Below are 55,341 nucleotides of genomic sequence, written 5' to 3' on the forward strand. Positions count from 1 at the left end.
CGCATCGCCGATCACCCGATCAACCGCGTCGAGGAGCTGCTGCCGTGGAATGTGGCGAGCACGCTCGTGGATAACCCGGCCGTCGAACTCGCCGCCTGAATCAGCGATACTGCGTCAAGGCGGTGCTGACCGGACGGTTACCGATATCTGGTTTTTGGCGCCTCGAAGAACGGCAGATACCTGGTGGTGTCTTATACTGAGCGCGAAGAGCGGATTCGCTTGATTTCCGCACGAACTATGACCCCGCGTGAGCGCAGAGCATATGAGCAATGACAAAGACACCCTTCGGGACGAATATCCAGAGGATCTGATTCGAAGTGGCATTCGCGGCAAGTATGCCGCGGCGTATCGCGAAGGCACGAACATCGTGCTCATCGAACCAGACCTCCACAAGCTATTCCCCGATTCCGAAGCAGTGAACCGTGCCCTGCGCGAGTATGTCGCAGGTAAGCGAACGGCAACCTAACCGCGCGTTCGAGCGGAGCGCCCGTCAGCATCGCTGCCGGGGTCGCTACGCTTCTCGGCGCCCGCTCAACGCGAACGTTAGAGCACATGGCTGGGCGCATAAGGAAATCGAGATACTGGTGGCTTGCGCTTTGCGGCAGCGTGTTGCTGGTGCCATTGATCCCCGCCCTATGCATCTTGCTCATCGGCTTACTCGCGCCCGGGCGGGTGCCATGGTCCGCCACAAATGCAGCAATACCAGTTGGAGCAGCAGCCTCGCTGGTCGCGTCCGGCTACGTTCTTTACAGGGGCCCGGGGTTGGCCGTTCTCAGGCTGCTGATTTTTGTCTTGCTCTTTTACCCAATGGTTTTCTTCGCACTCGGAGAATTCTTTACCTCAGAGGCGTGTGTAACTCAGCAGGGCAAGTTCATTGATCTGCAGCGGCAGTATCGAGAAATCCAAGAGGCTCGAGGGGCTTCGTGTGAATGAAGCTCTAACTCACGCCCTGAGGAAGTCCGTCAAGCATTTTCCACGCGGTTGTCTACGTCATCAGCGGCGAGCCGCGGCGCTTAAGGGCGCTGAGGTAAGTCGCCTCATCGTAGGGCGTGCCGGTCTGCCAGCAACGGTAAACGATTCGGATCCACTTGAAGGCCAATGCCCGCAGCGCCGCCTGACGGGATGAGCCTTTGGCGCGTTGTTGTCGGTAGTAGGCTTCGGCCCAGTAGCAGTACGGAATCGAGTGCGCCGCCCATTCCACGAAGGTCTGCCGCACGAACTTCGGGCAACGCAATCGCCAGTGCACCCAGCACTTGTTGCCGCTGCGTTGGGTGACTGGCGCGACACCCGCATAGCTCTGCATTCGATTCGCGCTGTCGAAGCGTTCGCGTTGTTCACCGAAAGCGACCAGCAGTCGGGGCGCGAACACCGCACCGGCGCCCGGCAGGCCGGCGAACAGCTCGTAATCGGCCAAGGTGGGCGCTACGACAGCGATTTCGGCATCGAAGCGTTCGACCGCCTGCAGCAGCACACGCAACTGCTGCGCGAGGCTGATCACCATCAGGCTGTTGGGCCCGACGACGCTCGGATCGTCGGTCAACGGCGAGGCTGCCATGATCGACTGCACGCGCCGCTCGACGATGTGGCCGTAGCGCACGTTGTGCTCGTGGAAGAACGCCTGTAGCCGAGCCTTGCGCGCACGCTGGGCCTGTTTGAGCGTCGGCCAACGGCTCACGAAATCACAGAACACATAGGTATCCTTGTCCTTGAACCACTCCACCACCTGAGGGAAGTATTCCTTGAGCGCCGCCGTCATCCTGTTGGTGACGCGGCGCACCTCGTCGACCAGCGTGCGGCGCTGCTGCACGAGCCTTTCGAGCTTGCGCATGGCCGCGCTCTGTGGCCGCAGAACGCACAGTCTCTCCGGATGGCGCAGCAGCATTTCGAGCGCGAGCTCGGCATCGGTGGGATCGTCCTTCGCGCCGCTGACGCAGAACGTAGATCTGTAACCGGCAAGCGTGCTCGGGTTGACCGGGAACAGCACCAGGAACTCATGGCGTTGCAGCGCACTGACCAGCGGCCCACGAGCGATCTCCAGGCACACAGCGATCGGCTGCCCGGCGAATCGCTGCCTCAGGCCCAATGCCCAACACTCGATCGCCTCAGGCCGATGGACAATGACGCTATGCTCGTGCGCATCGCTACCGGCCGCCTTCAGGCAAACATCGTGTTTCTGATCGCCCCAATCGATTCCGACGAAAGCAGCGAAGCTCTGATCGGCTGATGATTTCATGAGAAACCTCCTCGATGCTAAAGTTGGAGGTCAGGACGTGCGAGCCGGGCGAGGCGAAGGCAATATGGGGAGCCGTGCGAGGGCGTACCCTGAGTATTCGTTAAGCGACCGGCGCACCCGCGGACTCGAATGTAAGTTAGTGAGCATCGCGTGCTGCTAGTTGGATATTCGTAGTCCGCGGGCGCATGTCCTGGTTCGACCAGCAGATACCTGCCGGCTGTGATGAGTATCACTCCGAAACAGAACGGACTACCTATATCAGTGCTGCAGCGGACGGCTGCAAGCGGCCGCCGCTGAACACGTCGTTAGAGCTCAGATGCGTCTTCTTTTGATAATCGTCGGCCTCCTTGCTGCTGCTACCGCACAAGCGCAGGACACAAACCTTTTTCGCATCGGGCCACTTTCATTGATCTTCCCGGTGACGTGGCAATTTGATGGGTCGAAACGACCAATCGAAGGCCGCGGCCCAGACGGCGAGCACGCGATCGTGTCGTATCGCGGTTTGAAGCCAGATGCGCCCGAGTCTGTTCGAGAGAAACACATGGCACTTGTCCGCGGTTTTGCAGAAACGGAAATGCCGGGTCTCGCCACGAAGAATGGTACGGTGGTTAAGCCCGTGACGGAAGTGGCGCTTGGTGGCAGACGTGTTATGTTCACCGCAGTATCGCAAGGCTCTAAGTCGCTCCGTGACTACTACTTCGTGCAGTACCTGCTAGGATCACCGAGTGCGATGGCGTACTTTACGTTTGAAGGTTATGGCAATGCCGCCGAGGCAAGCCAACGCCTCGACAAGATAGTGGCTACTCAACAGTGGGCCGACTGAGCTCTAGCTCAGTTCGAGCCGACGCGATTCGACGCTGCGCGCCTCATGGCGCGGCTCAACCAGGCGTTATGCAACATAGGGACGTTGACGCTTGCCTCCGAAAGTTCGAGAACTCATCGCAGAACTTGAACGAGCCGGCTTCGTCAAAACAGCGCGCCGTTCGGCGCGCGATCGAGGAGTCGAAATCTTGAACGAGAGTGCGAAATACGCAAAGATCGTCGAATGGTCTGACGAAGACCAATGCTACGTGGGTAGCGCGCCCGGCCTGGTTTATGGCGGCTGTCACGGCTCCGATGAGAAGGCTGTGTTTGAGGAACTCTGCCAGGTCGTGGAGGAAGCGATCGCGCTCTATCACAAGGACGGCAAGCCTCTGCCTCCGCCGACGTCGGGACGGGATTTCGCAAACAAGATGCAGAATGTTGGATAACTATGTGTTGCGGCGGACGGCCACAAGCGGCCGCCGCTGAACACCTCGTTAGACGTCAGACATGGGTGATCTCGCGTTCGCTTTGGTCGTCGGCGTAACCTTCGGTGCAGTGGTCTCCGTTCCGGCATTCGTGCTTTTCAAACGACGCGAACTGCAACTGGTCATGGCTGCTGTGTTCGCGGCGGTTGGTCTCGGAGCCTTGAAACTGGTCCTAGGACATGCCGCCGAGGTTTGGAATTAGCAAACGCTCGTGCTTGTCGCCATGGGCATCGGATTAGCATGGCTGACGTCAGCGGCTATTCGGAAGAGACGGGACCGCAATGTGGTCTAACCCAGGTTCGAGCGCACGCGCGGCCGGCGTGCCGGCCTGCGCCGCTCAACAAGTCGTTTGGCGGCACGTGTCCTACTTCCACCTCGTCGCCGGGCTTGCGATATTTGGTGGTGGTTTTCTTCCTATGCCCGGATGATGGAAGCTGGTCCGGATTGCCGCATCGGTGATGATGGCGATGTTCTTGCCGCTGCTTCTTGGTGCGCTGCTCGATCCGCTGAATGCCGAACGAATTCGATCGTATTGCGCCGACGCGGGAGCCACCGATGTCGAAGTGCGGCCTTTTCCAACTCACGATGGCGTGCGCTTCACCAGGAGCCCCGGAAGCGCTATGCCAAGCGCACAGTGGTTAGAAGCAAAATCACTCGTAAGGGACCGTCACCCGTCGAGATTCAATGAATAGCATGATGGCTCATATTCCGATGCACGAGCGCACAGGCTCTGGGGGCTCGCCGCTCACGGTCCCGGCCGTTCGCGTCGGGGCAACCGCTCTGGGTGCGCTCGCCGTGGGTGCTGTCGCGATCGGTGCGTTGGCTATCGGCGCACTCGCCATCGGTCGCTTGGCGGTAGGGCGTGCCCGTTTCCGTCGATTGGAAGTCGACGAGCTCATCGTTCGAAAGCTCGTCATCCCCGACAAGCCGGAGGCGGTGCCTCCGCGCCCCCGCGAGCGATAAGGACTCGTCGCCGAGGGTTGCCATAGCCTCCCATCCGGTTTCGAATAGCCGGATGCGTAGGCGTTAAAACCCACCCCCGCCCCGGGACGGCTCGGTCATGATCAAGCTCCAGCGCATCGGCCACATCCTCATCAACGTTCGCGACGTCGAGCGCTCCAAGGCGTTCTACACGAACATCCTCGGGTTCAGGATGCTCGAGCAGGACCCGGGGCACGGCGGCGTGTTCCTCTCGCTCGGCGAGTACGGCAACACGCTGGACATCTTTCCCAGCGCGGATCCCAACGCCTACCCGCAGCCGAAAGCGGGTGTCGGCAGCCGCGAGGGTCTGGGCGTGAAGCACATGGCGTTCGCCGTGGAGACCGAAGCGGAGCTGAAGAGCGCGTACTTCGCGCTTCAGGACGCCGGCGTGTCCATCCATCGCGCGATCGATCACACCAGCCAGAAGAGCATCTACTTCTACGACCCCGACGACAACCTGCTCGAGATCGTGTGGGAACGGCCGAACGTGCAGGAGATCTTCAGGCAGGGCCGCGGCGACAACGACGCGCCGCTCACGTTCGAGCGGCCCGCGCCGTAGGCGCGCGAGACCTGGTGGTCTCCAGCGCCACCCCGCCGATGAGGCCAGAACGGCGACAGGCTGGCGAGCAGGACCTTGTTGATCGGCCAGGTGATGCCCCAGCCGAACACGGCGAGCGCGAGCCCGGCGATGCCGCGAGTGATCGCCGTCGTCAATCGATCCGCACGCCGGTTTTACGGATCACGGGCGCCCACTTGTCCGATTCGCTGCGGATCAGCTTCGCGAAGCCTTCGGGCGTGCCGCCGATCAGGTCGAAGCCCTGCGTGTTGAGCGCGCTCTTCACCGTCGGATCCTTGAGGATCGCATTGATCTCGGCGTTGAGCCGCCGGACGATAGCCTGCGGCGTGCGCGCGGCGACGAGGATGCCGTTCCACGCGAGCGCCTCGAAACCGGGATAGCCCGCTTCGGCGACCGTCGGGATGTCGGGCAGCAGCGGAAAGCGCTTCGCCGACGTCACCGCGATGGCGCGCAGCCTTCCCGCGCTGATCTGCGCCTGCAACGGCTGCATCACCGCGAACAGCAGTTGCGTGTCGCCCTGTGCGGTCGCGGTCACCGCGGGCGGCGAGCCGTTAAAAGGAACGTGGACGATGTCGATGCCGGCGGTCGCTTTCAAGAGCTCCATCGTGAGCTGCGAAGAGCTGCCGTTGCCCACCGACGCATAGTTGAGCTTGCCCGGGTGCGCTTTGGCGTATGCAATGAGCGCCTTCACAGACGTCGCCGGCAGCCCCGCGTTCACGGCGAGCACGTTCGGCTGGCTCGAGGTGACGATCACCGGAGCGAGATCTTTCAGCGGGTCGTACGGCAGCTTCGCGTACAGGTGCGGTCCGAACGCGAGCGGGCCGTTGAACGAGATGACCATGATGTAGCCGTCCGGCGGCGACTTCGCGACGATATCGGCTGCGACCGTGCCGCCCGCCGCGGGCCGGTTATCGACGACGACCGGCTGCGCGAGGCGCGTTCTGAGGTTGTCGCCGATGACGCGGGCGATGACGTCCAGAGAGCTGCCGGCGGGCGCCGACGCGACGAACCTGAGCGCATGGTCGGGCCAGCTTTGAGAGTGTGCCGCATCGGTGACGACGACGGCGGCGAGCAGCGCTGGCAGAGAGGCAAACAGCTTGTGGCGCATGCTCCAATCGTAAAGCATCATGATGTATCGTTCACGACATGACCCCCGAATTCCGCCTCACGCAGGTCGCCGACGTTCATCTCGGCGCCGGCCAGGAGCATCACCTCGACAACTGGATCAAGGTATCGCGCTGGATCGCACGCGAGCGCCCCGACCTCGTGGTCGCCAACGGCGACCTCATCATGGGCGATCCCGACGACGAGGCCGATTACGCATTCGCCAGAGAGCAGATCGGCGCGCTGCCGGTGACGTGCCGCTTCCTGCCGGGCAATCACGACATCGGCGACAACGTGGTCTCGGGCAAGATGCCCAAGCGCGTGAACGACGTGAGGCGCGGGCGGTTCCTGGAGTATTTCGGCGAGGATCACTGGTCGTTCGAGCGCGCGGGCTGGGGCTTCGTCGGCCTGAATTCGCAGTTGATGGGCAGCGCCGGCCAGGCCGCCGAAGCCGAGCAGTGGACGTGGCTCGAGCGCGCGCTCGGCGAGTTGCGCCCGCGGCCCGTCGCGCTCTTCCTGCACAAGCCGCTGTTCCTCGATCACCCCGGCGAGCCGGATCACGAGGATGCGATGCTGCGCCAGTCCTGTCTCGACTCGGAAAGCCGTGCCCGTCTGCTCGCCTTATGCAGAACCTACGGCGTGCGCCTGGTGAGCACGGGACACAAGCACCAGACGCGCGCGTTCTCGCTCGACGGCATCTACTACCTGTGGGCGCCTTCGACGGCCTGCGTGAACGGGCCGCCGACGACGCTGCACTGGGGTGTGCGCGAAGTCGGCTTCGTCGATTATCGCTTCAGGCCGGACGGTTTCGACCATCGCATCGTCGGCGCCGATTTCCTGTTCCGTCACGAGAACTACATCCGGAAGTACGGCTCGGGCGCGGAGTAACCGATTCAATCCACCTTCGCGCCGGACGCCTGCACGATCTTCTGGTATTTGGTCATCTCCGCCTTGACGAACGCCGCGAACGCTTCGGGCGTATTCGGCATCGCCTCGGCGCCGAGTGTGGCGAGACGGTCCTTCATGACCGCAGTGTGAAGCGAACGCGCGATTTCGGCGTTCAACCGCATCACGATCTCGCGCGGCGTGCCGGCCGGCGCGAAGACGCCGAACCACGTGCCGATATCGAAGCCGCGCAGGCCCGAGTCGCTGATCGTCGGCAGCTCCGGCAGGAACGGCGAGCGCTTGAGCGTCGTCACTGCGAGCGCGTGCACGCGTCCCGCCTTGATGCTGGGCAGTCCCGACGCGAGATTGTCGAACATCAGCGAGACGTGCCCGGCGAGCAGATCGGTTACCGCGGGCGCCGCGCCCTTGTAGGGGATGTGCGTCATGTCGACCCCGGCCATCGTCTTGAACAGCTCGCCCGCGAGATGGCCGGCGCTGCCGGTGCTGCCGGAGGCGAAGTTCAACTGGCCTTTGCGCGCTTTCGCCAGCGCGATCAGCTCGCGCACGTTCTTCGCCGGCACCGAGGGGTGGACGACCAGCACGTTGGGCACCGACGTCACCAGCGTCACCGGCGCGAAGTCCTTCACGGGATCGTACGGCAGGCTCTTGTAGAGCCAGACGTTGATCGCGTGCGTGCTGACTGCGCCCATCAGGATCGTGTAGCCGTCGGGCGGCGCTTTCGCGACGACGTCCGCACCGATGTTGCCGCCCGCGCCGGGTCGGTTGTCGACGAGCACCGGCTGCCCCCACGCCTTGTTCAGGTCCTGCCCGATCGAGCGCGCGACGATGTCGAGCGGTCCGCCCGCGGGGAAAGGCACGACGAAGCGGACGGCCTTCGACGGGTACTGGGCGTAGGACGCCGCCGAAGAAGCCAATGCAATGACGACGAATACGCGGGGCAGGTTTCTCATCCAGCTCATATCGGCAGCAAAGGTTCCTTGCGGTCCGCCGGCAGATCGGCGTCGAACGAATTGACGACCAGCGCGAGCGACGCGTAGTTGCCGAGGAAGAGCGCGAGCTCGATCGCGCCGCGCTGTCCGAGCGTCTCCATCGCGAGCTCCTGGAGCTTCTTCGGGAGCGACGACTCGCCGCGCAGGAACCTGTTGAAGCCCATCAGGCGCTGGTGCGCGTGTGGCAGATGAAGCAGTAGCGAGCCGGGGCCGAAGCGCGGCACCGATCCCGCGGCTTTGACGATCTCGTCGTAAGCCCCGCGCTGGTTTTCGGGAACGCTCTCGCGGCTTGCCGGTGGAAGTCTTGCCATCGCCGTCTCCATATATGCCGAGCCACGCGTAGCGTATAACATTCACCTCTCTGCCGGGGAGGTCGTCCATGCGTGCGAATACGCTCAAACAGAAGCTCGAGGCGGGCAGGCCGGCTTTCGGCGTCATGCTCACGTTCCCCTCCGCGCCCGTCGTGGAGATGCTCGGCTACATGGGCTTCGACTGGATACTGCTCGACAACGAGCACGGCTCCATCACGGTCGACACCGCCGAGGACGTCATCCGCGCCGCCGAGCTGACCGGTATCGCGCCGGTCGTGCGGCCCGTCGTCAACAGGCCCGACTCGATCGCGCCCTTCCTTGATCGCGGCGCGTGGGGCGTGCAGGTGCCGCACGTCAACACGCGCGAAGAGGCCCAGGCCGCGGTCGACGCGTGCAAGTATTTTCCGGACGGGCAGCGCGGGGCTTACAGCCGCGGCAGGCCCGCCCGTTACGGGATGAGCGGACCGACGCAGGAGTACTTCGCGCAGGCGAACGCGAACACGCTCGTCTGCCTGATGCTCGAAGAGGTGGTGGCGCTGCGCAACATCAGGGAGATCGCGAGCGTGAAAGGCGTCGACGTGCTCTTCATCGGCTCGGGCGATCTTTCGCAATCGATGGGTTATCCGGGGCAGCAGTCGCATCCCGAAGTGCTGGCCGTGATGGAAGACGGCGTTAAGGCGATCCGCGAAGCGGGCGTGGTCGCCGGCGTGAGCTGCCCGGACGCGCTGATTCCGAAATTCCTGGGCCTGGGCGTTCGTTACTTCCACAGCAACGTCTCGAGCCTGCTGCAAAGCGCCGGCCAGTCGTATCTGAAGACCGTACGGCAAGCCGCGGAATCGAACCGATAGCCATCGGGGGACAGGCATGGACTTCGGCATCTTCAATCTGATGGGATCGCGCGAGCCCGACAAGCCCGCGGCGCAGGTGTTCGGCGAGGTCGCCGAGCAGACGAGGCTCGCCGACGAGCTCGGCTACGGGATCGCCTGGTTCGCCGAGCACCATTTCTCGAATTACTGCCTGTGCGCATCGCCTCTGATGATGGTGGCGCACTGCGCCTCGGTCACGCGCAGGATCCGGCTCGGCACGGCGGTGGTCGTGCTGCCGCTCTACAACCCCGCTCGCCTCGCCGCCGAGATCGCGACCGTCGATGCGCTGTCGAACGGCCGGCTGATGCTCGGGATCGGCGCGGGTTATCAGCCGTACGAGTTCGAGCGCTTCGGGGTCGACCTCTCGCAGAACCTCGAGATGACCAACGAGTTCGCCGACATCCTCGATCTCGCGTTCAGCCGCGAGTTCTTCAGCTACGAAGGCAGGCACTACCGCATACCGGAGACGCACATCCCGGTGCGGCCGGTGCAGAAGCCGATCCCGATCTACGTCGCGGGACACGTGCAGCCGATGTTTCGCGCGGCGGCGCGGCACGGTTACCGCGTGCTCACGTCGGGGCGCGTCGACGGCATCCCGCTGCTCGAACAGCAGTACGCCGACATCGTCGCCGCGTTCGCCGCCGAGAACGTGCCGCTGTCGAAGGCGCACGTCACGCTGAACCGCTTCGCGCACATCACCAAGAGCCGCGACGAGGGCATGCGTTTTGCCGAGAACGCGCGTTACCAGTCGCGGCTCGCCTCGAGCCTGAGGCGCCGCAAGGAAGTCATGCAGGGCACGTGGCTCGTCGACGTGCCTTTTCCGAACGAGCCGTCGCTCGAAACGATCTACGACAACCTGCTCATCGGGGACGTCGAGACCGTCGCGGAAAAGCTCGTCGCGGAAATCCGCGCGGCGCACCCGGTGCACGTGTGCTTTTCGTTCAAGGTCGGCGACACGCCGCACAAGGACGCGATGCGGTCGATGGAGCTGATGATGCAGGAAGTCAAACCGAGAGTAGAGAGAGCGCTGGCTTAAACGAGGAGACGGTCATGAGCTTCAGCATCAAACGCGTGGGGCATCTCGTGCTGCGGGCGAAAGACATGCAGCGCTCGCGGCGATTTTTCGAGCAGGTGCTGGGCTTGCCGGTCGTCGCGGTCAACGAGCGCGGCATGGTGTTCTTCAGCACCAACGTCAAAGACAACCACCACATGCTCGCGCTGATGCCGGCGCAGGAGGGCGCGGCGATGCCCACGCCCGACCAGGTCGGCATGCAGCACGTCTCGTTCGAGCTCGGCAGCTTCGCCGAGCTGCAGGACGCATGGCAGGCCCTCAAGAAACACGAGGTGACGATCGACCACACCGTCTATCACGGGATCACCAAGAGCATCTATTTCTTCGATCCCGACGGGAACCGGCTCGAGCTCTACTGCAACGTGCCGGAAGAGGAATATCGCAAATCGGCGCCGCAGCCGTACTCGAGATACGGTGCGATCGAGGACGAGCTCGAAGGCAGGGTCCCGCAGCGCGAGGGGACCGTCGCGCCCTAGGACGCACCTGCTTCCAGAAAAATCAACCGCCGTTACGGAGGTGCTGCCACCCGACTGACCCGAAGCACATGACCGGGGAGGACCCATGAGACCTCGCTACGTCATACTCGTCTCCGCACTGTTCTGTGCAACCGGCGCGCACGCGCAAGGCTGGTCGCCGCAACGCAACGTCGAGCTCGTCGTCGGGTTCGTCGCGGGCGGCGGCATGGACCGCACGGCCCGCAGCCTCGACCGCATCCTCGTTTCCCACAAGCTCGTGACATCGGGCGTCACCGTCATGAACAAACCGGGCGGAGGCAGCAACATCGCCTACACCTACACCAGCCAGCGCCCGGCAGACGGACACACCATCATGATCGGCGGCGGGACGCTGCTGACCAACCACATCATGGGGACGAGCAAGCTGCACTACTCGGACTTCACGGTGATCGCGCTGCTCTTCAACGACTACCCCGTATTCGCGGTGAACGCAGCCTCCCCGATGCGCAACGGCAAAGACGTGATCGAGCGGCTGAAGGCGGACCCGCGATCGGTGACGACCGGTTACGCCGCGGTCGGCGGCGGCAATCACCTCTCCGCGGTCCTGCTCCACAAGGCGATCGGCGGCAGGACCGCGGATCTCAAAGGCGTCTCGTACAAAGGCGCCGCCGAAGCCATCACCAGTCTCCTCGGCGGTCACATCGATCTCACCGCGACCTCGGCCGGCGGCGTGATGCCTCACGTGGCGGTGGGGAAGCTGCGGGTCGTCGCGGTGGCCGCGCCGCGGCGCCTCGGCGGCGCGCTCGCCGGCGTTCCGACGTGGAAGGAACAGGGCGCCGACGTGGTGTACGGCCTCTGGCGCCTCGCGCTGGGTCCGAAAGGCATGGCGGCCGCGCAAACCGCCTTCTGGGAAGACACGCTGCGCAAGGCGACGCAGACCCCCGAATGGAAGTCCGACATGGAGCAGAACTTCTGGTCGGACGAGTTCGTGGTCGGAGAGGAGTTCCGCAAGACCCTGGCGCAGGAATACGCCACGACCAGGGCCCTGTTCGTCGACCTCGGACTCGCCAGGCACTGACGCGAGAGACCGCCGATGTGATTCGTGCAAGCCCAACGCCGGAGGGTCACATGAACACTACGTTGCTTCGGACGCTCGTATTGCTCGCCGCATCGCTCGCAGGCAATACTGCGTGGAGCCAGGCTTATCCCACCAAATCGGTGAGGCTCATCATCGGCGGGCTGCCGGGCACGGCGCCCGACATCATCGCCCGCGTCATGCAGCCGCACGTTTCCGAATCGCTGGCGCAGCCGCTCGTCATCGACAACCGGGGCGGCGGAGCGGGCGTCCTCGCCGGGCAGATCACCGTCACCGCGCCTGCCGACGGCTACACCGCGCTCCTCACGGGCGGCGGCGGGATGAGCATCGTTCCGTTCCTCACGAAAAAGCGCCCTTACGATCCCGTCCGGGATTTCACGCCGATCACGCTCGTCACCATCGCGCCGATGGTGTTCGCGTGCCACCCGGCGCTGCCCGCCAAATCGGTCCAGGACCTGATCGCGCTCGCGAAGGCCAGACCCAAGGAGCTGCTGTTCGCCTCGCCGGGCGTCGGTTCCATCCATCACCTCGCGATCGAGATGTTCAATCGCGCCGCGGGCGTCGGCATGGTGCACGTGCCCTACCGCGGCGGGCCGCCGGCGGTGATGGACGCGATCGGCGGCCGGGTGCAACTGGTGGTGACGACGGTCATCCCGTCCCAGCCGCACGTGAAGGCCGGCAGGCTGCGGCCGCTCGGCGTCACCAGCCTGAAGCGCGTGAACGTATATCCCGAAGTTCCGACGGTGTCGGAATCGGGCCTGCAGGGATTCGAGGCGCTGCAGTGGTTCGCGATGTTCGCGCCGCGGGCTACGCCGGCGGCGATCAGGGAGAGGCTCTTCAGCGAAGTCCGCAAAGCGGTGGAGATCCCGAGCGTCGCATCGGCGCTCGCCGAGCAGGGGCAGGACCTCGCGGTCAACGGGCCGCAGGCGCTCGCGGAGTTTCAACGCACCGAGATCGCGAAGTGGCATAAGATCATCGTGCACCTGCGCGAGTCCGGCATCGTCCTGGAGTGACAGACAGCGAGAGGCCCTCATGGATTACCAGCTCACACCGCTCACCAACCACGGCATCGGCGCGGAGATCCGCGGACTGGACCTGCGAGAGCCCGTCGACGACGAGACGCGCAAGGCGCTCAACGCCGAGCTCGCGAAGCACCATGTGCTCTGTTTTCGCGACCAGAAGCTCAGCGCGGCGCAGTTCGCGCATGCGGGCGAGATCTTCGGCGAGCTCATGTCCCATCATCACAAGGACGTGCGCGCCGAAGGCCATGGGGAGGTGTACGAGGTGCGCAACGTGCAGGTCGCGCCGGGCAAGTACCGCATCAACGGCGGGAGCTTCCACACCGACCATTCGAACCACCCGATCCCGCCCAAGGCGACCGCGCTGCATCCGGTGTCGCTGCCGAGCTACGGCGGCGACACCCAGTTCGTGGACATGCACGCCGCTTACGACGATCTACCGGAAGCCACGAAGCATCGCATCGAGGGCCGCACGGCGCTCCACGTGTTCGAGAGCAAGTTCAGCACGCGCAAGCTCAAGCCCCTCGACGAGCAAGGGCGCGCCGCCTTACCGCCGCCCAGCCGACACCCGCTCGTGCGCGTGCATCCGGAGAACGGCCGCAAGGCGCTCTACATCAATCCGGTGCGCATCGAAGCGATCGACGGCATGACCGAGCCCGAAGTCGTCGCCCTCGTTCAGGAGCTGACGGCGCACGCGACGCAGAAGAAATACGAGTACCGCCACCAGTGGCGCTACGGCGACCTGGTGATCTGGGACAACCGCAGCGTCATGCACCAGGCGAACGGCGATTACGACATGAGCGAGGTGCGCCACCTCCATCGCATCATGGTCAAGGGCGAGGCGGTGATCGCTGCGTGAAGGTCATCGCGAGTCGCGCCCTCAGCTAATCGTCATTCCCGCGAAGGCGGGAATCCATTTGCGAGACTCAAAAGTCAAAATGGATTCCGGATCGCGCTGGCGCGCGTCCGGAATGACGTGTTTGGATTCCGGATCGCGCCGTCGCGCGTCCGGAATGACGATTTACGGGAACGTTCAGGAATTGATCTTGTAAAGCCTCGCCGCGTTGTCGACGAGCACCTGCCGGCGCTCGTTGTCGGGAACGTCTTCGAAGCAACGCGCGATCGCCCGGCGGCTTTCCGGCCACGTCGAGGTGCTCTGCGGGAAGTTCGTGCTCCACAGCATGTTGGCGACGCCGATGTGCTCGCGCGTCTTCGGTCCGGTCGAATCGAACCATCCCACGAACGCGCACTGCCTCTTGAAAAGCTCCGAGGGCGTGTGCTTGTAACCTTCGGTGTGCAGGCGCTGGCGCTCGAACTGGTGATCGGCGAGCTCGAGCTCGTAAGCGCCCCACGCCAGCGAGGTCTCGGCGAACACGACCTTCAGCTTCGGGAAGCGGTCGAGGATGCGCGAGAACAGGAAGTTCGCGACCACCAGCACCGTGCTGACCGGGCGCGTGATCGCCTGCATCGCGGAGGCGATCTGCGGCGAGAATCCGGCATACGGCGGAAACTCGATCTTGCGCGATGCGCCCGCGTGGAAGCACACCGGCACGTCGAGATCCTGGCACGCCGCCCACACCGGATCCCAGGCGGGCTCGTTGATGTGCGGCACCTCGCGCAGCATCATCGGCACCGAAGGCATGACGACGCCGCGGTGACCTTTCGCGACCGCGCGCCTGATCTCGGCGACCGTCGCATCGATCGGCGCCAGCGGCACGATGCATTGCGGAATGAATCGCGGGCTCGCGGACGCCCATTCGTCGATCAGGAAGTCGTTGTAGGCCTGGACGCACGCGAGCTCGAGCGCCGGGTCTTCGATGCGGCCGAACGTCTCACCCGCGCGGCCCGCGACGGCGGGATAGAGCACCGAGCAGTCGACGCCGTCGACGTCCATCGCCTTCAGGCGTTCGGCGGGGTTGAACGCGACGGGCGGAACGTCTTCCCAGCGCTGCGGCTCGCGCGCGCGGTCGGGCATCGCGGCGCCGGCGAGCGCCACGCCTTCGAGCTCGACCGGCTGGCCGTCGACCAGCCAGCGCTCGTTGCCGTCGCTCCCGCGCTCGAGGTGCGGAATGCGATCGCCCCATGTCGACTTGGACATGCGGCGGGTCCAGACCTCCGGATGCTCCTGAACGTGATCGTCGGCGCTGATGAATCCGTATTGGAGTCCCATGTCGGCTGTATCTCCTGTGGCGGCTCTGGGAAGCGGGTCATTGCGAGGAGCGACGAAGCAATCCCGAAGCGTTGGAAGCGTGCGCCACGAGATCGCTTCGGCGCATCGCGCCTCGCGATGACCGCGATGTTCTTACGCGAGACCGTAGAGGCGCATCGCGTTGCCGTAGCAGAGCTGGTCACGCTCCTGCTTCGGCACGCCCGCCAGGATTCGATCGACGAACTTGCGCGACTCGGGATAAGTCGACGTCGAATGCGGGAAGTCCGATTCCCACATGATGTTGTTCATGCCGATCTGGTGCCTCAACTCGATACCCGCGCGCTCGTACCAGAAGTCGACGTAGAGCTGGCGCTTGAAGAGCTCGCTCGGGCGAGTCACGACGCCTTCGGTCCACAGGTGGCGGCGCTCCCACTCGTGGTCGCACATCTCGAGCATGTAGTTCACCCAGCCGATGCCGGTCTCGGCGCAGACGAAAGGCAGGCGCGGAAAGCGGTCGAGCACACCCGAGAAGATGAGGTTCGGGATGAATTGCGCCTGGGTCGAGAATCCGCCCGCCGGACCCATCGCCTGTCCCTGGTTCTGCGTGAAGCCTTTCCAGCGCGGGATCGAGATCTTGTTCAGCCCCGCGCTCGAATGCCAGTGGATCGGCACGCTTAAGTCCTGGCACGTCGCCCACAGCGGGTCCCACCACGTATCGTTGAAATGCTTGAGCCCCGGACGCGTCGTGCTCGGCTCCGCGAGCATCACGACGCCGCGGTAGCCTTTCCTGACCGCGCGCGTAACTTCCTTCGCCGCCACTTCGACGTCGGAGAGATACGGGATGATGCACAGGGGAATGTAGCGGTCGCTCGTTTCTCGCCATTCGGCGAGGCCGTCGTTGTAGGCCTGGACGCACGCGAGCTCGAACTCGGCGTCGCCCTGGAATATCGTGCCGCTCTGTATCGGGTCGTTCGGGAACAGCACTTCGCCGTCGACGCCATCGTCGTCCAGGGCCTTCTGGCGCTCGATCGGATCGTAGACCTTGGGCGGCACTTCCTCCCAGCGCTGCGGAAACGTCTGCCGCATGTCGTCGCCCATCACCGTCGGACAGTTCACCGTCCCGCGGTTGCCGACGAGCTTGCCGTTCACGAACCACCGCTCGACCGGCTTGTCGCGGGGAATGGCCATGTCCGCCTTGTCCGTCGTCTCGCGAAGCTGCGGTATGGCGTCTCCGAACTTGCGCGCAGACATGCGGCTCGTCCAGGTGTCCTTGTGCAACTGGGCGTGCGAATCGCAACTGATGAGTCCGTGCTGGATCTGCATGGTCCGGTTCTCCTTCCCTTCAGTCAGAGATGCGGCTTGCCCGGGGTTCCCGGCCTACTGGGGCTCGATGCCGACGTCCTTCACGAGCTTCGCCCATTTTGCGCGCTCGCTGCGGATGGGACTTCGCCACAGCAGCTGTCGATGGAGCTGCGCGACGCTCGTCGCCGGCACCGACGGATGCACGGCCAGCAGGTTGGGATTGCTGCCGACCAGGCCGACCGGTGCAAAATCCGTATCGGGATCGTAGCCGAGTTTCTTGTACAGCGCAGGGCTCACGGCGAGCGATGCGATGTTGCAGGAGCGGGCGGTTCGGAAAACCGGTTCTCGAGGGCTGGGCCGCCATTGCGCCGGCCGAAGCCGCAGACAACGCAGAGATGACAACGACGCCAATGCGTTTCATCGACGGCCCTCCTGCCTTTGGGGCGCTTACTGCGGGTCGATGCCGACGTCCTTCACCACCTTCGCCCACTTCGCGCGCTCCGAACGCACGAAGGCCGCGAACTTGTCGGCGATCAGCGGCGTGAGCTGCATGCCCTGATCGGCAAGCTGCTTCCTCACGTCGGGCTGCGCGAGCGCCGCCACGAGCGCGCTGCGGATCCGGGCGAGCACGGCTTCCGGCACGCCCGCCGGAGTGCACAGGCCCTGCCACGAGATCACCTCGAAACCGGTCATGCCCGATTCGGCGAGCGTCGGCACGTCAGGCAGGTCGGGGTGGCGCGTCGTCGAGGTCACGCCGAGCAAACGGACCTTGCCGGCGCGCAGCGCCCCCGTATACGTCGGCACCGTCGAAAACATCGCCTCGACCTGACCACCGAGCAGCGCCACCAGCGCCGGCCCCGCGCCCTTGTACGGAACGTGCACGAGCTCGATGCGGGCGTGCATCCGGAACAGCTCCATCGACAGCTGCGGCGAGGTCCCCACGCCGGCGGAGGCGTAGTTCATCTTGCCCGGACGGTTCCTGGCGAGCGCGATGAACTCGGGAATCGTCTTCGCCGCGACGGACGGGTGCACCGCGAGCGCGTTCGGTGTGCTGCCGATGAGACCCACCGGCGCGAAACCGGCGACGGGATCGTAGTTGAGCTTCTTGTAGAGCGCCGGACTGACCGCCAGCGATGCGATGTTGCAGGCGAAGATCGTGTAGCCGTCCGGCGTCGCGTTCGCCGCGATCTCCGCGCCGACGGTCCCCGCGGCGCCGGCACGGTTGTCGACGACGACCTGCCGGCCGAGCTCTTCGGCGAGCGGCACGGACACCACGCGCGCAACGAGGTCGGCCGAGCCGCCCGGAGGGAACGGCACGATGTAACGCAGCGGACGGCTGGGAAAATCGGATTTCGCGGGCTGCGCGAGCGCGCCGCCGCTCACGACGGCCAGCGCTGCCAGGACAACGAAGCGGATGAGTTTCATCCGTGGCCCTCCTCATCGACGAGGACCCTTCCTTGTCGCTCGGTGCCACGGGCCGACGCCATCGCCCGGAAACCGAGCTCGTGCGTAGCTTGTTGTAGCGGCCAGTCTACGCCCCGCGTCGCCGCAGTCCAGCGCATTCGGTATGATGGCCGGACCGCGCAGCACCCATCCGCCGAAAGGGAGCCGACATGCCCTACGATCTTCTGATCAAGAACGGGACGGTGATCGACGGTTCAGGCCTGCCCCGCTTCCGGGCCGACGTCGGCGTCAAGGACGGCAGGATCGCCGCGATCGGCCGCATCCGCGACGGCGCGGCCGACGTCATCGATGCCGAAGGCCACGTCGTCGCGCCCGGCATCATCGACGGCCACACCCACATGGACGCGCAGGTCTTCTGGGACCCGCTCGGCACCTCCTCCTGCTATCACGGCATCACCACGGTCGTCATGGGCAACTGCGGTTTCACGCTCGCGCCGTGCGCCGAGAAGGACAAGCACCTCGTGGTGCGCAATCTCCAGCGCGCCGAGGACATCCCGGCGGAAGCGATGGAGGCGGGCATCAAGTGGACGTGGACGAGCTATCCCGAATACCTGGACGCGCTGGACGCGCTGCCGAAAGGGATCAACTACTCGGGCTACGTCGGTCATTCCGCGATCCGCACGTTCGTCATGGGCGAGCGCGCGTTCGAGGACGAGGCGACCGAAGACGATCTGCGCGCGATGGAGCGCGAAGTGCGGCAGTCGGTCCGGGCCGGCGCGATCGGCTTCACGAGCTCCCGCATCCCGACGCACGAGACGCCCGAAGGCCGTCCGGTCGCGAGCCGTCTCGCGACGTGGCAGGAAGTGCGGCGGCTGGTGAACGCGATGGGCGAGCTCGATGCCGGCATCTTCGAAGTCGCGGGCGAAGGTGTCGATCGCACCCCCGGCGACCCCGGCCTGCGCGACTGGCACGTGCGGCTGCGCGATCTCGCGATCGAATCGGGAAGGCCGATCACGTTCGGCCTGTTCGGACGGGAGAGCTCGCCGGGCACGTGGAAGTCGTATCTCGATCTCCTGGACGAGACGAATGCGATGGGCGGCCGCATGTTCGCGCAGGCGCACAGCCGCTCGTTGTCGGCGCTGCTCTCGTTCAGGACGCAGATGCCGTTCGACCGCCTGCCGATCTGGAAGGACATCCGGAAGCTGCCGCTGAAGGAGCAGGCCGCGAAGCTGCGCGATCCCGAGCTGCGCCCGAAGCTCGTGCAGGCTTCGACCGCGCAGGATCCGCGCCGGGCGCTCGGCACCGAAGCGCGCCAGCGCGAGTACGAGAAGCTCTACGTCTTCGACACCGTGGAAGGACCGCACCGCAGCGTCGCCGACGTCGCGCGCGAGCGGGGTCAGCATCCGGCGGAGACGATGATCGACCTCGCGCTGGAAAAGGATCTCGACTTCTTCTTCCTCATGCCGGTCGCGAACGAGGACCAGGACGTCGCGCTCGAGATCCTGCGTCATCCGCGCACGCTGCCGACGTTCTCGGACTCCGGCGCGCACGTCTCGCAGCTCATGGATTCGTCGCTCCAGACGCACTATCTCGCGCACTGGGTGCGTGAGAAGCAGGCGTTCACGCTCGAGCACGCGGTGCACATGCTGACGTGCGTTCCGGCGACGTACTGGGGCTTCCACGACCGCGGGCTCATCCGCGAAGGCATGGCGGCCGACCTCATGGTCTTCGATCCCGAACGCATCGTCGCCGAGATGCCGGAAGTGGTCGACGACCTGCCCGCCGGTGCACGTCGGCTGGTGCAGCGTGCGCGCGGCGTGAAGGCGACGGTCGTCAACGGCCAGACGCTGCTGCGCGACGGGAAGCCCACCGGGGCGCTGCCCGGAAAGCTGCTGCGCGGCCCGCTGGCGCGAACAGGCTGAGCTTACTGCGTCATCTGCGTAGGCTGCGTTAGCGCCGCAGGCGCGTAACGCACCGCATTACGTGCGCACGAATTCCATCGGGTAGCGTTGCAGCGCGCGCGCGCCGTTCTCTTCGATCACCACGAGGTTCCCGGCCTGCACTCCGGCCTTGCCGTCCGCTGTGACGATATTTGGCTGGATCACGATTAGCATGCCGGCCTGGAAAGTCACGGGTCCGAGCTCGCGCTTGATCATCGCGCCCGGCAGGTCGACTCGCGGAGGCTCGATCTGCAGACCCCAGCCGTGGATGAGAATGTCGAGCGTACGAAAGCCTTCCTTCTCGATGAAGATCGCGGCGTTGCGCACATCGGTGTCGGTGGCGCCGGGCTTCAGCACGTCGAAAATGCGCTGGTAGCAGTCAGCGGCGACATCGTAGAGGCGCTGGTAGAGCGCCGTTGGCGGGGCCGCGATCGCGAACGGACGCTGGATCTGGCCGGAGCAGCCGCCCCAGCTCGCGCTGATCTCCGTCAGTACGACGTCGCCGCGCTGAAGCTTGCGATTGGACGGGTATTGCCATGGAAAGATGATCTCCGGCGCGGCCATCGGTGTGGCGCCGACGAACTGCAGCCGCACGTTGCCGCCGTGAGGCAGCACCGCCTCGTGGATGAGCCTCGAAAGCTGGTACTCGGGCATGCCCGGTTCCATGTTCTTCGCAAGGCGCTCGATGCACGCGTCCGTGAGCTCTGCGCCGCGCTCGAACCATTCGAGCTCTTCGGCGCTCTTTATCATGCGCGCGTCGACCATGACGTCCAGCGCGTCTTCGAACTGCGCCTCCGGCATCGCTTTGACGAGCGCATCGCGGTGATCGGCGAGCATCGAGCCCTTGGCGATGTTGCGGACGCCGGCGATGCCTATCCTGCCTTTGCCGCAGCCCAGGTCGATCAGGCGCTTGGCGATGTCGGATCCGGGATTGAGCGCGCCGCACTCGATCGACTCTCCTCGCCCGGCACGTTTCGCAGTGTGCAGGAAGAGCGGATAGCTCACGAAGAGATAAGGCCCGTGCTTACGCGTCATCACCACGTAATTCACCATCGGGTCGAGCCAATTGGTGAGCCAGTAGACGCTCGCCTGGTTTGCGGTGCGGCCGCCGGAATCGCCGGCGATCACGAGCGCATCGAGACCGCGCGCTTCCATCTCGCGCCGCACTGCCGCTTCGCGACGCTCGTACTCGCTTTCAGAAAAGCGCGGAAAGATCTGCTCCAGTGCCATGGTGTTCTCTCGGTGAATCGGAAGCGCACTATGCCATAATCGAACGCATGCTACGCATCTACACTGTCGTTCTCGCGCTCGTTTCCGTCATGCCGGTGCATGCGCAGGAAACTTATCCGACGAAGACTCTGCGCATGGTGGTTCCGTATTCGCCCGGGGGGCCGATCGACGTCTGGGGCCGCATCCTCGTACAAAAGCTGACGGAAGGTTTCGGTCACACGGTCATCGTCGACAATCGGCCGGGCGCGAACGGCATCGTCGGCAGCGAGCTTGTCGCAAAGAGTCCGCCCGACGGCTATACGTTCCTCTACCAGACCGGCAGCCACGCCGCGAATCCGTACATCTACAAGAAGCTTCCGTATGATTCGGTGCGCGATTTCCTGCCCATCACCCAGATGGCGTCTACACACGGCATGGTGCTCGTCGTGCATCCGTCGGTTCCGGCGAAAAGCCTGAAGGAATTCATCGCGCTCGCGAAATCGCGTCCGGGCAAGCTCAACTACGCCTCGGCCGGCGCCGGCAATGCGACACACCTCGCCGCGGAGATGATGAAAGCGGCTGCAGGGCTGGACATCACTCACGTGAGCTACAAGGGTGGCGGTCCTGCGCTCAACGACGTGATCGCGGGACAGGTCGAGACGATGATGGTGAGCGTTGCACAGGGCACGCCGTTCGTGAGAGCCGGCAAGGTGCGCGCGCTCGCTATAACGGCTGCCCATCGCGCGCCGCCGCTGCCGAGCATTCCCACCTTTCAGGAATCCGGCTTCCCCGATTTCGAGTTCGCCGGATGGCACGGCCTTTGGTTCCCCGCCGGCGTGGCCAAGGACCGGGTCGAGCGCATGCACAAAGAAGTCGCCCGCATCATGTTCTCGCCCGAGATCAAGCCGCGGCTCGAGGATCTCGGCCTCGTGCCGCTTGCGAGCTCGCCCGCCGACTTCGCGAAATTCATCGATCGCGAGATGGCGCTTTACGCGAAGCTCATCAAGGCGGCGAAGATCCAGCCGCAGTAGCGCGGGGAGCGGCGCCCAGCCGCGCTTGATCGCCTCTACGCCTAGCGCGAGGCGTGGCCCGACCGCTTCTTCTTAGCGGACACCGCGGGCTTGCCGTTCGAGAGCTCTCCGAAGAACTGTTCCAGCACAGGCCCGACGCGCTGGAGCTCGCGCCGGTGCATCGCCGCGAGCTTCGCCAGCACCTGGCGGCCGCGGGCGGTGAGCGCGAGCTCGACCTTGCGGCGGTCTTCGCTCGAGGGACGGCGCTCGGCGAGCTTTTCCTGCACCAGCCGGTCGACCAGGCCGACCGCGCTGTTGTGCTTGATGAGGAGCTGCTGCGCGAGATCGTTGATCGTCACCCGCTCGTCTTCGGGACACGCCCGCAGGATCAGCATCGCCTGGTAGTGCTGGGCCGTCAGGCCGGCGCCCGCGGCGGCATTCTCGCTGAACCGCAGGAAGCCGCGCAGCGCATAGCGGAAAGCCGCGAGCCGCGCGTAGTCGGCGGTCGTGAGCTTGAAGCGCTTCTCCGCTTTCTTCAGTAGCACGCAGGGTCTCCCGGGGGGTTCGCCGGTTTTACCACACCGCCCGGAATGCGCGTAATATCGTGTCGCGATATATTAGTAAAAGTATCGTGTCACGATACATAACCACCTGGAGGGAAGTCATGACGAAGGACCGCGGTTCGATGGTTCACAGTCCGGCCCGGCGCAGGTTCCTGGGCACGAGCGCCGCAGTCGCAGGCGGGCTCGTGCTGCCTGCCGGGCTGCCGATGCAGGCGCTCGCAGCAGAGCAGCACCCGCCGATCGGCACATGGCCGGCGGGCGTGCAGGGTAATTCGGTTTTCATCGGTATCGCCGTGCCGCGCACCGGCACGTATGCCGTGCAGGGCGAGGACGAGCTCAAGGGCTGGCAGCTCGCGATCGAGCACCTCAACAGCGGGCACCCGCTGATGAAGCAGATCTCGCCCAGGACCAAGAAAGGCGTGCTCGGCAAGGAAGTGAAGTTCGGCGTCGCCGATTCCGCCGCCAAGCCCAACGATGCCGTCCAGGCCGAGCAGCGCTTCATCTCCGAGAACAAGGCGATCCTCATGACCGGCTCGACGTCGAGCGCGGTCGCGGTGGCGCTCAACAAGCTCGCCGAGCGCGAGAAGGTGCTGTACGTCACCGGCATCTCCGGGTCGAACGACACCACCGGCAAGGACTGCGTGCGCTACGGCTTCCGCCAGTGCTTCTACGGTCAGACCGCCGCGGCGGCGATCGGTCCGGTGCTCGTGAAGGCCTACGGCAAGAACAAGAAGGCGGCGTATCTCACGCCCGATTACACCTACGGCCACACCGTCACCAAGTCGGTCGACGACTATCTCAAGACCGCCGGCTGGACGATGGTGACGAACCAGGTGGCGCCGCTCGGCGCGCCCGACTACTCGTCGTATCTGCTGAACGTCGCGAACTCCGGCGCCGACATGCTCGTCAACGTGAACTGGGGCCACGACGCGGTGCTGTCGATCCAGCAGGCCAAGCAGTTCGGCATCCTCGAGAAGATGAAGCTCGTGGTGCCGTACCAGATCCCGTTCCTCGCGCGCGAGGTCGGCGGCAACCTGCTGTCGGGCGTGTATGCCGCGACCGATTTCTGGTGGACGCTCGAAGACAAGTTTCCGCTCGCCAAGCAGTTCGTCGCCGAGTTCACGAAGAAGTACGGCTACCGTCCCGAGTGGGGCGCGAACAACGCCTACATGTCCTTCGCGCTGTGGGCCGACGCGGTCGAGAACGCGGGCACCTTCTATCCGCCCGACGTCATCAAGTCGTTCGAGGCGGGCCGCAAGCTCCAGTCGACGGTGGGCGAGGTGTACTTCCGCAAGGAGGACCACCAGCTCGTGCGGCCGGTCGTCATCGTGCGCGGCAAGACGGCGAAGGAGATGAAGAACAAGGAGGACTACTGGGAGGTGCTCGACGTCGTCGCCGGCGCACCGCTCATGCAGAAGCCCGACGCGTTCGGCTGCAAGCTCGGCTCCTACACCTGATCTTCGTCCACCTACGGAGTTGAAGTCGCGGGCGGCGCGAGCCGCCCGCGGCCACGTCGCATGCTTACCTGGTCGAACTTCGTCGCGCAGTTCTTCAACGGTCTTGCGCTCGGCGCGCTGCTCGCGCTCATCAGCTCGGGCCTCACGATCATCTACGGCACGCTCGGCGTGCTCAACCTCGCTCACGGCGCGATGTTCATGCTCGGCGGCTACGCGGGCTACGCCGCGTACACCGCGACCGGGTCGTTCATCGTCGCGGTCATCGCCGGCACGCTGTTCCTGCTGGTCTTCGGCATCGTGATCGAGCGCGGCATCATCCGCTACTTCTACAACCGGCCGCACGAGGACCAGCTCCTCGTCACGTTCGGGCTTGCGATCTGCCTGGTGGAGGTCGTGCGCCTCGTGTTCTCGAGCGAGTCGAGGTCGGTGCCCGCGCCGCCGGTGTTCTCGGGCATCACGTCGCTCGGCTTCATGCTGTATCCGACCTATCGCCTCGCGCTCATGGGCATCGTCACCGTCGCGCTGATCGCGCTCTTCCTCGTGCTCTACCGCACGCGGCTCGGCCTCATCGTGCGCGCGGGCATCGAGGACCCGGTGATGACCGACTCGCTCGGCATCAACGTGTACCGCGTGTTCATGGTGGTGTTCGGGATCGGCGCGATGGCCGCCGGATTCGCGGGCATCATCAACGCGCCGGTGGTCTCGCTCACCCCCGACGTCGGCGAGTCGATCCTCGTGCAGACCTTCGTCGTCGTCGTGATCGGCGGCGTCGGCTCGTTTCCCGGCGCGGTGGTCGGCGGGCTCATCGCGGGAGAGATCATCAGCCTCACGTCGATGGTGAATCCGGCTTACGCGTACGTGATGCTGTTCGCGGCGATGACGCTCGTGCTGGTGGTGCGTCCACGCGGCCTCATGGGCGCGAAGGGACGCGAATGAACGCCGACCGCATCTACCAGAAGCGCAGGCCGTTCGCGGTCGAGATCATCACCGCGCTCGCGCTCATCGCGGTCCCGTTCGTTTTTCCCGCGCTCGGCTTCGCGCCGAATACCGTCAACCGCATCCTGGTGTGGGGCCTCTTCGGCATCGGCTTCGACATCCTGTTCGGCTACACCGGGCTGCTGTCGTTCGGCCAGTCGGCGCTGTACGGCACCGGCGGCATGGTGGCGGCGTACCTGCTGACGCGCGCGGGCTTTCCGTACGTCGTGCCGGCGCTCGTCATCGGCATGCTCGCCGCCGCAGTCGTGGGCTTTCTCGTCGGCATGATCGCGCTGCGGCGCACCGGCATCTACTTCGCGATGATCACGGTCGCGATCGCCGAAGTGTTCTACTTCGTCGAGTTCAACCCGCTCTCCGAATGGACGGGCGGCGAGAACGGCCTGCCCGGCGTTCCGACGCCGGTGGTGAACCTCGGCTTCGTGACGTTCCAGTTCACGAGCGGCTGGACGCTCTATCCGTTCCTCGCGTTCTGCTACTTCATCGGCATCGTGGTCGCGCTGCGCATCGTGCGCTCGCCGGTGGGCGCGGTGCTGCGCGCCATACGCGACAACCCGCTGCGCGCCGCGGCGCTGGGACACAACATCCACGGCTACAAGCTGACCGCGTTCGTCATCGCAGCGGCATACGCGGGGCTCGCGGGCGGACTGCTCGGCGTGCTGCAGGGCTTCATGCCGCCGGACGCGTTCATGTTCGAGACCTCGGGCCAGCTCATCATGCAGACCGCGATCGGCGGGCGCGGCACGCTGTTCGGTCCGCTCGTCGGCGCTGCGGTGTGGCTGTCGCTGCAGGACCTGCTGCAGGCCACGCTCAGCCTGGGCGCGGCGTGGAAGCTCGTGCTGGGCGTCGTGTTCGTTCTGCTTGTGTGCTTCCTGCGGCAGGGCATCATCGGCGGCTTGCGCAGCGCGTACGACTTTGTGCGCGGCGGCCGCAAGCGGCGCGCGGAAGCCGCTGCGACAGCGGAATCGCAGCAACCGACCGAACCCGAGCACATCGTCCCCGTGCTGGAACGCCATCACGAGAGCGCCCGGTTCAGCGGCCCCATCCTCGAGGCGCGCGGACTCACCAAGCAGTACGGCGGCCTCGTCGCCAACGCCGGCATCGATTTCACGGTCAACGCAGGCGAGGTGCGAGGCATCATCGGCCCGAACGGCGCCGGCAAGACCACGTTCTTCAAGATGCTGACCTGCGAGGTGCCGCCGACCTCGGGCACCATCGTATTCGAAGGCCGCGACATCACCGGCAGGAGCGTGACCGACGTCTGCCAGCTCGGCCTCACCAAGAGCTACCAGGTCAACCAGCTCTTCAGCCGCCTCACCGTGCGCGAGAACCTGACCATCGCCGCGCTCGCGGAGCTGCGCGGCAAGTTCAGGGTGGACCTGCTGCGCAGCGTGGAGAAGTTTCCGGGCCTCGCGGAGCAGGTCGGCCGCACGCTGGCGCTCGTCCATCTCACCGGGCGCGCCGACACGCCGGTCGCCGAGCTTGCGTACGGCGAGAAGCGCCGCCTCGAGATCGGGCTTGCGCTCGCGACTTCGCCGAGCCTGCTGCTCCTCGACGAGCCGCTCGCCGGCATGAGCCCGGCCGAGCGCGCCGAGACCGTGCGGCTGCTCAAGTCGATCGCGAAAGGCCGCACGATGGTGGTCATCGATCACGACGTCGATTCGCTGTTCGAGCTCGCCGAGCGCATTACCGTGCTGCAGGAGGGCAGGGTGCTGGTCGAAGGCACGCCGGCGGAGATCAAGGCGAACGCGAAGGTGCAGGACGCCTATCTCGGCGGCGTGCGCGAGGAACTGGTCGCATGAGCATGCTCGAAGTCGAACGGCTCAACAGCTATTACGGCGACTCGCACATCCTCTTCGACGTGTCGATGCGCGTGGAGCGCAACGAGGTCGTGGCGCTGCTCGGGCGCAACGGCGCGGGCAAGAGCACCACGCTGAAGAGCCTGATGGGCGTGGTGACGCCCGAGTCGGGCTCGGTGAAGATCGAAGGCGCGGAGGTCGCGGGGCGCAAGAGCCACGTCATCGCGCGCGCCGGGATGCAGCTCGTGCACGAGGAGCGGCGCATCTTCGGCAGTCTCGACGTCGAGGAGAACCTCGTCCTCGCCGGCCTGACCGCGCCGAACCGCTGGCCGCTGGAGCGCATCTACGAGATGTTCCCGCGACTGAAAGAGCGCCGCACCAGCCGCGGCACCGATCTTTCGGGCGGCGAGCAGCAGATGCTGGCGATCGCGCGCGCTTTGATCCGCGATCCGAAGATCGTCTTGCTCGACGAGCCTTTCGAAGGCCTCGCGCCGACCATCGTGCGCGATCTCGTCGCCGCGTGCCGCGAGCTCGTCGCCGGGGGCCAGACCATCGTGCTCGTGGAGCAGAACATCGCCGCCACGCTCGCGCTCGCGCAGCGGGTCTACATCCTCAACAACGGGCACATCGTGCACGAAGGGCCGGCACAGGCGCTGAAGGAAGACCCCGAGATCCTCCACCGATATCTCGGGGTCTGAAGGCGCCGTCATTCCCGACCCGCGATAGCGGAGGTGATCGGGAATCCATTTTGAGTAGGGTGCGTTAGCCGCGAAGCGGCGTAACGCACTGCGCCTTACGCAGGGTGCGCGCCAGCGCGCCGCGCCTTACAACCGTGCGTGCCGAGCGTAACGAAGTGAAGTCCAAGCACGAACGCCGCCCTGAAGTACTAGTGCCACGATCGTATACGGATATGCGCGACCAGCAGAGAACGACCCTGAAGCCGCCCTTCGCTAAGGACGACTCTGAGCCGCGTGCGAAGCGAACCCGATCTGTGCGCGGCCCGCAATCACTCCGGCGATATGCCCGCAGTTCTGATTACCTTGGTCCAGCGGACGACTTCGCCGCGCAGCATGGACGCGAACCTTTCGGGCGTGCTCGTCTCGGGCTCAACTCCCTGCTGGGAGAATCGCTCGCGAACCTCAGCGTTCGACAGCGCGCTCACGCCCGTCTCGCTGAGCTTGGCGATGACCGGCTTCGGGACGGCCGCCGGTGCGAGCATTGCGTACCAAGTCACGTATTCGTATCCAGGAACCCCGCTCTCCGAGATCGTGGGCACTTCGGGCAGGGATGAAGCACGTTTGGCGGTGCTCACGCCCAACGCGCGAAGGCGATTTGCTTTGACGTGGACGAGCGCCGGCGGCAGACCGGCCATCATGAGCTGCACACGCCCGCCGACAGTATCAAGGAGCGCGGGTCCCACGCCTTTGTAGGGAATGTGCGTAGCCTTCACTCCCGCCATAGTCTGGAAGAGCTCGAACGCGAGGTGCACTGCTCCGCCGACGCCACCGGTGCCGTAGTTCAGCTGCGCCGGTTTCGCTTTCATCAGCGCAATGAGCTCACCAACGTTCTTCGCGCTCAGCGTGGGATGCACTACGAGCACACTTGCGGTGGTGCCCATCAGACCGACTGAGACAAGATCGCGAAAGGTGTCGTAAGGCAGCTTCGGATAAAGCGCCGGGTTGTAGGCAATACCGTTGTTGGTGAATAGCACGGTGTGTCCATCAGGCGGCGCCTTGGCGACGATGTCCGTGCCCACGGTGCTGCCGGCGCCAACTCTGTTGTCGACGATAACCTGCAGCGCAGGGTCGCGCGCGACAGCACGCGAATCGCTACTCCGCGAAAAGCGCAGTAGCGACGCCGATTCGGGCGAGAAGGCCGTGCGCGACTCGGCGCAACGGTCTGATGAACGCGCGATGCTTCAAGGCAGCGTTCGTCCTTCGACTTCGCTACGCTCAGCACGAACGCTGAAGCGGTGCGCTCGCGCGCACCCTACGTAGGGCGCAGTGCGTTACGCGCCTACGGCGCTAACGCACCCTTACGCAAAGCGTCACGTCGCGTTTTCGCCTGCGCGATCGCCGTCCATACCCGCGCGGGCGTGAACGGCATGTCGAGATGTGTGATGCCGACGGCGCGCAGCGCGTCGACGACCGCATTGGCGAGCGCCGGTAACGAACCGCTGCAGCCCGCTTCGCCGACGCCTTTCGCGCCGAGCGCGTTGGTGGGCGTCGGCACCGCGTGCTCGGCGACTTCGAAGTCGGAGATGAGGCCCGCGCGCGGCATGTAGTAATCCGAGAAGCTCGCGGTGAGAAGCTGGCCCGACTGCGGGTCGTAGATCGCGTGCTCGCCGAACGCCTGTCCCGCGCCCTGCACGACGCCGCCGTGCACCTGGCCCTCCACCAGCACCGGATTGACCACCGTGCCGAGATCGTCGACCGCGATATAGCGCTCGACCGTGGTCTCGCCGGTCTCGCGGTCGATCTCCACTTCGGCGATGTGACACCCGTTCGGATAGCTCATGCCGAAGGTGCCTTCGGCGGTCGTGTTCAGCGGATGGGGCTGGGTGGTTGCGAGCGAGCGTGCGAGCTCGGTGAAACCGATCTCCGTCGCAGGCGAGGGCGCCTGCGCTACACGAAAGACGCCGTTCTCGTACGTGAGCATCGAAGCTTCGACGCCGAGCTTCGAAGCCGCATGCGGCTTGGCGATGTCGATCAGCTTCCTCGCGAGCACGAGGAACGCGCTGCCGGTGCCGAGCACGCCGCGCGAGCCGCCGGTGCCGTTGCCGACGAGGTCGGCCGCCGGCGCCGTCGGACTGAAGCGCACGAGCGAGACGTCGATCCCGAGCGTGCTCGCCACGATCTGCGGGAACACCGTCTCGTGGCCTTGTCCCGACGATTGCGTCACCGCGACCAGCGTCAACGCGCCATTTACGTCGACCTCGACCGCGACCTGGTCCTTGGGCGCGGCCCCGCCGCCGCCGGCTTCGAGGTAAGTCGCGATCCCGATCCCGCGCAGCTTGCCCTGCTTCGCGGACGCGGCTCTGCGCGATTCGAACGACGTCCATCCGGCGCGCTCGAGCGCGTCGTCCATCACCGCTTCGAAATCGCCGGAGTCGTACGTCCCCGCGTTGGCGGTCTTGTAAGGCATCGCGTCGACGGGAACGAAGTTTCTGCGACGGATCTCGATCGGATCGAAGCCGTGCTCGTGCGCGGCGTAGTCGACGAGGCGCTCGATGGCATACGCGATATCGGGACGGCCCGCGCCGCGATACGCCGATACCGGCACGGTGTTGGTGTAGGCGAGCCGCGTCTGCGCGTACATCGCCGGGATGCGGTACACGCCGCCGATGGTGACCGTGAGGTTCTTGGTCGCGATGAACGAGCCGAACGGCCCGCCGTAACCGCCGAGGTTGGCGCGGTCGTCCCAGCGGATCGCCAGGAAGCGTCCTTCGGCATCCATCGCGAGCTCCCCCGTCAGCGACAGCGCGCGGCCGTGAGTGTCGCTCATGAACGTCTCGGTGCGGGTGGCGACCCACTTGATCGGCCGGCCGAGCTTCTTCGCCGCCATCATCGATGCGAAATACTCGGGATAGCAGCCGCCGCGCACGCCGAAGCTGCCGCCGACGTCCTGCGCGACGAGCGCGATGTTCTCCTTGTCGACGTTGGAGACGTACGAGAGCTGTCCCTTCATGCCGCCCACGCCCTGCAGCGGCACGTGGAAGGTGTACCGGCCGCTGCCCGCGTCGTAGGCGACGAGGCACGCGCGCGGCTCCAGTGCGTTGCCGACGAGGCGCTGGCTGTCGACGGTGAGCTTGCTCACGTGCGCCGCTTTCGCGAATGCCGCTTCGACCGCGGTCGCATCGCCCGAGTCGAACTCGAACGCGAGATTGCCGGGCACGCTGTCGTGAAGCTGCGGCGCGCCGGCGGCCACCGCGTCTTCGAAGGTGGTGACCGCGGCAAGATCGCGGTAGTCGATGTCGATCAGCTCGCGCGCATCCTCGGCGATCTGCGCCGTCTCCGCGACGACCATCGCGACCGGCTCGCCCACGTAGCGCACGCGGCCCATCGCGAGCACCGGATGGAAAGGTTTCTTGATCTGCTGGCCGTCCTTGCCGGGATAGTTGACGGTGTTCGGCAGCGATTTGAAGCCGAACGCTTTCGCGTCGTCGCCGGTGAGCACCGCTTTGACGCCCGGCGCGGCAAGCGCGCGCGACGCATCGAGCGAGACGATCTCGGCGTGCGCCCGGTCGGCGCGCACGAAAGCGGCATAGAGCTGCCCGGGCAGGTTCCAGTCGGCGCTGTAGCGGCCGTGGCCGGTGACGAGCCTCGCGTCTTCGCGGCGCGCGGGCGCCGGCTTCAGGTCTGCGTGTTCCATGGATTCAACTCTTGTGCTTGCGGATGAGGGTGGGGTAGACGACGCCGTCGCCGCGGCTGAACATCCACTCCATCTCTTCCTTGCTGATCTCTTCGGGCGTGGTGCCTTTCGCGGCGCACAGCAGCTCGACGATGATCTGCCGCTTCACTTCCGAGGCGTAGGTGTTGACGCGGTGGTAGCACTCCGAGACGTCGCGCCCGAGCACCGTGATGCCGTGGCGCTTCATCACGATGCAGTTGGTGTCGTGGATGAAGGTCTTGATCGGTCCGACGTCTTCTTCGACATTCAGGTGCGCCGGCAGGTAGGCGATCGGCTTCTGCATGAGATACGAGAAGGTGAGCGAATAGCTCTTGATCTCTTCCGCGCCCGCCGCGAGCAGCGCGATGGTCTCGTCGTGGTGGAGGTGGATGACGCAGTTGACGTCGGACCGCAGGCGCAGGATCTCCCGGTTCATCTGGTGGCCGACGCTCGTCGCAGCGTTGCCGTGGATCACTCGGCCGTACGGGATGTCGGTGATCACGACGTCGTCGACGCTCATCTCTTCGAGCGAGACGCCGGCCGGTTTCGCGTAAGCGAGGCCGTCGGGATACTTCTCGTGCGCGACGCGGATCACCATCCCGCCGAGCGTGCTCTGCACGTAACCTCGACGGCTAAGCATGTGCGCGTAGCGCACGTACTTCTCGGCGACCGCGCGGTCGAGCTGCACCGCAGGGTCGGGCGCGTATTCGTTGACCTGATAGGGAGCGGGCGCGTCGTTCATCGGGACATGGTAGCACCGTGCGTGCGCCGTCATAATCCGAGGGTGACTCGATCCGGGGAGACAGAATGAACAAGAAGCTTCAGTGCGGGTGCGCGGTCGCGCTCGCTTTCAGCGCAGGCGCGGCCGTCGCGGTCGAAGCGCCGTATCCTAACCGCCCGATGCGCCTCATCATTCCGCAGTCGCCGGGCGGCGCGTCGGATACCGTCGGCCGCGCCGTCGCGGCCCGGCTGTCGGAGCGTTTCGGACAGCAGGTGGTCGCCGACAACCGTCCCGGCGCGACCGGCAACGTCGGCGCCGAGATCGTCAAGAACGCCGCGCCCGACGGGTACACCCTCCTGCTCACCGCGCCGAATCTCGTGACGAGCCCCAGCCTCTACGCGCGCACGCCGTTCGATCCGATCCGCGACTTTGCACCGGTGTCGCAGCTCACCATGTCGCCGAACGTCTTCCTGGTGCATCCGTCGTTCGCGGCGAAGAGCATGAAGGAGCTGATCGAGGTCGCCAAGGCGAAGCCGGGACAGATCGACTTTTCGTCCTCGGGCCACGCCTCGACGCAGCACCTCGCGGGCGAGCTGCTCAACGGGCTCACCGGCATCAAGCTCACGCACATCCCCTATAAGGGCGGCGGCCCTGCCTTGCTCGATTTGATGGCGGGGCGCGTGCCGGTGATGGTGTCGACGCTGCCGTCGGCGGTGCCGCAGATCAAGGCCGGCAAGGTGCGCGCGCTCGCCGTCACCAGCGCGAAGCGCTCCGCGGCGATGCCGGAGCTTCCGACGGTCGCCGAAGCGGCCGGGCTCGCGGGGTACGAAGCGAGCACCTGGCAGGGCTTCGTCCTGCCGGCCGCGACGCCGAAGCCGGTCGTGCAGCGCCTCGCGGGAGAGACCGCGAAGGTGGTCGCGATGAACGATATACGTGACCGGCTCCGCGACCAGGGCTACGAGCCGGTGGGCAGCTCGCCCGCGGAGTTCGGCGCCTATATCAGGGCGGAGCTCGCGAAGTGGACGAAGGTGATCCGCAACGCCGGAATCAAAGGCGATTGAGCATCGTCATTCCCGCGAAGGCGGGAATCCACTCGACATGCAGCGTCGTCCTGGCGAAAGCCAGGATCCATTTTCAGGTTCAAAAAGTCAAAATGGATTCCGGGTCGCGCTGCGCGCGTCCGGAATGACGGTCTCTAGGCCGCAGTCCAACCGCCGTCTATCGACAGAAGCGTCCCGTTCACGGAAGCCGCATCGTCGCTCGCGAGATAACCCGCCATCGCCGCGACCTCGTCGATCGTCACGAATTTCTTGGTCGGCTGCGCGGCGAGCAGCACGTCTTTCACCACCTGCTCTTCGGTGATGCCGCGCGCCTGCGCGGTGTCGGGGATCTGCTTCTCGACGAGCGGCGTCAGCACGTAGCCGGGGCAGATCGCGTTGACCGTGATGCCGAGCTCCGCGACTTCGAGCGCGACGGTCTTGGTCAGGCCGGCGATGCCGTGCTTGGCGGCGACGTAGGCGGACTTGTACGGCGAAGCGACGAGCGCGTGCGCCGAAGCGACGTTGATGATCCGCCCCCAGCGGCGCGCTTTCATCTTCGGCAGCGCGAGCCGGATGGTGTGGAACGCCGACACCAGGTTGATCGCGATGACCGCGTTCCAGCGGTCCACCGGGAACTCGTCGATCGGCGCGACGTGCTGGATGCCGGCGTTATTGACGAGCACGTCGATCGCGCCGAAGGCCTCGAACGCGCGCGCCATCATCGCTTCGATGGTATCGGGCCTGGTCATGTCCGCCGCGTCGTAGAGCACGCTCACGCCGTGCTCCTGCGCGAGCGCGTCGCGCAGCGTCTCGATCTCCTTCGCGTCGCCGAAGCCGTTCAGCACCACGTTGGCGCCCGACGCCGCGAAGCGCTTCGCGATGCCCAGCCCGATGCCGCTCGTCGAGCCCGTGATCAGTGCGGTCCTGCCTTTGAGCATGTCGAAGTCCTTTCGGGTAGCGCAGGCGCCTCGCCTGCGGCAGTAAACGGCTCGAGTGCAGGCGGGGGCGCCTGCGCTACAGCTGTTTCTGCATGACCAGACAGTACAGTATCGCGCGATCCTTTTCCGTCATGAAAGGCGACGGATCGTCGGGGACGAAGCGTCGCTTGAACGCCGCGGCCGCGGCATCGGGCCGCTCGACGCTGTAGCCGAACGCGTGGAGCAGGAGGTTCGTGTCGGCGTCCGCCGGAACCGCGGGATAGGGCGGCTCGCACCACAGCCCGTAGCCTTCCGCCGCGAGCCGCCGCCACGGAAAGAGCGCCCCGGGGTCGACCTTGCGGCCCGGCGCGACGTCGCCGTGGCCGACGATGTTCGACGACGGGATGTCGTAACGCGTCCGGATGTCGGCGAGCAGCGCCAGCAGCGCCGAGATCATCGGCTCGGCGTACGGCTCGATGCCGTCGTTGTCGAGCTCGATGCCGATCGAAACCGAGTTGAGGTCGTCGACGCCGGCCCAGTACGACTCGCCCGCATGCCACGCGCGCGAGCGCTCGTCGACGAGCTGCATGATCCTGCCGTCGCGCGAGATCAGGTAATGCGAGCTCACGCCCATCGCCGGATCGGTGAGCGTGCGCAGCGCCCGGCCGACGTCGCTGCCGCCCGTGTGATGTATGACGACGAAATTGGGACGCCGGGCGTCGAAATTCGGTGACGGATGGTGCTCGACGGCGATGCCCCGCGGATGTGCGGCGTCGCGCGCCGGCGGCAGCGGCGCACAACCGCACGCGATCGCCGCCAGGATGGCGATCGCCAGTTGCGACTTCATTGCGTTGACCCTCCAGCGGGCGAAGCGTAGCATCGAAACGAGCGTCACGATGCATGCCACGTACCCTCGGAGGCACCATGGTAGAGCGCACCGTCAGGCAGATCATCGAAGGGCAGGAGCCGATCACCGCGCCCGCCGGCATCATGGTGAAGGAGGCCGCGCTGCTGATGAGGCAGCACAACATCGGTGCGCTGATGGTCGTCGAAGACGGCAAGCTCTGCGGCATCTTCACCGAGCGCGACGCGCTCTTTCGCGTGCTCGCCGAAGGACGCGACCCGGTCACCACGCCGCTCGACGCCGTCCTGACCCGCAATCCGCAGACGATCGCGCCCGACTGCGCCTTCGACACCGCGCTTCGCATGATGCACGACGGCCGCTATCGCCATCTTCCCGTGGTCGACGACGGACGCGTGCTCGGCATGGTGTCGGTGCGCGACGCGCTCGGGCCGGAGCTCGAGCATTTCGTGTACGAGATGCTGCGGGAAGAGCAGATCCAGCAGGTCCTCGCGTAATTCGTTGCTTTCTGACGCTCGTGGGAATCGAAGGGGTCGCGCAGGCGCTGCTGACCGCGCGGACGAAATAGCGAGGTCGTCATTCCGGACGCGCGTCAGCGCGATCCGGAATCCATTTGTCAAAGCCTGAACGTCGAAACGGATTCCCGCCTTCGCGGGAATGACGTTTCTCTTTCGCGGGTGATGCTTCTCCCTAATTCGACGTCGCTCCCGACGCTTTCACCACCTTCGCGTATTTCACGATCTCGGCCGGGAAATACGCGGCGAACTGCTGCGGGGTGCTGCCGATCGGCTCCGAGCCTTCGCGCACGAGGGTGTCGCGCACGTCCTGCGCCTTCAACGCTTGCACGGTCTCGGCGTTCACGCGCTGGACGATGCCTGCCGGCGTGGCCGCGGGCGCGAATAGGCCGTACCAGTTGTCGGTATCGAAGCCCGGGACGACGCTCGCGACGGTCGGCGCGTTCGGCAGCACCGCCGACGGCTTCTTCGTCGACACCGCGATCGCGTTCACCTTGGCGCTCTTGATGAACGGCAGCGCGGACGGAATCGTCGTGAACGCGACCTGGGTGTCGCCCGCCGCGACCGAGATCATCGCCGGCACGCCGCCTTTGTAAGGCACGTGCGTCATCTTCGCGCCGAGGAGCAGGCCGAGAAGCTCTCCCGAGAGATGGCTCGTCGTGCCGGCGCCGTTGGAGGCGTATGCGTAAGCGCCCGGCTTCGCCTTGATGGCCGCGACCAGCTCCTTCAGCGTGCGCGGGATCGCATTGTTCGCGACCAGGACCAGCGGCACCGAGGCGAGCAGCGACACCGGCGCGAAATCGCGGCGCGCGTCGTAGCCGAGCTTGGAATAGAGGCTCGCGTTCACCGCGAGCGACGTGCTCGTCAGCAGCAGCGTGTAGCCGTCCGGGGCCGCTTTCGCGACGATCTCCGCGCCGATGTTGCCGCCGGCACCGGTGCGATTGTCGATGACGATCGTCTGTTTCAGCGCATCGCCGAGCTTCAGCCCGAGCAGCCGCGCGAGGATGTCGAGCCCGCCGCCGGGCGCGAACGGCACGACGATGCGGACGGGACGGGTGGGATAGGGATCTGCGGCAGCGCAGGTGCACGCCGCGCAGACGGTGACGAGAGCGAACAGGATTCGAATCATGTTTGTGCGGTTGGAAAGAAGTCAGAAGATTCCCATGGCGATGCCCGCCGCGATCGCAGCGCCGGTTTCTTCGCAGCGCTTCAATTCGTCGGCGGGAATCGTCTTGGGCGCGAGTATGGCCTCGGGCGTCTGCGCGTGCGTGCACACGATGATCGGCTCGCACACCGCCTTGAGCCGCCATCCGGTGCAGATGCGCTCGATCTGGCGCACCGCGTTCGTGCCGTCGCTGCCGGCGCAGACGAGGGTCGCGTACGGCCGCGCGGCGATGCGGTCGAGCGCGACGTAGTAGGTGCGGTCGAAGAAATCCTTCATCACGCCCGCCATCGAGGCGAGGTTCTCGGGCGTGACGAAGACATAGCCGTCGGCGGCGAGCACGTCTTCGCCCGCCGCCTCGGCGGCGCGCAGCAGCCTCACGTTCACCTGAGGCTCGGCCGCCGCGCCTTTGCGCGCCGCGTCGGCCATCTGGGCGGAGCCGCCCGTCATCGTGTGATAGACGATGAGGAGCGTCTTCAACCGGCGCTCCTCATGTCGTGATAGACGATGAGGAGCGTCTTCAAACCGGCGCTCCTCATGTCGTGAGAGACGATGAGGAGCGTCTTCAAACCGGCTCGTGGCCTTTCTCGCGGAACACGCGTTTCGCTTCGGCGGTGGCGAGAAAGTCGATGAAGGCCTGCGCGGCTTCGCGGCTCGCCGCATTCGCGAAGATGCCCACCGCGCTGGTCGAGATCGCCTGCACGTCCGCGGGCAGCGGACCGACCAGCTCGACGCCTTCCACCGCGAGGAGCTCGGGGATCTGCTGCACCGCGAGCTCGACCTCGCCGCGTGCGAGCACCTCGGCGACGAGCCCGCCGGCCTGGCGGTGCGCCTTCGCCTTGATCGCCTCGGCGATGCCGAGATCCGCGATCACGCGCGAGAAGTGGATGCCGCTCGCGCCTTCGCTGGTGAAGATGAGCGACGGCGTCTCCAGGAGCGTCTTCTTCAGGGCGTCGACGGTGCTCACGTCCGGCTTGGGTGCGCCCTTGCGCACGGCGACGCCCACGCCGCAGCGCGCGACCTTGCGCACGCTGTCGCCGTCGATCTTGCCTTCGCCGACCAGCTTCTCGATCGCCGCCGCGCCGAGGATCGCCACGTCGCCGGACTCTCCGGCGGCGATCCGCCGCAGCATCACCTGCGCCGGATCGAAGCTCGCATCCAGCGTGTATCCGCTGTCCTTTGCGAACTGCGGGCCCAGGACCTTCAGCACCCCGTGCACGCTGTTCGACGTCAGCAACTTCAGATTTTTTCCGTTCACCCGTTCACCCGTTCACGCCTTTGAATCAATCGACTTTGGCTCCGGACACTTTGATCACCTTCTCGAACTTCGCCGCTTCGGACCTGATGTAAGCGGTGAACTGCTCCGGCGTCGTCGCGAGCGCTTCGACGCCCATCGCGGCATAGCGCTCCCTGACGTCGAGCATCGTATGGATGCGCGCGATCTGCGCCGCGAGCTTCGCGACGATCTCCTTCGGCGTCGCCCGCGGGGCGAGTATGCCCCACCAGTTGTCGAGCGCATAACCCGGAACGCCCGACTCGGCGACGGTGCGCATCTCGGGATAGAGCGGCGTGCGCTTCGCACCGGTCACCGCGATCGCGCGCAGCTTGCCCGATTTCGCGTGAGGCAGTGCGATCGGCATGTCCGAAAACAGGATCTGCACCGCGCCCGCGATCAGGTCGTTCAGGGCGAGCACGGTCCCCTTGTAAGGCACGTGCACGATGTTCACGCCCGCCTGCATGCGGAACATCTCGCCGCCGAGGTACGCGAGCGTGCCCGCGCCGCCGGAACCGTAATTGAGCGCGCCGGGTCTCGCTTTGGCGAGCTGGACCAGATCGCCGACCGATTTCGCGGGCAGCGACGGCGTGATCACGAGGAGCTGCGGGGCGGTGCCGACCTGCGTCAGCGCCACGAAGTCGCGGAAGGTGTCGTACGGAATCCTGCTGTAGAGGAACGGGTTGGTCGCGAACTGGCTGAGGTTGCCGTGGAGCAGGGTGTAGCCGTCCGCCGGCGCACGCGCGGCGATCTCGGTGCCGATGATGCCGCTCGCGCCGGGGCGCGTGTCCACCACCACCTGCTGGCCCCACGCTTCGGTCATCTTCTGGCCGAGGATGCGCGCGAGAGTGTCCGAAGTGCCGCCGGGCGAGAACGGCACGAGCATGCGGATCGGGCGTTGCGGATAGTCGGCCGCGGAGACAGAGCAAACGACCAACGCCGCCATTGTCATCGCGAGCCGCCAACGGCGGCGTGGCGATCTCGTTGCGAACGCTGATCGAGCGTCTCGGGATTGCTTCGTCACTTCGTTCCTCGCAATGACAGGTTCCTCGAAGCGTATCCTATAATCGAACAACGTTCCGTTCGGTGCATCCCATGAAAGAAATCCGCATCCTGTCCGCCACCGGCATCCTCGGCTCGGGCTTCAAGGAAGAGACGATGAAGCGCGCCATGGCGCTGAATCCCGACTTCATCGGCGCCGATTCGGGCTCGACCGATCCCGGCCCGCACTATCTCGGCTCCGGCGACACGCTGTTCTCCGAGTCCGCGTACAAGCGCGACTTGCGCCTCATGCTGCTCGCCGGCCGCGCCGCGAAGATCCCGGTGATCGTCGGCTCGGCGTGCACGTCGGGCAGCGACGCGCAGCTCGCGAAGCTCACGCGCATCGCGCGCGAGATCGCGAAGGAGGAAGGACTTTCGTTCAAGCTCGCGGCGATCCACAGCGAGCAGGACAAGGACTATCTCAAGCGCAAGCTGAAGGAGAAGAAGATTCGCCCGCTCGCCAACGCGCCTCACCTCGACGAAGCGGTGATCGACCGCAGCGAGCACATCGTCGGCATGGCGGGGATCGAGCCGTTCTGCGAAGCGCTCGACAACGGCGCGGACGTGGTCCTCGCGGGGCGTTCGAGCGACACCTCGATCTTCTCGGCGATGCCGACCATGCGCGGCATCAACCCCGCGACCGTGTGGCACGCGGCGAAGATCCTCGAATGCGGCGCGGCGTGCGTGGTGCAGCGCAAGTATCCCGACTGCAACTTCGCGATCGTGCGCGACGATCACTTCATCGTCGACCCGCCGAATCCCGACTATCGCTGCGATCCCGACAGCGTAGCGTCGCACAACCTCTACGAGAACTCGACGCCTTACGTGCTGGTCGAGCCGTCGGGCGTGCTCGACACCTTCAACGCGAAATACGAAGCGATCTCCGATCGCGCGGTGAAAGTCTCGGGCAGCACCTTCAGGAAGGCCGAGACCTACACGATCAAGCTCGAAGGTGCCGAGCTCGCCGGCTACCAGGCGATCATCGTCGGCAGCGTGCGCGATCCGATCATCCTGCGGCAGTTCGATTCGTGGCTGTCCGGGCTCATGAAAGCGGCGCGCGACCGCATCGCGGCGGTGTTCGGTCCGGGGATCGAGGACAGGCACAAGCTCGACGTGCGGGTCTTCGGCCGGAACGCGACGATGGGGCCGCTGGAGCCGGAGACTTCGATCGGTCACGAAGTGGGACTTCTATTCCAGGCGACCGCGGACACCCAGGAGCTTGCCACCGCGCTGATGAAATCGGTGAGCCACATCGCGGTCCACTACCCGGTGCCCGAGTGGACCGGCCTCATCACCTCGATCGCGTATCCGTATTCGCCGGCGGAGATCCCGCGCGGTCCGAGCTATCGCTTCAACATGAACCACGTCGTCGAGCCCGCGACGCCGCTCGAGATGTTCCGGATCGAATACGAGAGGATCGCGGCCTGACATGGCAAAAAAACTCTGGGAGCTCACCAAGCTCATCCGCAGCAAGAATTCGGGTCCGTTCGAGCTCACTTTCGACGTCATCTTCAAGGATCGCGAAGGCTACGAGAAAGTGCGCGACGCGAAGCTCATCAGCGCCGAGTGGTTCGCGAAGACCTATCGCCTGACGCCCGAAGTGGTGCAGGTGATCGATTACGACGCGGCGAACGCGATCAAGATCACCATCCCGCGGCCGGTCATCTCGGGCGACATCAACGATTCGGACGTCTACGGCGGTCAGCAGCACGGGCCGCTGGTGGATATCGAGGTGCCGTAGGAGGACCGTCATTCCTGCGGAGGGGATCGATTCGACATCGGGTGCCGTAGCCCGTCATTCCTGCGGAGGGATCGATTCGACATCGGGTGCCGTAGCCGTCATTCCCGCGAAGGCGGGAATCCATTTTTTGCGTCGAGGTCGCTATCAGAACACTACTCGCGTCGCTCCTTGCACCGTCCCGCCGCTCGGATTCCGTGCCGCGGATGTCACGCGCGCGGACCTGATCCTCATCGGCCACGGCCACGTCGATCACATGTCCGATGCCGCCGAAGTCGGCGCGCGCACCGGCGCGACGGTGGTCGGCGCTCCGGTGACGACGGAAAAGCTGCTCACTCAGCCGATTCCCAAGGAGCAAGTGAAGACGGTCACCGGCCGCGGCGGCGAGACGATGCGCTTCAAGGGCTACACCGTCGAGCCCATCCTCGGCCGTCACGGCGAGCCGCCGCCCGCGGTCGCCAAGGCCTTCGGCGATGCGCTCAAGGCCACGACCACGCCGCCCACGAAGGAGCAGACGGAGGAGCTCGCCCGCATCCGCGCCAAAGGCACGAGCGACAAGCGCGTGCTCGCCGAAGGCACGATCGCGTACCTCATCACCTTCGATACCGGCTTTCGGCTCATGTGGCGCAACAGCGGCGGTGCGGTGACCGATTACGAGAAAGCCGTCATGGCCCGGGTCGGGCGCGTCGACGTCGCGCTGGTCGCGGTGTCGGCGTCGTACATCCAGGAGCTCACGGTGAAGCAGGCGCTGGAGCATGCGCGCACCTACAGGCCCGACGTCTACATGCCCGGCCACCACGACGGGTCGTACAACAACCTGTGGCGCCCGACCGAGCCGCTGTTCCAGGCGATCAAGGACGAGAACCCGGCGATCGTGGCGGTCTCGAAGTCGTACCGCGAGCCGACCTGCTTCGATACCCGGATCAACACACAGACACGTCGATAGCGGCTGAGCTACACCGCGATGTCGAAGTGCAGCACGTCCTCGCGCACGCCCAGCTTGGTGTAGAGCGCGATCGCGGCGTCGTCGCCGGGGTCCGCCTGCACGAAGACGACCCACGCGCCGCGTGACGCGGCGATCTTCTTCAATTCTTCGATGAGCGCCGTGGCGATGCCCTGCCGCCGATGCGCTTCGGCGACCGCGAGATCGTAGATGTAGATCTCGCTGCGCTCCTGCTCGAACTTGTGCAGCTCATACGCCGCGAGCGCGCCCACCACCTGTCCGTCCTTCAGCGCGGCGAGCGCGATGAACGACTCTCTCGCCAGCAGGCGCTCGACGTAGCCTGCGCTCGGCGGCGCGCGCCGGTAGCTTTCGGCGTCGCCGAACGCCGCGCCGAACAATTCCAGGATGGCGTATAACAGCGCGACGTCTTTGGCGGCGAGCGTGTGTATCGTGAGATCGGAGGCCGGCATCGGTGCGGCATATCGGGCGGGATCGTCCGATTCTATCGGCAACGACGAGCGTGTCGTCGCCATCGACGCGCTGCGAGGCGCCGCGCTCTTCGCGGTGATGGCGGTCAATCTGGTCGAAGAGTTCCGGGTCTCGATCTTCGCGCAGTTCGTGTTCGACACGGCGCCCCTTTCGCTGCACGACAGGGTCGCGAGCGCCTTCGTTCACGCGGGGCTGCAGGGCAAGGGGATCTCGCTGTTCTCGCTCCTCTTCGGTGTGAGCATGGCGATCCTCCGGGAGCGGCTGTCGCGCTCGGGCCGGCCGCTCTATTACCTGTCGCGCAGGCTCGCGGCGCTGCTCGCGCTCGGCCTCGTGCACCTGCTCTTCATCTGGAACGGCGACATCCTCGTCGAGTACGCGGTCGCGGGTTTCATCGTTCTCCCGCTGCTCGCGATGCCGGTGCGCGCGCTCGCGATCGCCGCGGTCTGCGCGCTCCTGATCTACCTGGCCGTGCCGTTTCCGCCGATTTCGTCGCTCTGGCCGCCGCTCGAAGGGCTGCGGGCGCACGCGGCCGAAGCGGCGCGCGTCTACGGCGGCGGCTCCTATACGGAGGTCCGCCGCTTCGCCCTGACCGAGCTTCCGCTCATCCTGTCGCTCCACGCCTTCGTGTTCGCGCGGACGATCGCGCTGTTCCTGGCCGGCGCGATCGCATGGCGGGCGGGGTTGTTCGACGGCAGCGCCGCAAGCCGCCGCGTGCTCGTCCGCGTCGCGATCGCGGGATGCCTCGTGGGCGGCGCGCTCACGCTGGCGGAAGACGCCGGCTTCGACCTCACGGTCGACGCGCTCGGACCGTTCCGCCACGTCATGACCAAGCTGTCGCCGACCGTGCTCGCGCTCGGCTACGGCGCCGCGCTGGTCGCGTTCGTGCAGCGGCGCGAGCGCGGCATCGCAGCGCGTGCGCTCGCGCCGCTCGGGCGCATGGCCTTCACCAACTACATCCTGCAGTCGGTGATCTTCTCGCTCGTCTTCTTCGGTTACGGTTTGGGTTTGTTCGGCAAGCTCGGCGCGTTCGTCACGCTGCTGCTGGGCACTTCCGTATTCGCACTCCAGTGCGCGTTCAGCGCGCTGTGGCTGCGCCGCTATCGGTACGGCCCGCTCGAGTGGCTCTGGCGCGCGCTCATGTATGGACGCGCCCCGCGTGCACGTGCCGGCGCGTGAGGCGCTCGTACTCGTGTCAGAATAGAGCGATGGATTTCACATTCTCCTCCGACCAGGAGGCTTTGCGCGAAGCGGTGCGGCGCACCGTGGAGCGCGATCTGCAACCGCTCGTCGACGCCCACGAAGAGCACGCGCTGCCCAGGGAAGTCTTCCTGCGCGTGCTGGCGGTGCTCGCGCAGCATCGGCTCACCGCGCCGCGCCTGCCCGCCGATGCGGGCGGCGCCGGTCTGTCGATGCTCGACTACGGGCTCGTGTTCGAGCAGCTTCCGCCGTACGTCGCGATGAACCTGCTCGCGCACGAAGGCTGCACTGCGCGCCTCTTTCTCGAAGGGACCGAAGCGCAGAAAGCGCGGCTGCTGCCGGCGATGCTCGCGGGGAAGCGCATCGGCTGCACCGGCTCGACCGAGCCTGACGCCGGCTCCGACCCGCGCGGCATCAGGACGCGCCTCGTGCGCGAGGGCGGCGTGCTCAAGCTGTACGGCCGCAAGATGTGGGTCACCAATGCGGCGATCTGCGATCTCATGATCGTGACGTGTCTCGACGGACGCGTGAAGCTCGGGCGCGACGTCACCAAGGTCGTGGTCGAGCGCGCGAGGACGCCGTTCGAATCGCGCGAGATCGAGATGATGGGCTTGAGGCAGGGCTATCTCGGCGAGGCGGTGTTCGACGGCTGCGTGATCCCGGACGAGAACGTGATCGAGTCGAGCTCCGGCGGCACGAGTGTGCTCAAGCAGACCTGGAACGTGAGCCGGCCGCTGGTCGGCCTGCAGGCGGTCCATCTCGCGCAGAAGGCGTTCGATGCCGCGGTGGAGTACAGCACGCTGCGCAAGCAGTTCGGCAAGCCGATCGGCGGCCACCAGCTCATCCAGAAGACGCTCGCCGACATGGCGACGTCCATAGAAGCGAGCCGCCTGCTCTGCTACAGCGCGCTCGCCAGGATCGACAACGGCGTGCCCGCCGAAGGCGCTTCGGCGATGGCCAAACGCTACGCGCAGAACGCGTGCGAGCAGGTGGTGCGCGAAGCGATGAATGTGCTCGGCGCGATGGGCCTGTCGAGCGAGGCGCGGATCGAACGGCTGTATCGCGACGTGCGCATGCTGTCCATACCCGACGGCACCAACGAGCTGCTCGCGCTGATCCACGGGCGCGAGCTGACGGGGATCGCCGCTTTCCGCGACGCACCCGCGCGTCCGGCCGGATGACCTAGCGCTCGTGCAGGAGACTTTTCTCGAACCGATCGCGGTCGTCGAACTCGGCGACCGGCTCGCTACCGGGCTGTGCGGCGGCCTGCTCCAGAGGCTGGGCGCCGCCGTCTACGTCGTCGAACCTTCGAACGTTCCGGACGATTCGCATTCGAAGTGGCCGCACCGTGCGCTGCTCGGCGCGGGCAAGTCGTCCGTCGCGCTCGATGCCGATCGTCCTGCCGACGTCGAACGTGTTTGCGCACTGCTCGAGCGCTGCGACGCCGTCGTCACCTCGTCCGACTGGCGCTCGACCCTGCCGCAAGCGCTCCACGCGGCGCTCGAACGCGTGCCGGTGATCTGCGACGTCACGGCCTTCGGCGCGAGCGGTCCGCTCGCCGGCGCGCAGCACACCGACGGCATGGTGCAGGCGTTCTCGGGGATGATGGCCACGACCGGCGATCCGCAAAGCGATCCGGTCGCGACCCGGGTGCCCATCGCGGAATGCACGTCGGCGGTGTTCGCCGCCGCGGCGATCGTCGCGGCGCTGCGGGCGCGCCGCGCGAGCGGCGAGCCGCAGCGCGCCGAGGTCGCCCTCTTCGACGTCGCGGTCAGCATGCTCGCGACGTTTCTCCCGAAGTATTTCGACGGCGGGGCGCCCACGCGCATCGGCAACCGCCATCCTTCGATGTCGCCGTGGAACGCTTACCACGCCCGCGACGGCTGGCTGCTGCTGTGCTCGGCCTCGAACGACATGTGGGGTCGGGTGTGCGAAGTCGTCGGGCAGCCGGAGCTGAAGCTGGACCCGCGCTTTGCCACGATGGGCGGCCGTGTCGCCAACGCCGACGAAGCGGACGCCTCGATCGCGCCGTGGATCGCGGCGCACAGCGTCGCCGAATGCCTGGAGGCGTTCAATCGCGCGTCGGTGCCGTGCGGGCCGGTGTACGAGCTTGCCGCGGTGCTCGAGGACCGCAACGTGCACGCGAGGTCCGCGGTGTGCGAGATCGCGCCGGCGGGCTCCGCCGAGGCGTTGCGCGTGCCGGGAGCGCTCTTTCACGGCGCGCCCGCGGAGGGTGTGGCGCCCATGGCCGCGCTCGCGCCCGCGCGCGAGATCCCGGAGCGGCAGGCGCGTTCACGGTCGAAGGAACGCGGCCCGTTGCTCGAGGGTCTGCGCGTGCTCGAAATGGGCAGCTACACGACGGCCCCGCTCGCGGCACGCAATCTCGGCGCGTTCGGCGCCGACGTGGTGAAGCTCGAGCCGCCCGCGGGCGAGCTCTCGCGCGTCTCGCCGCCCTATCGCGACGGGCAGAGCTATCTGTGCACGCTGAGCAACAGCGACAAGCGTTGCGTCGTGGTCGATCTGCGCACCGACCAAGGCCGCGCGCTCTTCCGCGCGTTGCTGGAGAAAGCGGACGTGTTCGTCGAGAACATGAAACCGGGCGCGCTGGACCGTTTCGGATTCGGCGCGGACGCGCTCGCGGCGCTGAATCCGCGGCTGGTGTATTGCAGCATCTCCGGCTACGGCGCCGGCTCGCCGCTCGCGGACCTGCCGGCCATGGACACCACGATCCAGGGCATGGCGGGCGTCATGGATCTCACGCGCCGCGACGGCATCCCTTACAAGACCGGCGTCTCGATCTCGGACCTGCTGGGCGGACAGTTCGCGCTGCTCGCGATCCTCGCCGCGCTCGACTATCGCGACCGCACCGGCGCGGGGCAATTCATCGACCTCTCGATGCAGGAGCTTTCGGTCTGGCTCACGCAGCTCGAATGGAACGGAGACGGCCCGCAGGCGGGGTCGCTGCTGCGCTGTCTCGACGGTGACGTCTACGTCGAAGGGCCGCAGCCCACCGAGTTCGAGTCGAGCGCGCTCACCCGTGACGCGGCGCTCGCGGCATTGCGCGCGCGCGGCGTGCGTTGCGCGCCCGTCTCGAGCGTGAGCGAAGCGGCCGGGCACGCGCAGACGCGCGCGCGCGAGCTCATCGTCGAACGTCCCGCGGGGAACGGGCGGGTGTGGCCGCTCCTCGCGTGCCCGATCCGGCTCGCGCCGGTCGGGCCGACGGTGCGCCGCGCGCTGGGAGCCGTCGGCGAAGACGGAGAGGAAGTGATGCGCGATTGGGGCGTCGACCCGCGGGCGCTGTCGGCATGAACGTCCTCGTCACCGGCGGCACCGGATTCGTTGGCCTCAACGTCGCCGAGGCGCTGCTGGCGCGCGGAGACCGCGTCTCGATCTTCAGCAACGCCGAGCTTCCCGCCACCGCGCGGGACGAACTCGATGCGCTGCCGGGCGAGCTTCGCGTGGTGACCGGCGACGTCGCGGATGGCGACGCGGTGGCGCGTGCGATGGCGGATGCGGCGCCCGAATGCGTGGTCCACGCGGCGGTCATCACCGCCGGCGAAGCGCGCGAGCTTGCGCAGTTCGACCGCATCGTCGACGTGAACCTCAAAGGCACCGCGCACGTCGTCGCCGCGGCCGCCGATTGCGGCGTGCGGCGCGTGGTCTACGTGAGCTCCGGATCGGCCTACGGCTCGGCGCTCGTCGAGAACGACGCCGTGGACGAATCGACTCCGGCAGCGCCCGACACGCTGTATGCGATCACCAAGTTCGCGAGCGAGCGCGTGTGCGCGCGGCTGCGCGCGATTCGCAACGCCGACGTCGTCTGCGCCCGGCTCGGCAGCGTGTTCGGACCGTGGGAGCGCGACACCGGCGTGCGCGACACGCTGTCGCTCCCTTTCCAGATTCTTGCCCGCGCGCTAAGCGGCGAGCCGGTGGTGCTGCCGTCCCGCGAGCCGCGCCGCGACTGGATCTACAGCCGCGACGTCGCGGCGGGGATCGTGGCGTTGCTCGATGCGCCGGCGCTCGCGCACGATTTATACAACCTGAGCGGCGGGCGCGGGTGGACCGGTTTCACGGTGCGCTGGTGCGAGTCGCTGAAGACGATCTATCCCCGCTTTGAATATCGCGCTGCGCTCACTGGCGAGCGGCCGACGGTCGCGTTTCTCGGCGATCGCGATCGCGCGCCGATGGCGGTGAGGCGGTTGCGCGAGGACGCCGGTTTCGCCGCGCGCCATGACGCCGAGGCGGCCTTCGCCGACTACCTGGCGTGGCTGCAGCGACATCCGCTTTGAAGAAGGTGACACAACCTTGACGACGAAGAACGACCGCAAGCTTCTGCACGTCACGCGCATCGAGCTGCGCTGGGCGGACATGGACGCGAACGCGCACGTGAACAACGCGACCTACTTCACCTACATGGAGCAGGCGCGCATCGAGTGGCTGAACGCCGCCGGCATGCAGAACACCGCCGAAGGCGAAGGCCCGGTGGTGGTGAAGACGAGCTGCACCTATCTCGCGCCCATCGGCTACCCCGAGACGCTGGAGGTCCGCGTCTACGGCGCGGCGCCGGGACGAACGAGCTTTCCGACGTGGTACGAGATCAACGGAGCCGCGGGCGCCCGCTATGCCGAAGGCGATGCGACGATGGTGTGGACCAACCGCGCGTCCGGCAAATCGCAGCCGGTGCCCGACGCGCTGCGCGCGCTGCTCGCCGGGCCCTGAGCTCGAGTGAGGGACGGGCGGTCAGTCGATCTTCAGCCCGATCTGCTTGACGAGCTTCGCATAGCGCGCGACCTCCGCCGCGAAATACTGGTGGGCCTCGGCAGGTGACGCCGATGCGCCCGGCAGCACCCCCATCTTCGCAAGGTTGTCGACCAGCGCCTGGGACTGGAGCGACTTGACGATCGTCGCGTGCAGGCGGCCGAGCACAGGCTTGGGCGTCGCCGCGGGCGCGAGCATCATGTTCCACACCGTGAATTCGTAGCCGGCGACGCCGGCTTCGACCATCGTCGGGATGTCGGGCGCGAGCTTCGATCGCGCCGTTCCGGTGATCGCCAGCGGTTTCAGCCGTCCGGCCTGTATCAGCGCGATGCCCGCGGGCACCGAGACGAAGATCGTCTGCACCTGATTGGCGACGACCGCGGTCGCCGCGTCGCCGCCGCCGCGGTAGGGCACGTGCACGATGTCGAGCCCGGCGAGGTTCTTGTACATCTCCATCGCGAAGTACAGCACGCCGCCGAGGCCCCCGGAGGCGTACGAGAGCTTGCCGGGGCGCGCTTTCACGTAGGCGGTGAGGTCCTTCACCGATGCGACCGGCAGCGCCGGGTTGACCGCGAGGATGAACTGCAACTCGCCGACGCGCGACACCGGCGCGAAGTCGCGCAGCGCGTTGTACTTGAGCTTCGAATAGACGCTCTCGTTGGTCGCGATCGACTGGTTGGTGAAGAGCACGGTGTAACCGTCGGGATTCGCGCGCGCCGCGGTCTCGATGCCGATCAGTCCGCCTGCACCGGTGCGGTTGTCCGCGACGACCGCCTGCCCGAGCGATTCGGTCATCTCCTTCGCGAGCAAGCGCCCCACGAGATCGGTGCCGCCGCCGGGCGAGAACGGCATGATCATGCGTATGGGCTTGGACGGATAAGCGGGAGCGCGTTCCTGAGCGTGAACGAGCGATAGCGCACAGACGAACAACAGCGCGAGCAGCCTTGCCAAAGCATCCTCCCCGGTGTTCTTGTCGACGTGTGGTCGATGTTGACAGTCCCGACGCAATCTCGCAATCATCGACCGATAACGCCAAGGGGGATCGCATGAGCCACGCTATCGACGAAACGCACGAAGCATCCGCGAGAAGCTGGGTCGAATCCGCGAACGCACACCGCGACTTCCCGATACAGAACCTGCCGCACGGCGTGTTCGGCACCGCGGCGGAAGATCCGCGCGGCGGTGTGGCGATCGGCGACGAGATCCTCGACATGCAGCGCGCGGTCGAAGCGGATCTCTTCAGCGGCGATGCGCTGGCCGCGGCGCGCGCCGCGGCTTTGCCGACGCTGAATGCGTTCATGGCGCTCGGCGCGTCGAAGCGCGCGGCATTGCGCAAGCGGCTCTTCGAGCTGCTCTCGGCGGGCGAGGGCGGCTCGCAAGCGCACAAGCTCGCGCCGACGCTGCTGCATCGCGCGGCCAACTGCACGATGCACGTGCCGGCGGCGATCGGCTCGTACACCGATTTCTTCGCCGGCATCCATCACGCGCACAACGGCGGCGTGCGCAACAAGCGCGTGCCGCCGCTGCTGTCGAACTACAAGCACGTGCCGGTCGCGTATCACAGTCGCGCGTCGTCGATCGTGGTCTCCGGCACGCCGATCAGGAGGCCGAACGGACAGCGCAAGCGCCCCGACGAGACCGCGCCGACCTTCGGGCCTGCGCGCAACCTCGACATGGAGCTCGAGCTCGGTGTGTGGATAGGGCCGGGCAACACGCTCGGGGAGCCGATCCCGATCTCGCGCGCGAGCGAGCACATCGTGGGCCTGTGCATGCTCAACGACTGGTCGGCGCGAGACATCCAGACGTGGGAATACCAGCCGCTCGGGCCATTTCTGGCGAAGAACTTCGGCACCACGATCTCGCCGTGGGTGGTGACGATGGAAGCGCTCGCGCCGTATGCGCGCGCCCAGCCGCCGCGGCCGGAAGGCGACCCCAGGCCGCTGCCCTATCTATGGGACGAAGGCGACCAGGCGGGCGGCGCGTACGACATCGGTCTCGAAGTGCTGATCCGCACGCCGCTCATGCGCGAGCAGCGCATGCCGGCGCACCGCATCTCGGCGTCGAACGTGAAGCACCTTTACTGGACGCTCGCGCAGATGGTCGCGCACCACACCTGCGGCGGGTGCAACCTCCAGCCGGGAGACATCTTCGGCAGCGGCACGCTCTCCGCCCCCGAGCGCAGCGGTTGGGGCAGCCTCTCCGAGCTGTCGGAAGACGGCCGGGTGAAGATCGACCTGCCGTCGGGCGAGCAGCGCACCTTCCTCGAGGACGGTGACGAGCTCACGCTGCGGGCGCGTGCCGAGCGCGACGGTTATGCGTCGATCGGGTTCGGTGATTGCACCGGGACGATCACGCCGGCTTTGTAGGGTTGAAAAGCAAATTGGCCACAAAGGACACAAAGGACACAAAGGTTCAAGAACGATCGTCATTCCCGCGCAGGCGGGAATCCATCTTCGCGTGCCCTCAAGGTCAACATGGGTCCCGGATCGTGTCCATCGGACACGTCGGGGACGACGCGACCGCATCGCATCGGTTTTCCTTTGCGTCCTTTGCGTCCTCGGCGGTTAATGAATTGGCCCAGAGCTATTCGATGAATCTTGCCAAGCTCGGAGTCGTCGCTTGAGCACGGACGAAGAGCACGTCGAAAGCCCCTGCGTGCGCAACTGCTGCCTCGACGACGCCGACGTGTGCATGGGGTGCTTTCGCACGCTGCGCGAGATCTGCGACTGGCATTCGGCGAACGACGCGCAGAGGCGCGAGATCCTCGCGCGCTGCGCCGAGCGGCGCGAGCACCACGTGAGCCGTCCCCGCACGCGCCGCAGTCACGTCGGTGAACGTTAAAGTCAAAATGGATTCCGGATCGCGCTGCGCGCGTCCGGAATGACGAGGGGCAAGTGGCGTCCAGGCCGCGGTGCGCGTCCGGAATGACGAGTGCCTAGAGCAGCTTCTCGACGGTGATCGGCAGATCGCGGATGCGTTTCCCGGTCGCGTGGTAGACGGCGTTGGCAATGGCTGCCGCAACACCCGTGATCCCGATCTCGCCGATCCCTTTGGCGCCTAAAGGATTCACGTGCGGGTCGTCCTCGTCGACGAAGATCACGTCGATCTCGCCGACGTCGGCGTTCACCGGGACGTGGTACTCGGAGAGGTTGGCGTTGACGATGCGCCCGTAGCGCTCGTCGAGCAGGCCGTGCTCGTGCAAGGCCATGCCGATGCCCCAGACGATGCCGCCGGCGATCTGGTTGCGCGCGGTCTTCGGATTGATGATGCGCCCGCAGCCGTAAGCGCCGACGATGCGCGGCACGCGCACTTCGCACAGGTCCGCGTCGATGCGCACCTCGGCGAAGACCGCGCCGAAGGCGTGCATCGAATACGCGTCCTTCTCCTTGCCTTGCTTCGTTTCGGCGCCGGCCCTGAACGGCTCGTTCGGATGGCGCGCGACGAAGTCGAGCAGCGGCTCGTCTTTCGGTTTGCGCTTGTCGATCTGGCCGCGCAACAGCTCGCACGCCGCGTGCACCGCCGGGCCGAGGCTCGCGACGGTCATCGAGCCCGCGGTGATCGGCGCGCGCGGGTAATCGGTGTCGCCGAGCTCGAAGCGCACGCGGTCGGGATCGATGCCCAGCGCGTCCGCGGCGATCTGCGTCATCACCGCGACGGTGCCGGTGCCGATCTCCTGCGTGCCGGCGCGCACGAGCGCGATGCCCGCGGGCGTGATCTCGACCGAAGCCGCGGCGCGCATGCGGTGCACCGGGTAGGTCGCGGTCGCCATGCCGTAGCCGATCAGCGCGTCACCCGCGCGCATCGAGCGCGGGGCGGGGTTGCGCTTCGCCCAGCCGAAGCGCGTCGAGGCCGCGGCGTAGCACTCGCGCAGCGACTTGCTCGAGAAAGGCAGGTCTTTCTCCGGATCCTTGTCCGCGTGGTTCTTCAGACGCAGCTCGACGGGATCGATGCCCAGCCGGCACGCGAGCTCGTCGATCGCCGACTCGACCGCGAAGCTGCCCGGCGTATGCCCCGGCGCGCGCTGGAACGTCGGCGTGCCGAGGTTCATCTTCACCAGGCGCGCGCTCGCCCTCACGTTGTCGCAGAGATAGAGCATGCGCGCCGAGCTGCCGCAGTCCTCGCCCCAGTCCTCGATCTCGGACGTGTCGGTGTAGAACTCGTGGGTGATCGCGCTCAGGCGCCCGTCTTCGCTCGCGCCGATCGCGAGGTGCTGCTCGGTGCGCGGCCGACCGCCGACCGGGCCGAAGAGCTGCGGCCGCTCGAGCGCGAGGCGCACCGGTGCGGCGACCTCGCGCGCCGCCATCGCGGCGAGCACGACGTGCGACCACACCGATCCCTTGCCGCCGAAACCGCCGCCGGTGTTCGTCGAGACCACGCGCACGTGTCCTTCGTCGATCCCGAAGGTCTTCGCGAGCACCTTGCGCACGCCGAAGATGAACTGCGTCGAGTCGTATACGGTGAGCGTGTCCTCGTTCCATACCGCGGTGGTGGTGTGCGGCTCCATCGCGTTGTGGAACTCGAGCGGAGTCGTGTAGCGGGCGCTCATGCGCACCGACGAGGCGGCCAGCGCCGCTTCGGGCTTGCCGCGGACGTAGTCCTCGGAATCCGGATCGGGATACGCGTCGGCTTTCGCCGCCTCGAAGTCGAGCCGCGCGGCCTTCGCTTCGTACTCCACCTCGATCAGCGACGCCGCGTGCGCCGCATCGTGCGGCGTGTCGGCGACGACCACGGCGATCGGCTGGCGGTCGTAATGGACCGCATCGTCCTGGAGCACGGAGAGCTTGCGTCCCGCGGGCGGCCCGTAACCCGCCTGGCCGTCCTTCGGCAGCCGCTCGGCGTTGAGGTGCGTGAGCACGAGCCGCACACCGGGCAGCGCCTCGGCGCGGGCGCTGTCGATGTGTAGGATGCGCCCGGCGGCGACGGTGCTCTCGACGAGGCGCGCGTACAGGAGACCCTGCAACGCGACGTCGCCGGTGTACTCGGCGCTGCCGCTGACTTTCGCGTGGCCGTCGGGACGGTCGGACGGTTTGCCGATCGCGCTCATTGCCGAGCCACGCGCAGCGCGCGCAACACCGCGCGGCGCGCGAGGTCGATCTTGAAGGCGTTGTGCGCGAGCGCGCGCGCACCGGCGAGCGCGGCCTCCGCGGCCTGTTCGAGCGGCGCCGCATCGACCGGGGTATCGAGCAGCATCTGTTCGGCGTCGAACGCGCGCCACGGTTTGTGCGCGACGCCGCCGAGCGCGATGCGCGCGTCGCGGATCAGGCCTTCGTGCACGCGGAATGCGGCGGCCACCGAAACGAGCGCGAACGCGAAGCTCGCGCGGTCGCGCACCTTGAGATACGCGCAGTGCCTCACGAACGCCGAGGCGGGCAGGTCCACCGCGACGATGAGCTCGCCCGGGATCAGGCGCGTCTCGACGTGGGGCTCGTCGCCGGGCAGGCGGTGGAAGTCGAGCATCGAGATCGTGCGCTCACCCGCCGCGCCGCGCACGCGCACCAGCGCGTCGAGAGCGGACAGCGCGACGCACATGTCCGAAGGATGCGTCGCGACGCAGTGCTCGCTGCTGCCCAGGATCGCGTGCATGCGGTTCTCGCCTTCGAGCGCGGCGCAGCCCGAGCCGGGGTCGCGCTTGTTGCAGGCTGCGAACGCGGTGTCGTAGAAGTAATGGCAGCGCGTGCGCTGGAGGATGTTGCCGCCGACGGTCGCGGCGTTACGCAATTGCGGTGTCGCGCCCGAAAGCAGCGCGCGGGCGAGCAGCGGATAGAGCCGGCGTATCAGCGGATGATCGGCGACGTCGCTGTTCTTCGCGAGCGCGCCGATGCGAACGCCGCCGTCGGGGAGCTCTTCGACGGCGTCGAGCCCCAGGCGGCGGATGTCGACGAGCGCCTGCGGCGTCTCCACGCCGCCTTTCATCAGGTCGACGAGATTGGTGCCGCCCGCCAGATACTTCGCGCCGGGCGCGGCCGCCGCGGCGATCGCCTTGTCGATCTCCATCGCGCGCGTATACGTGAACGGCTGCATCAGCGCGCCCCGGCAGCCGCGCGCACCGCCGCGACGATGTTCACGTAGGCGCCGCAACGGCACAGATTGCCGCTCATGCGCTCGCGGATCTCTTCATCGGTGAGCTCGATCGGCTCGGACAGGCGCGGCGTGACCGCGCTCGGCGCGCCGGCACGCGCCTCGTCGAGCATCGCGGCGGCCGAGACGATCTGGCCGCACGTGCAGTAACCGCACTGGAACGCGTCGTGCTCGACGAACGCGGCCTGCAAGGCTTCGGCCGCCAGGCCTTCGATCGTGGTGATCGCGTCGCCGTCGTGCGCGGCCGCGAGCGCGAGGCACGAGTACACCCGCCTGCCTTCGACGAGGACCGTGCACGCGCCGCATTGACCGCGGTCGCAGCCCTGCTTGGTGCCAGTGAGGTGCAGCCGGTCGCGCAGCGCCTGGAGCAGCGTCATGCGCGGATCGAGCTTCAGGGCATGAGGGGTGCCGTTCACGCGCAGCGTAACGTCGAGCAGCGTGGCGGTTTCGGTCATAGGCTCCTCCGGGCGTCCGCGATCGTTCATTGTGGGACGCAGCCGCTCCCGTGCAAGTGACATACCGCACGGCGGCGTGCGCGTGTATCGTGGCGGCATGGCCCTCTATCGCGACATGGACCAAGCCGCGCTCGACGCCGCGTACGACAACGGCAGGGCGGTGGCCGAAAGCGCCAAGTTCATCACGGACTGGGAGCGCAGAAGTGCCGAAATCGCTCTGGAGCGTCCGCGGCATCTCGATCTGCGCTACGGCCCGCGCGAGCGCAACCGCATCGATTACTTCGCGGCGGACGCGCCGGATTGCCCGGTGCTCGTGTTCATACACGGCGGCTACTGGCAATCGCGCGCGAAGGAGCTCTTCCGGTTCATCGCGCGCGGTCCGCTCGCGCACGGCATCGGCGTCGCGCTGGTCGGTTACACGCTCGCGCCCGAGGCGCGACTGAGCGAGATCGTCGACGAAGTGCGCACCGCGCTGTCGTGGCTCGGCGCGAAGCTGCACACGCTGAGCGCGGACGCGAGCCGCATCTTCGTGTCCGGATGGTCGGCGGGCGGCCATCTCACCGCCGCGGCGCTCGATCATCACGCGGTGCGCGGCGGGCTTGCGATCAGCGGGCTCTACGATCTCGAGCCGATACGGCTGTCGTATCTCAACGAGAAGCTGAGGCTGGAGTCGGACGAAGTCGTGCCGCTCAGCCCGCTGCACAACATCCCCGGGAATTCACCGCCGCTCATCGTCACGTACGGAACCCGCGAGCTGCCGGAATTACAACGGCAGTCGGAGGAGTACGCGGCCGCGCGCGCCGCGGCCGGCCTGCCGGGCCGCGTCGAGCCGGTCGAGGGGTGCAATCACTACACGATGCTCGAAGAGCTCGCGGACCCGCGGGGGGCGTTGATGGAGCTCGTGCTCGAGTTGATTCGGGGCTAAAGGCGCGGTGCGTTAGCACGCACCCTACGAAAGACCGTTCCTTACCGTAGGGTGCGTGCAAACGCACCGACTCATTCCAACACTTCCGAGCTCTTCCGCAACACCCTCCTCGCG

56 protein-coding genes and 1 pseudogene (1 of these 57 only partly in view) are annotated in these 55,341 nt (G+C 66.4%); 32 read left to right on the forward strand and 25 right to left on the reverse strand.

The window, feature by feature from the left end; genetic code table 11:
* Positions 1–186: 186 nt before the first annotated feature.
* Positions 187–273, forward strand: coding sequence for a hypothetical protein (locus VHP37_18670; protein ID HEX2828385.1), 87 nt, complete (start codon positions 187–189; stop codon positions 271–273).
* Positions 248–466: a hypothetical protein gene (locus VHP37_18675; protein ID HEX2828386.1), complete on the forward strand. Its 219-nt coding sequence runs from the start codon at positions 248–250 to the stop codon at positions 464–466. The genes VHP37_18670 and VHP37_18675 overlap by 26 nt, the downstream gene beginning before the upstream one ends.
* Positions 467–985: 519 nt before the next feature.
* Here VHP37_18675 and VHP37_18680 read toward each other — a convergent pair.
* A complete protein-coding gene (locus tag VHP37_18680; GenBank protein ID HEX2828387.1) occupies positions 986–2,233 on the reverse strand; it encodes an IS110 family transposase in 1,248 nt (415 codons plus the stop codon).
* A 316-nt stretch (positions 2,234–2,549) separates the two neighbouring features.
* Here VHP37_18680 and VHP37_18685 point away from each other — a divergent pair, with 316 nt between their 5' ends.
* The 4 genes from VHP37_18685 (at position 2,550) to VHP37_18700 (ending at position 5,062) form a co-directional block, all read left to right on the forward strand.
* Positions 2,550–3,056, forward strand: a complete 507-nt coding sequence (locus VHP37_18685; GenBank protein HEX2828388.1) for a hypothetical protein — start codon at positions 2,550–2,552, stop codon at positions 3,054–3,056.
* Positions 3,057–3,243: 187 nt separating this feature from the next.
* Positions 3,244–3,483, forward strand: a complete 240-nt coding sequence (locus VHP37_18690; protein ID HEX2828389.1) for a hypothetical protein — start codon at positions 3,244–3,246, stop codon at positions 3,481–3,483.
* A 61-nt stretch (positions 3,484–3,544) separates the two neighbouring features.
* On the forward strand, positions 3,545–3,724 hold the full coding sequence (locus VHP37_18695; protein HEX2828390.1) for a hypothetical protein: 180 nt from the start codon (positions 3,545–3,547) through the stop codon (positions 3,722–3,724).
* Between the two features lie 858 nt (positions 3,725–4,582).
* Positions 4,583–5,062, forward strand: a complete 480-nt coding sequence (locus VHP37_18700; protein ID HEX2828391.1) for a VOC family protein — start codon at positions 4,583–4,585, stop codon at positions 5,060–5,062.
* Positions 5,063–5,213: 151 nt separating this feature from the next.
* On the opposite strand, the gene VHP37_18705 is transcribed toward VHP37_18700, so the two are convergent.
* Complete coding sequence (locus VHP37_18705) at positions 5,214–6,209, reverse strand: tripartite tricarboxylate transporter substrate binding protein (protein ID HEX2828392.1); 996 nt, start codon at positions 6,207–6,209, stop codon at positions 5,214–5,216.
* A gap of 17 nt (positions 6,210–6,226) precedes the next feature.
* Between VHP37_18705 and VHP37_18710 the strand changes: the two genes are divergently transcribed.
* Complete coding sequence (locus tag VHP37_18710) at positions 6,227–7,072, forward strand: metallophosphoesterase (GenBank protein ID HEX2828393.1); 846 nt, start codon at positions 6,227–6,229, stop codon at positions 7,070–7,072.
* 5 nt (positions 7,073–7,077) lie between these two features.
* Here VHP37_18710 and VHP37_18715 read toward each other — a convergent pair whose 3' ends face one another.
* Both VHP37_18715 and VHP37_18720 read right to left on the reverse strand, forming a co-directional pair.
* Complete coding sequence (locus VHP37_18715; protein ID HEX2828394.1) at positions 7,078–8,040, reverse strand: tripartite tricarboxylate transporter substrate binding protein; 963 nt, start codon at positions 8,038–8,040, stop codon at positions 7,078–7,080.
* Positions 8,041–8,045: 5 nt separating this feature from the next.
* Positions 8,046–8,390 carry a hypothetical protein gene (locus VHP37_18720; protein HEX2828395.1) on the reverse strand — a complete coding sequence of 115 codons (345 nt, stop codon included), beginning with the start codon at positions 8,388–8,390 and terminating at the stop codon, positions 8,046–8,048.
* 68 nt (positions 8,391–8,458) lie between these two features.
* On the opposite strand from VHP37_18720, the gene VHP37_18725 reads away from it, so the two are divergent.
* The 6 genes from VHP37_18725 (at position 8,459) to VHP37_18750 (ending at position 13,757) form a co-directional block, all read left to right on the forward strand.
* The gene (locus tag VHP37_18725) at positions 8,459–9,238 is read left to right on the forward strand and encodes an aldolase/citrate lyase family protein (GenBank protein ID HEX2828396.1); all 780 of its coding nucleotides are present in this window, start codon (positions 8,459–8,461) and stop codon (positions 9,236–9,238) included.
* 16 nt (positions 9,239–9,254) lie between these two features.
* The gene (locus VHP37_18730) at positions 9,255–10,292 is read left to right on the forward strand and encodes an LLM class flavin-dependent oxidoreductase (protein HEX2828397.1); all 1,038 of its coding nucleotides are present in this window, start codon (positions 9,255–9,257) and stop codon (positions 10,290–10,292) included.
* A 14-nt stretch (positions 10,293–10,306) separates the two neighbouring features.
* Positions 10,307–10,804 (forward strand): VOC family protein, encoded by a 498-nt coding sequence (locus VHP37_18735; protein ID HEX2828398.1) that lies wholly within the window; start codon positions 10,307–10,309, stop codon positions 10,802–10,804.
* Positions 10,805–10,889: 85 nt separating this feature from the next.
* Positions 10,890–11,861: a tripartite tricarboxylate transporter substrate binding protein gene (locus tag VHP37_18740; GenBank protein ID HEX2828399.1), complete on the forward strand. Its 972-nt coding sequence runs from the start codon at positions 10,890–10,892 to the stop codon at positions 11,859–11,861.
* Between the two features lie 50 nt (positions 11,862–11,911).
* Positions 11,912–12,892 carry a tripartite tricarboxylate transporter substrate binding protein gene (locus VHP37_18745; protein HEX2828400.1) on the forward strand — a complete coding sequence of 327 codons (981 nt, stop codon included), beginning with the start codon at positions 11,912–11,914 and terminating at the stop codon, positions 12,890–12,892.
* Between the two features lie 19 nt (positions 12,893–12,911).
* The gene (locus VHP37_18750; GenBank protein HEX2828401.1) at positions 12,912–13,757 is read left to right on the forward strand and encodes a TauD/TfdA family dioxygenase; all 846 of its coding nucleotides are present in this window, start codon (positions 12,912–12,914) and stop codon (positions 13,755–13,757) included.
* A 174-nt stretch (positions 13,758–13,931) separates the two neighbouring features.
* On the opposite strand, the gene VHP37_18755 is transcribed toward VHP37_18750, so the two are convergent.
* The 4 genes from VHP37_18755 to VHP37_18770 all read right to left on the reverse strand — a co-directional run bounded on the left by VHP37_18755 (position 13,932) and on the right by VHP37_18770 (position 17,774).
* Positions 13,932–15,068, reverse strand: coding sequence for an amidohydrolase family protein (locus tag VHP37_18755; protein ID HEX2828402.1), 1,137 nt, complete (start codon positions 15,066–15,068; stop codon positions 13,932–13,934).
* Between the two features lie 132 nt (positions 15,069–15,200).
* On the reverse strand, positions 15,201–16,370 hold the full coding sequence (locus VHP37_18760; protein HEX2828403.1) for an amidohydrolase family protein: 1,170 nt from the start codon (positions 16,368–16,370) through the stop codon (positions 15,201–15,203).
* A gap of 54 nt (positions 16,371–16,424) precedes the next feature.
* Positions 16,425–16,646, reverse strand: a complete 222-nt coding sequence (locus VHP37_18765; protein ID HEX2828404.1) for a hypothetical protein — start codon at positions 16,644–16,646, stop codon at positions 16,425–16,427.
* Between the two features lie 150 nt (positions 16,647–16,796).
* Positions 16,797–17,774 carry a tripartite tricarboxylate transporter substrate binding protein gene (locus tag VHP37_18770; protein HEX2828405.1) on the reverse strand — a complete coding sequence of 326 codons (978 nt, stop codon included), beginning with the start codon at positions 17,772–17,774 and terminating at the stop codon, positions 16,797–16,799.
* Positions 17,775–17,962: 188 nt separating this feature from the next.
* Here VHP37_18770 and VHP37_18775 point away from each other — a divergent pair, with 188 nt between their 5' ends.
* Complete coding sequence (locus VHP37_18775) at positions 17,963–19,675, forward strand: amidohydrolase family protein (protein HEX2828406.1); 1,713 nt, start codon at positions 17,963–17,965, stop codon at positions 19,673–19,675.
* A gap of 57 nt (positions 19,676–19,732) precedes the next feature.
* Here VHP37_18775 and VHP37_18780 read toward each other — a convergent pair whose 3' ends face one another.
* On the reverse strand, positions 19,733–20,923 hold the full coding sequence (locus VHP37_18780; GenBank protein ID HEX2828407.1) for a M24 family metallopeptidase: 1,191 nt from the start codon (positions 20,921–20,923) through the stop codon (positions 19,733–19,735).
* Between the two features lie 47 nt (positions 20,924–20,970).
* Here VHP37_18780 and VHP37_18785 point away from each other — a divergent pair, with 47 nt between their 5' ends.
* The gene (locus VHP37_18785; GenBank protein HEX2828408.1) at positions 20,971–21,933 is read left to right on the forward strand and encodes a tripartite tricarboxylate transporter substrate binding protein; all 963 of its coding nucleotides are present in this window, start codon (positions 20,971–20,973) and stop codon (positions 21,931–21,933) included.
* Between the two features lie 41 nt (positions 21,934–21,974).
* Here VHP37_18785 and VHP37_18790 read toward each other — a convergent pair whose 3' ends face one another.
* A complete protein-coding gene (locus VHP37_18790; protein ID HEX2828409.1) occupies positions 21,975–22,457 on the reverse strand; it encodes a MarR family transcriptional regulator in 483 nt (160 codons plus the stop codon).
* Positions 22,458–22,576: 119 nt separating this feature from the next.
* On the opposite strand from VHP37_18790, the gene VHP37_18795 reads away from it, so the two are divergent.
* From VHP37_18795 to VHP37_18810, 4 genes are read left to right on the forward strand one after another with little or no spacing between them, the layout of a single operon-like run.
* Entirely contained in the window at positions 22,577–23,932 is a 1,356-nt protein-coding gene (locus VHP37_18795; protein HEX2828410.1) for an ABC transporter substrate-binding protein, read from the forward strand.
* Positions 23,933–23,992: 60 nt separating this feature from the next.
* Positions 23,993–24,868 carry a branched-chain amino acid ABC transporter permease gene (locus VHP37_18800; GenBank protein HEX2828411.1) on the forward strand — a complete coding sequence of 292 codons (876 nt, stop codon included), beginning with the start codon at positions 23,993–23,995 and terminating at the stop codon, positions 24,866–24,868.
* Positions 24,865–26,727 carry a branched-chain amino acid ABC transporter ATP-binding protein/permease gene (locus VHP37_18805; GenBank protein HEX2828412.1) on the forward strand — a complete coding sequence of 621 codons (1,863 nt, stop codon included), beginning with the start codon at positions 24,865–24,867 and terminating at the stop codon, positions 26,725–26,727. Before VHP37_18800 ends, VHP37_18805 begins: the two co-directional genes overlap by 4 nt.
* Positions 26,724–27,422, forward strand: coding sequence for an ABC transporter ATP-binding protein (locus VHP37_18810; protein ID HEX2828413.1), 699 nt, complete (start codon positions 26,724–26,726; stop codon positions 27,420–27,422). The genes VHP37_18805 and VHP37_18810 overlap by 4 nt, the downstream gene beginning before the upstream one ends.
* A gap of 308 nt (positions 27,423–27,730) precedes the next feature.
* Here the strand turns inward: VHP37_18810 and VHP37_18815 are convergent, their stop codons facing one another.
* From VHP37_18815 to VHP37_18825, 3 genes are all read right to left on the reverse strand, one after another.
* Positions 27,731–28,639: a tripartite tricarboxylate transporter substrate binding protein gene (locus VHP37_18815; GenBank protein ID HEX2828414.1), complete on the reverse strand. Its 909-nt coding sequence runs from the start codon at positions 28,637–28,639 to the stop codon at positions 27,731–27,733.
* Positions 28,640–28,740: 101 nt separating this feature from the next.
* Positions 28,741–31,095 carry a xanthine dehydrogenase family protein molybdopterin-binding subunit gene (locus tag VHP37_18820; protein ID HEX2828415.1) on the reverse strand — a complete coding sequence of 785 codons (2,355 nt, stop codon included), beginning with the start codon at positions 31,093–31,095 and terminating at the stop codon, positions 28,741–28,743.
* 4 nt (positions 31,096–31,099) lie between these two features.
* Positions 31,100–31,855 (reverse strand): class II aldolase/adducin family protein, encoded by a 756-nt coding sequence (locus VHP37_18825; protein ID HEX2828416.1) that lies wholly within the window; start codon positions 31,853–31,855, stop codon positions 31,100–31,102.
* A 65-nt stretch (positions 31,856–31,920) separates the two neighbouring features.
* Here VHP37_18825 and VHP37_18830 point away from each other — a divergent pair, with 65 nt between their 5' ends.
* The gene (locus VHP37_18830; GenBank protein HEX2828417.1) at positions 31,921–32,895 is read left to right on the forward strand and encodes a tripartite tricarboxylate transporter substrate binding protein; all 975 of its coding nucleotides are present in this window, start codon (positions 31,921–31,923) and stop codon (positions 32,893–32,895) included.
* Between the two features lie 134 nt (positions 32,896–33,029).
* Here VHP37_18830 and VHP37_18835 read toward each other — a convergent pair whose 3' ends face one another.
* Positions 33,030–33,812: a 3-hydroxybutyrate dehydrogenase gene (locus VHP37_18835; protein ID HEX2828418.1), complete on the reverse strand. Its 783-nt coding sequence runs from the start codon at positions 33,810–33,812 to the stop codon at positions 33,030–33,032.
* 76 nt (positions 33,813–33,888) lie between these two features.
* Positions 33,889–34,638 carry an N-acetylmuramoyl-L-alanine amidase gene (locus VHP37_18840; GenBank protein ID HEX2828419.1) on the reverse strand — a complete coding sequence of 250 codons (750 nt, stop codon included), beginning with the start codon at positions 34,636–34,638 and terminating at the stop codon, positions 33,889–33,891.
* A 77-nt stretch (positions 34,639–34,715) separates the two neighbouring features.
* Here VHP37_18840 and VHP37_18845 point away from each other — a divergent pair, with 77 nt between their 5' ends.
* Positions 34,716–35,150 carry a CBS domain-containing protein gene (locus tag VHP37_18845; GenBank protein HEX2828420.1) on the forward strand — a complete coding sequence of 145 codons (435 nt, stop codon included), beginning with the start codon at positions 34,716–34,718 and terminating at the stop codon, positions 35,148–35,150.
* A gap of 193 nt (positions 35,151–35,343) precedes the next feature.
* Here VHP37_18845 and VHP37_18850 read toward each other — a convergent pair whose 3' ends face one another.
* The 4 genes from VHP37_18850 to VHP37_18865 all read right to left on the reverse strand — a co-directional run bounded on the left by VHP37_18850 (position 35,344) and on the right by VHP37_18865 (position 38,549).
* A complete protein-coding gene (locus VHP37_18850) occupies positions 35,344–36,297 on the reverse strand; it encodes a tripartite tricarboxylate transporter substrate binding protein (protein ID HEX2828421.1) in 954 nt (317 codons plus the stop codon).
* Positions 36,298–36,318: 21 nt separating this feature from the next.
* Positions 36,319–36,810 (reverse strand): NAD(P)H-dependent oxidoreductase, encoded by a 492-nt coding sequence (locus VHP37_18855; protein ID HEX2828422.1) that lies wholly within the window; start codon positions 36,808–36,810, stop codon positions 36,319–36,321.
* 85 nt (positions 36,811–36,895) lie between these two features.
* Positions 36,896–37,588 (reverse strand): substrate-binding domain-containing protein, encoded by a 693-nt coding sequence (locus tag VHP37_18860; GenBank protein HEX2828423.1) that lies wholly within the window; start codon positions 37,586–37,588, stop codon positions 36,896–36,898.
* Between the two features lie 25 nt (positions 37,589–37,613).
* A complete protein-coding gene (locus tag VHP37_18865; protein ID HEX2828424.1) occupies positions 37,614–38,549 on the reverse strand; it encodes a tripartite tricarboxylate transporter substrate binding protein in 936 nt (311 codons plus the stop codon).
* Between the two features lie 149 nt (positions 38,550–38,698).
* Between VHP37_18865 and VHP37_18870 the strand changes: the two genes are divergently transcribed.
* The 3 genes from VHP37_18870 (at position 38,699) to VHP37_18880 (ending at position 41,328) form a co-directional block, all read left to right on the forward strand.
* Positions 38,699–40,072 (forward strand): acyclic terpene utilization AtuA family protein, encoded by a 1,374-nt coding sequence (locus VHP37_18870; protein HEX2828425.1) that lies wholly within the window; start codon positions 38,699–38,701, stop codon positions 40,070–40,072.
* Position 40,073: 1 nt separating this feature from the next.
* Positions 40,074–40,385 carry a DUF4387 domain-containing protein gene (locus VHP37_18875; protein ID HEX2828426.1) on the forward strand — a complete coding sequence of 104 codons (312 nt, stop codon included), beginning with the start codon at positions 40,074–40,076 and terminating at the stop codon, positions 40,383–40,385.
* Between the two features lie 127 nt (positions 40,386–40,512).
* Positions 40,513–41,328 carry an MBL fold metallo-hydrolase gene (locus VHP37_18880; protein ID HEX2828427.1) on the forward strand — a complete coding sequence of 272 codons (816 nt, stop codon included), beginning with the start codon at positions 40,513–40,515 and terminating at the stop codon, positions 41,326–41,328.
* Between the two features lie 8 nt (positions 41,329–41,336).
* Here the strand turns inward: VHP37_18880 and VHP37_18885 are convergent, their stop codons facing one another.
* A complete protein-coding gene (locus tag VHP37_18885; protein ID HEX2828428.1) occupies positions 41,337–41,795 on the reverse strand; it encodes an AAC(3)-I family aminoglycoside N-acetyltransferase in 459 nt (152 codons plus the stop codon).
* On the opposite strand from VHP37_18885, the gene VHP37_18890 reads away from it, so the two are divergent.
* The 5 genes from VHP37_18890 to VHP37_18910 are packed head-to-tail and all read left to right on the forward strand — an operon-like array spanning position 41,776 to position 47,730.
* Positions 41,776–42,990, forward strand: coding sequence for a DUF418 domain-containing protein (locus VHP37_18890; GenBank protein HEX2828429.1), 1,215 nt, complete (start codon positions 41,776–41,778; stop codon positions 42,988–42,990). The two genes, VHP37_18885 and VHP37_18890, sit on opposite strands and share 20 nt — an antisense overlap.
* A gap of 29 nt (positions 42,991–43,019) precedes the next feature.
* Positions 43,020–44,192 carry an acyl-CoA dehydrogenase family protein gene (locus VHP37_18895; protein ID HEX2828430.1) on the forward strand — a complete coding sequence of 391 codons (1,173 nt, stop codon included), beginning with the start codon at positions 43,020–43,022 and terminating at the stop codon, positions 44,190–44,192.
* Between the two features lie 10 nt (positions 44,193–44,202).
* On the forward strand, positions 44,203–46,320 hold the full coding sequence (locus VHP37_18900; protein ID HEX2828431.1) for a CoA transferase: 2,118 nt from the start codon (positions 44,203–44,205) through the stop codon (positions 46,318–46,320).
* Positions 46,317–47,300, forward strand: coding sequence for an NAD(P)-dependent oxidoreductase (locus VHP37_18905; protein ID HEX2828432.1), 984 nt, complete (start codon positions 46,317–46,319; stop codon positions 47,298–47,300). The genes VHP37_18900 and VHP37_18905 overlap by 4 nt, the downstream gene beginning before the upstream one ends.
* Before the next feature lie 16 nt (positions 47,301–47,316).
* Positions 47,317–47,730, forward strand: a complete 414-nt coding sequence (locus VHP37_18910) for a thioesterase family protein (GenBank protein HEX2828433.1) — start codon at positions 47,317–47,319, stop codon at positions 47,728–47,730.
* Between the two features lie 21 nt (positions 47,731–47,751).
* On the opposite strand, the gene VHP37_18915 is transcribed toward VHP37_18910, so the two are convergent.
* Positions 47,752–48,720, reverse strand: a complete 969-nt coding sequence (locus VHP37_18915) for a tripartite tricarboxylate transporter substrate binding protein (protein ID HEX2828434.1) — start codon at positions 48,718–48,720, stop codon at positions 47,752–47,754.
* A gap of 95 nt (positions 48,721–48,815) precedes the next feature.
* Between VHP37_18915 and fahA the strand changes: the two genes are divergently transcribed.
* The gene (gene fahA, locus VHP37_18920; GenBank protein HEX2828435.1) at positions 48,816–50,135 is read left to right on the forward strand and encodes a fumarylacetoacetase; all 1,320 of its coding nucleotides are present in this window, start codon (positions 48,816–48,818) and stop codon (positions 50,133–50,135) included.
* A 253-nt stretch (positions 50,136–50,388) separates the two neighbouring features.
* The gene (locus tag VHP37_18925) at positions 50,389–50,610 is read left to right on the forward strand and encodes a DUF1289 domain-containing protein (GenBank protein HEX2828436.1); all 222 of its coding nucleotides are present in this window, start codon (positions 50,389–50,391) and stop codon (positions 50,608–50,610) included.
* Positions 50,611–50,704: 94 nt separating this feature from the next.
* On the opposite strand, the gene VHP37_18930 is transcribed toward VHP37_18925, so the two are convergent.
* The 3 genes and pseudogenes from VHP37_18930 to VHP37_18940 all read right to left on the reverse strand — a co-directional run bounded on the left by VHP37_18930 (position 50,705) and on the right by VHP37_18940 (position 54,275).
* Positions 50,705–52,813: a xanthine dehydrogenase family protein molybdopterin-binding subunit gene (locus VHP37_18930; protein ID HEX2828437.1), complete on the reverse strand. Its 2,109-nt coding sequence runs from the start codon at positions 52,811–52,813 to the stop codon at positions 50,705–50,707.
* Positions 52,810–53,790 (reverse strand): xanthine dehydrogenase family protein subunit M, encoded by a 981-nt coding sequence (locus VHP37_18935; protein ID HEX2828438.1) that lies wholly within the window; start codon positions 53,788–53,790, stop codon positions 52,810–52,812. Before VHP37_18935 ends, VHP37_18930 begins: the two co-directional genes overlap by 4 nt.
* Positions 53,790–54,275: pseudogene (locus tag VHP37_18940) on the reverse strand (2Fe-2S iron-sulfur cluster-binding protein). The gene VHP37_18935 and the pseudogene VHP37_18940 overlap by 1 nt, the downstream one beginning before the upstream one ends.
* Positions 54,276–54,399: 124 nt before the next feature.
* On the opposite strand from VHP37_18940, the gene VHP37_18945 reads away from it, so the two are divergent.
* Positions 54,400–55,227 (forward strand): alpha/beta hydrolase, encoded by an 828-nt coding sequence (locus VHP37_18945; protein ID HEX2828439.1) that lies wholly within the window; start codon positions 54,400–54,402, stop codon positions 55,225–55,227.
* A gap of 71 nt (positions 55,228–55,298) precedes the next feature.
* On the opposite strand, the gene VHP37_18950 is transcribed toward VHP37_18945, so the two are convergent.
* Positions 55,299–55,341, reverse strand: partial view of an aldolase gene (locus tag VHP37_18950; GenBank protein ID HEX2828440.1) — the 3' portion only. Its footprint extends 734 nt past the window's final position; 43 of the gene's 777 nt are visible here — the last part of the coding sequence; its start codon lies beyond the right edge, outside the window — the gene reads right to left on this strand; its stop codon occupies positions 55,299–55,301.

The organism is Burkholderiales bacterium, assembly GCA_036262035.1.
Lineage (GTDB): Bacteria > Pseudomonadota > Gammaproteobacteria > Burkholderiales > SG8-41 > JAQGMV01.

What these genes read in the sequence shown, in the direction of transcription:
- VHP37_18680 (HEX2828387.1), bottom strand. Translation starts at nt 2,233, where the DNA reads ATGAAATCATCAGCCGATCAGAGCTTCGCTGCTTTCGTCGGAATCGAT.
- VHP37_18685 (HEX2828388.1), top strand. Translation starts at nt 2,550, where the DNA reads ATGCGTCTTCTTTTGATAATCGTCGGCCTCCTTGCTGCTGCTACCGCA.
- VHP37_18695 (HEX2828390.1), top strand. Translation starts at nt 3,545, where the DNA reads ATGGGTGATCTCGCGTTCGCTTTGGTCGTCGGCGTAACCTTCGGTGCA.
- VHP37_18700 (HEX2828391.1), top strand. Translation starts at nt 4,583, where the DNA reads ATGATCAAGCTCCAGCGCATCGGCCACATCCTCATCAACGTTCGCGAC.
- VHP37_18705 (HEX2828392.1), bottom strand. Translation starts at nt 6,209, where the DNA reads ATGATGCTTTACGATTGGAGCATGCGCCACAAGCTGTTTGCCTCTCTG.
- VHP37_18710 (HEX2828393.1), top strand. Translation starts at nt 6,227, where the DNA reads ATGACCCCCGAATTCCGCCTCACGCAGGTCGCCGACGTTCATCTCGGC.
- VHP37_18715 (HEX2828394.1), bottom strand. Translation starts at nt 8,040, where the DNA reads ATGAGAAACCTGCCCCGCGTATTCGTCGTCATTGCATTGGCTTCTTCG.
- VHP37_18720 (HEX2828395.1), bottom strand. Translation starts at nt 8,390, where the DNA reads ATGGCAAGACTTCCACCGGCAAGCCGCGAGAGCGTTCCCGAAAACCAG.
- VHP37_18725 (HEX2828396.1), top strand. Translation starts at nt 8,459, where the DNA reads ATGCGTGCGAATACGCTCAAACAGAAGCTCGAGGCGGGCAGGCCGGCT.
- VHP37_18730 (HEX2828397.1), top strand. Translation starts at nt 9,255, where the DNA reads ATGGACTTCGGCATCTTCAATCTGATGGGATCGCGCGAGCCCGACAAG.
- VHP37_18735 (HEX2828398.1), top strand. Translation starts at nt 10,307, where the DNA reads ATGAGCTTCAGCATCAAACGCGTGGGGCATCTCGTGCTGCGGGCGAAA.
- VHP37_18740 (HEX2828399.1), top strand. Translation starts at nt 10,890, where the DNA reads ATGAGACCTCGCTACGTCATACTCGTCTCCGCACTGTTCTGTGCAACC.
- VHP37_18745 (HEX2828400.1), top strand. Translation starts at nt 11,912, where the DNA reads ATGAACACTACGTTGCTTCGGACGCTCGTATTGCTCGCCGCATCGCTC.
- VHP37_18750 (HEX2828401.1), top strand. Translation starts at nt 12,912, where the DNA reads ATGGATTACCAGCTCACACCGCTCACCAACCACGGCATCGGCGCGGAG.
- VHP37_18755 (HEX2828402.1), bottom strand. Translation starts at nt 15,068, where the DNA reads ATGGGACTCCAATACGGATTCATCAGCGCCGACGATCACGTTCAGGAG.
- VHP37_18760 (HEX2828403.1), bottom strand. Translation starts at nt 16,370, where the DNA reads ATGCAGATCCAGCACGGACTCATCAGTTGCGATTCGCACGCCCAGTTG.
- VHP37_18770 (HEX2828405.1), bottom strand. Translation starts at nt 17,774, where the DNA reads ATGAAACTCATCCGCTTCGTTGTCCTGGCAGCGCTGGCCGTCGTGAGC.
- VHP37_18775 (HEX2828406.1), top strand. Translation starts at nt 17,963, where the DNA reads ATGCCCTACGATCTTCTGATCAAGAACGGGACGGTGATCGACGGTTCA.
- VHP37_18780 (HEX2828407.1), bottom strand. Translation starts at nt 20,923, where the DNA reads ATGGCACTGGAGCAGATCTTTCCGCGCTTTTCTGAAAGCGAGTACGAG.
- VHP37_18785 (HEX2828408.1), top strand. Translation starts at nt 20,971, where the DNA reads ATGCTACGCATCTACACTGTCGTTCTCGCGCTCGTTTCCGTCATGCCG.
- VHP37_18795 (HEX2828410.1), top strand. Translation starts at nt 22,577, where the DNA reads ATGACGAAGGACCGCGGTTCGATGGTTCACAGTCCGGCCCGGCGCAGG.
- VHP37_18800 (HEX2828411.1), top strand. Translation starts at nt 23,993, where the DNA reads ATGCTTACCTGGTCGAACTTCGTCGCGCAGTTCTTCAACGGTCTTGCG.
- VHP37_18805 (HEX2828412.1), top strand. Translation starts at nt 24,865, where the DNA reads ATGAACGCCGACCGCATCTACCAGAAGCGCAGGCCGTTCGCGGTCGAG.
- VHP37_18810 (HEX2828413.1), top strand. Translation starts at nt 26,724, where the DNA reads ATGAGCATGCTCGAAGTCGAACGGCTCAACAGCTATTACGGCGACTCG.
- VHP37_18820 (HEX2828415.1), bottom strand. Translation starts at nt 31,095, where the DNA reads ATGGAACACGCAGACCTGAAGCCGGCGCCCGCGCGCCGCGAAGACGCG.
- VHP37_18825 (HEX2828416.1), bottom strand. Translation starts at nt 31,855, where the DNA reads ATGAACGACGCGCCCGCTCCCTATCAGGTCAACGAATACGCGCCCGAC.
- VHP37_18830 (HEX2828417.1), top strand. Translation starts at nt 31,921, where the DNA reads ATGAACAAGAAGCTTCAGTGCGGGTGCGCGGTCGCGCTCGCTTTCAGC.
- VHP37_18835 (HEX2828418.1), bottom strand. Translation starts at nt 33,812, where the DNA reads ATGCTCAAAGGCAGGACCGCACTGATCACGGGCTCGACGAGCGGCATC.
- VHP37_18840 (HEX2828419.1), bottom strand. Translation starts at nt 34,638, where the DNA reads ATGAAGTCGCAACTGGCGATCGCCATCCTGGCGGCGATCGCGTGCGGT.
- VHP37_18845 (HEX2828420.1), top strand. Translation starts at nt 34,716, where the DNA reads ATGGTAGAGCGCACCGTCAGGCAGATCATCGAAGGGCAGGAGCCGATC.
- VHP37_18850 (HEX2828421.1), bottom strand. Translation starts at nt 36,297, where the DNA reads ATGATTCGAATCCTGTTCGCTCTCGTCACCGTCTGCGCGGCGTGCACC.
- VHP37_18865 (HEX2828424.1), bottom strand. Translation starts at nt 38,549, where the DNA reads ATGGCGGCGTTGGTCGTTTGCTCTGTCTCCGCGGCCGACTATCCGCAA.
- VHP37_18870 (HEX2828425.1), top strand. Translation starts at nt 38,699, where the DNA reads ATGAAAGAAATCCGCATCCTGTCCGCCACCGGCATCCTCGGCTCGGGC.
- VHP37_18875 (HEX2828426.1), top strand. Translation starts at nt 40,074, where the DNA reads ATGGCAAAAAAACTCTGGGAGCTCACCAAGCTCATCCGCAGCAAGAAT.
- VHP37_18885 (HEX2828428.1), bottom strand. Translation starts at nt 41,795, where the DNA reads ATGCCGGCCTCCGATCTCACGATACACACGCTCGCCGCCAAAGACGTC.
- VHP37_18895 (HEX2828430.1), top strand. Translation starts at nt 43,020, where the DNA reads ATGGATTTCACATTCTCCTCCGACCAGGAGGCTTTGCGCGAAGCGGTG.
- VHP37_18905 (HEX2828432.1), top strand. Translation starts at nt 46,317, where the DNA reads ATGAACGTCCTCGTCACCGGCGGCACCGGATTCGTTGGCCTCAACGTC.
- fahA (HEX2828435.1), top strand. Translation starts at nt 48,816, where the DNA reads ATGAGCCACGCTATCGACGAAACGCACGAAGCATCCGCGAGAAGCTGG.
- VHP37_18930 (HEX2828437.1), bottom strand. Translation starts at nt 52,813, where the DNA reads ATGAGCGCGATCGGCAAACCGTCCGACCGTCCCGACGGCCACGCGAAA.
- VHP37_18935 (HEX2828438.1), bottom strand. Translation starts at nt 53,790, where the DNA reads ATGCAGCCGTTCACGTATACGCGCGCGATGGAGATCGACAAGGCGATC.
- VHP37_18945 (HEX2828439.1), top strand. Translation starts at nt 54,400, where the DNA reads ATGGCCCTCTATCGCGACATGGACCAAGCCGCGCTCGACGCCGCGTAC.